The organism is Thalassospira sp. SN3W (genome assembly GCF_038070535.1).
GTDB classification, from domain to species: Bacteria; Pseudomonadota; Alphaproteobacteria; order Rhodospirillales; family Thalassospiraceae; genus Thalassospira; species Thalassospira xiamenensis.
The window spans coordinates 4,017,350-4,074,554 of record NZ_CP121124.1; the positions used below are offsets into that span (position 1 = coordinate 4,017,350).

The 57,205-nt window shown below is 54.0% G+C and carries 53 protein-coding genes and 1 tRNA gene (2 of these 54 cut by a window edge); 34 read left to right on the plus strand and 20 right to left on the minus strand.

Annotated features, from left to right (window positions below; translation table 11 throughout):
• Positions 1–647 carry the 5' portion of a type 1 glutamine amidotransferase domain-containing protein gene (locus tag P8T57_RS18440; protein WP_341363964.1) on the minus strand. Its footprint begins 34 nt before the window's first position, so 647 of the gene's 681 nt are visible here — the first part of the coding sequence; it begins with the start codon at positions 645–647; its stop codon lies beyond the left edge, outside the window.
• Positions 648–757: 110 nt separating this feature from the next.
• Between P8T57_RS18440 and P8T57_RS18445 the strand changes: the two genes are divergently transcribed.
• Positions 758–1,669: a LysR family transcriptional regulator gene (locus tag P8T57_RS18445; protein WP_341363965.1), complete on the plus strand. Its 912-nt coding sequence runs from the start codon at positions 758–760 to the stop codon at positions 1,667–1,669.
• Positions 1,670–1,747: 78 nt separating this feature from the next.
• The gene (locus P8T57_RS18450; RefSeq protein ID WP_341363966.1) at positions 1,748–2,326 is read left to right on the plus strand and encodes a thymidine kinase; all 579 of its coding nucleotides are present in this window, start codon (positions 1,748–1,750) and stop codon (positions 2,324–2,326) included.
• Between the two features lie 59 nt (positions 2,327–2,385).
• Here P8T57_RS18450 and P8T57_RS18455 read toward each other — a convergent pair whose 3' ends face one another.
• A complete protein-coding gene (locus P8T57_RS18455; RefSeq protein ID WP_341363967.1) occupies positions 2,386–3,012 on the minus strand; it encodes a LysE/ArgO family amino acid transporter in 627 nt (208 codons plus the stop codon).
• Between the two features lie 283 nt (positions 3,013–3,295).
• Here P8T57_RS18455 and P8T57_RS18460 point away from each other — a divergent pair, with 283 nt between their 5' ends.
• The 7 genes from P8T57_RS18460 (at position 3,296) to P8T57_RS18490 (ending at position 12,322) form a co-directional block, all read left to right on the plus strand.
• Positions 3,296–4,195, plus strand: coding sequence for a LysR family transcriptional regulator ArgP (locus P8T57_RS18460; protein WP_341363968.1), 900 nt, complete (start codon positions 3,296–3,298; stop codon positions 4,193–4,195).
• A 151-nt stretch (positions 4,196–4,346) separates the two neighbouring features.
• Positions 4,347–5,633, plus strand: a complete 1,287-nt coding sequence (locus P8T57_RS18465; protein ID WP_341363969.1) for a paraquat-inducible protein A — start codon at positions 4,347–4,349, stop codon at positions 5,631–5,633.
• Complete coding sequence (locus tag P8T57_RS18470) at positions 5,630–7,315, plus strand: MlaD family protein (RefSeq protein WP_341363970.1); 1,686 nt, start codon at positions 5,630–5,632, stop codon at positions 7,313–7,315. Before P8T57_RS18465 ends, P8T57_RS18470 begins: the two co-directional genes overlap by 4 nt.
• A gap of 14 nt (positions 7,316–7,329) precedes the next feature.
• Positions 7,330–7,932, plus strand: coding sequence for a PqiC family protein (locus P8T57_RS18475; protein ID WP_181849904.1), 603 nt, complete (start codon positions 7,330–7,332; stop codon positions 7,930–7,932).
• 277 nt (positions 7,933–8,209) lie between these two features.
• Positions 8,210–9,898, plus strand: coding sequence for a hypothetical protein (locus P8T57_RS18480; protein ID WP_063092965.1), 1,689 nt, complete (start codon positions 8,210–8,212; stop codon positions 9,896–9,898).
• A gap of 164 nt (positions 9,899–10,062) precedes the next feature.
• Positions 10,063–11,094 (plus strand): GlxA family transcriptional regulator, encoded by a 1,032-nt coding sequence (locus tag P8T57_RS18485; protein ID WP_341363971.1) that lies wholly within the window; start codon positions 10,063–10,065, stop codon positions 11,092–11,094.
• 52 nt (positions 11,095–11,146) lie between these two features.
• Entirely contained in the window at positions 11,147–12,322 is a 1,176-nt protein-coding gene (locus P8T57_RS18490; protein WP_341363972.1) for an MFS transporter, read from the plus strand.
• Between the two features lie 146 nt (positions 12,323–12,468).
• Here P8T57_RS18490 and P8T57_RS18495 read toward each other — a convergent pair whose 3' ends face one another.
• Positions 12,469–12,690 (minus strand): hypothetical protein, encoded by a 222-nt coding sequence (locus tag P8T57_RS18495; RefSeq protein WP_007089886.1) that lies wholly within the window; start codon positions 12,688–12,690, stop codon positions 12,469–12,471.
• Positions 12,691–12,977: 287 nt separating this feature from the next.
• Between P8T57_RS18495 and P8T57_RS18500 the strand changes: the two genes are divergently transcribed.
• Both P8T57_RS18500 and P8T57_RS18505 read left to right on the plus strand, forming a co-directional pair.
• Positions 12,978–13,070, plus strand: a tRNA-Ser gene (locus P8T57_RS18500).
• A gap of 149 nt (positions 13,071–13,219) precedes the next feature.
• Positions 13,220–13,693 (plus strand): hypothetical protein, encoded by a 474-nt coding sequence (locus tag P8T57_RS18505; protein WP_341363973.1) that lies wholly within the window; start codon positions 13,220–13,222, stop codon positions 13,691–13,693.
• A gap of 81 nt (positions 13,694–13,774) precedes the next feature.
• Here the strand turns inward: P8T57_RS18505 and P8T57_RS18510 are convergent, their stop codons facing one another.
• Entirely contained in the window at positions 13,775–14,017 is a 243-nt protein-coding gene (locus P8T57_RS18510; RefSeq protein ID WP_007089884.1) for an Lrp/AsnC ligand binding domain-containing protein, read from the minus strand.
• A gap of 97 nt (positions 14,018–14,114) precedes the next feature.
• Positions 14,115–14,990: a MurR/RpiR family transcriptional regulator gene (locus P8T57_RS18515; RefSeq protein WP_341365384.1), complete on the minus strand. Its 876-nt coding sequence runs from the start codon at positions 14,988–14,990 to the stop codon at positions 14,115–14,117.
• A gap of 508 nt (positions 14,991–15,498) precedes the next feature.
• Between P8T57_RS18515 and P8T57_RS18520 the strand changes: the two genes are divergently transcribed.
• The 7 genes from P8T57_RS18520 to P8T57_RS18550 all read left to right on the plus strand — a co-directional run bounded on the left by P8T57_RS18520 (position 15,499) and on the right by P8T57_RS18550 (position 23,756).
• Entirely contained in the window at positions 15,499–16,008 is a 510-nt protein-coding gene (locus tag P8T57_RS18520) for a TRAP transporter small permease subunit (protein WP_341363974.1), read from the plus strand.
• Complete coding sequence (locus P8T57_RS18525; protein ID WP_063093036.1) at positions 16,005–17,330, plus strand: TRAP transporter large permease subunit; 1,326 nt, start codon at positions 16,005–16,007, stop codon at positions 17,328–17,330. Before P8T57_RS18520 ends, P8T57_RS18525 begins: the two co-directional genes overlap by 4 nt.
• A gap of 170 nt (positions 17,331–17,500) precedes the next feature.
• Positions 17,501–18,553, plus strand: a complete 1,053-nt coding sequence (locus P8T57_RS18530) for a TRAP transporter substrate-binding protein (protein ID WP_007089880.1) — start codon at positions 17,501–17,503, stop codon at positions 18,551–18,553.
• Between the two features lie 256 nt (positions 18,554–18,809).
• Complete coding sequence (locus tag P8T57_RS18535; protein WP_341363975.1) at positions 18,810–20,177, plus strand: glutamine synthetase; 1,368 nt, start codon at positions 18,810–18,812, stop codon at positions 20,175–20,177.
• Between the two features lie 84 nt (positions 20,178–20,261).
• A complete protein-coding gene (locus tag P8T57_RS18540) occupies positions 20,262–21,653 on the plus strand; it encodes an aldehyde dehydrogenase family protein (protein WP_341363976.1) in 1,392 nt (463 codons plus the stop codon).
• 29 nt (positions 21,654–21,682) lie between these two features.
• Positions 21,683–22,852, plus strand: a complete 1,170-nt coding sequence (locus P8T57_RS18545; RefSeq protein ID WP_037987541.1) for an iron-containing alcohol dehydrogenase — start codon at positions 21,683–21,685, stop codon at positions 22,850–22,852.
• 46 nt (positions 22,853–22,898) lie between these two features.
• Positions 22,899–23,756: a type 1 glutamine amidotransferase gene (locus P8T57_RS18550; RefSeq protein ID WP_341363977.1), complete on the plus strand. Its 858-nt coding sequence runs from the start codon at positions 22,899–22,901 to the stop codon at positions 23,754–23,756.
• Here the strand turns inward: P8T57_RS18550 and P8T57_RS18555 are convergent.
• A complete protein-coding gene (locus P8T57_RS18555; RefSeq protein ID WP_341363978.1) occupies positions 23,753–24,703 on the minus strand; it encodes a carbohydrate kinase family protein in 951 nt (316 codons plus the stop codon). The genes P8T57_RS18550 and P8T57_RS18555 overlap by 4 nt on opposite strands.
• 145 nt (positions 24,704–24,848) lie before the next feature.
• Entirely contained in the window at positions 24,849–26,444 is a 1,596-nt protein-coding gene (locus P8T57_RS18560) for a bifunctional metallophosphatase/5'-nucleotidase (protein WP_063093996.1), read from the minus strand.
• Positions 26,445–27,045: 601 nt separating this feature from the next.
• Here P8T57_RS18560 and P8T57_RS18565 point away from each other — a divergent pair.
• The 9 genes from P8T57_RS18565 to deoA all read left to right on the plus strand — a co-directional run bounded on the left by P8T57_RS18565 (position 27,046) and on the right by deoA (position 34,997).
• A complete protein-coding gene (locus P8T57_RS18565; RefSeq protein ID WP_341363979.1) occupies positions 27,046–28,041 on the plus strand; it encodes a BMP family ABC transporter substrate-binding protein in 996 nt (331 codons plus the stop codon).
• A gap of 49 nt (positions 28,042–28,090) precedes the next feature.
• Positions 28,091–29,665 (plus strand): ABC transporter ATP-binding protein, encoded by a 1,575-nt coding sequence (locus P8T57_RS18570; RefSeq protein WP_341365385.1) that lies wholly within the window; start codon positions 28,091–28,093, stop codon positions 29,663–29,665.
• Positions 29,662–30,780: an ABC transporter permease gene (locus tag P8T57_RS18575; protein WP_341363980.1), complete on the plus strand. Its 1,119-nt coding sequence runs from the start codon at positions 29,662–29,664 to the stop codon at positions 30,778–30,780. The genes P8T57_RS18570 and P8T57_RS18575 overlap by 4 nt, the downstream gene beginning before the upstream one ends.
• A complete protein-coding gene (locus P8T57_RS18580; protein WP_341363981.1) occupies positions 30,780–31,751 on the plus strand; it encodes an ABC transporter permease in 972 nt (323 codons plus the stop codon). The genes P8T57_RS18575 and P8T57_RS18580 overlap by 1 nt, the downstream gene beginning before the upstream one ends.
• A 163-nt stretch (positions 31,752–31,914) precedes the next feature.
• A complete protein-coding gene (locus P8T57_RS18585; protein WP_071240098.1) occupies positions 31,915–32,094 on the plus strand; it encodes a hypothetical protein in 180 nt (59 codons plus the stop codon).
• A 15-nt stretch (positions 32,095–32,109) separates the two neighbouring features.
• Complete coding sequence (locus P8T57_RS18590; RefSeq protein WP_278371619.1) at positions 32,110–32,235, plus strand: hypothetical protein; 126 nt, start codon at positions 32,110–32,112, stop codon at positions 32,233–32,235.
• A gap of 38 nt (positions 32,236–32,273) precedes the next feature.
• Positions 32,274–32,795 carry a cytidine deaminase gene (cdd, locus tag P8T57_RS18595; protein ID WP_341363982.1) on the plus strand — a complete coding sequence of 174 codons (522 nt, stop codon included), beginning with the start codon at positions 32,274–32,276 and terminating at the stop codon, positions 32,793–32,795.
• Entirely contained in the window at positions 32,792–33,598 is an 807-nt protein-coding gene (locus P8T57_RS18600; RefSeq protein ID WP_071240096.1) for a purine-nucleoside phosphorylase, read from the plus strand. Before cdd ends, P8T57_RS18600 begins: the two co-directional genes overlap by 4 nt.
• A gap of 58 nt (positions 33,599–33,656) precedes the next feature.
• The gene (gene deoA / locus P8T57_RS18605) at positions 33,657–34,997 is read left to right on the plus strand and encodes a thymidine phosphorylase (RefSeq protein WP_341363983.1); all 1,341 of its coding nucleotides are present in this window, start codon (positions 33,657–33,659) and stop codon (positions 34,995–34,997) included.
• 66 nt (positions 34,998–35,063) lie between these two features.
• Here the strand turns inward: deoA and P8T57_RS18610 are convergent, their stop codons facing one another.
• Entirely contained in the window at positions 35,064–36,695 is a 1,632-nt protein-coding gene (locus P8T57_RS18610; RefSeq protein ID WP_341363984.1) for a GMC family oxidoreductase N-terminal domain-containing protein, read from the minus strand.
• A gap of 293 nt (positions 36,696–36,988) precedes the next feature.
• Between P8T57_RS18610 and P8T57_RS18615 the strand changes: the two genes are divergently transcribed.
• On the plus strand, positions 36,989–38,548 hold the full coding sequence (locus tag P8T57_RS18615; protein WP_007089862.1) for a DASS family sodium-coupled anion symporter: 1,560 nt from the start codon (positions 36,989–36,991) through the stop codon (positions 38,546–38,548).
• A 106-nt stretch (positions 38,549–38,654) separates the two neighbouring features.
• A complete protein-coding gene (locus P8T57_RS18620) occupies positions 38,655–39,419 on the plus strand; it encodes a DeoR/GlpR family DNA-binding transcription regulator (RefSeq protein WP_037987529.1) in 765 nt (254 codons plus the stop codon).
• Positions 39,420–39,439: 20 nt separating this feature from the next.
• Here P8T57_RS18620 and P8T57_RS18625 read toward each other — a convergent pair whose 3' ends face one another.
• The 6 genes from P8T57_RS18625 to P8T57_RS18650 form a co-directional block, all read right to left on the minus strand.
• Positions 39,440–40,264 (minus strand): ATP-binding cassette domain-containing protein, encoded by an 825-nt coding sequence (locus P8T57_RS18625; RefSeq protein WP_341363985.1) that lies wholly within the window; start codon positions 40,262–40,264, stop codon positions 39,440–39,442.
• Positions 40,265–40,411: 147 nt separating this feature from the next.
• On the minus strand, positions 40,412–41,200 hold the full coding sequence (locus P8T57_RS18630; protein ID WP_071240091.1) for an amino acid ABC transporter ATP-binding protein: 789 nt from the start codon (positions 41,198–41,200) through the stop codon (positions 40,412–40,414).
• Positions 41,201–41,218: 18 nt separating this feature from the next.
• Entirely contained in the window at positions 41,219–42,322 is a 1,104-nt protein-coding gene (locus P8T57_RS18635; RefSeq protein ID WP_007092144.1) for an amino acid ABC transporter permease, read from the minus strand.
• Between the two features lies 1 nt (position 42,323).
• Positions 42,324–43,520, minus strand: a complete 1,197-nt coding sequence (locus tag P8T57_RS18640; RefSeq protein ID WP_007092145.1) for an amino acid ABC transporter permease — start codon at positions 43,518–43,520, stop codon at positions 42,324–42,326.
• A 115-nt stretch (positions 43,521–43,635) separates the two neighbouring features.
• Positions 43,636–44,655: an amino acid ABC transporter substrate-binding protein gene (locus tag P8T57_RS18645; protein WP_007092146.1), complete on the minus strand. Its 1,020-nt coding sequence runs from the start codon at positions 44,653–44,655 to the stop codon at positions 43,636–43,638.
• Between the two features lie 533 nt (positions 44,656–45,188).
• The gene (locus P8T57_RS18650; RefSeq protein ID WP_341363986.1) at positions 45,189–47,141 is read right to left on the minus strand and encodes an acetoacetate--CoA ligase; all 1,953 of its coding nucleotides are present in this window, start codon (positions 47,139–47,141) and stop codon (positions 45,189–45,191) included.
• Between the two features lie 426 nt (positions 47,142–47,567).
• Here P8T57_RS18650 and moaB point away from each other — a divergent pair, with 426 nt between their 5' ends.
• From moaB to P8T57_RS18675, 5 genes are all read left to right on the plus strand, one after another.
• Positions 47,568–48,098: a molybdenum cofactor biosynthesis protein B gene (moaB, locus tag P8T57_RS18655; RefSeq protein ID WP_007092148.1), complete on the plus strand. Its 531-nt coding sequence runs from the start codon at positions 47,568–47,570 to the stop codon at positions 48,096–48,098.
• A 50-nt stretch (positions 48,099–48,148) separates the two neighbouring features.
• A complete protein-coding gene (locus tag P8T57_RS18660; RefSeq protein ID WP_007092149.1) occupies positions 48,149–48,919 on the plus strand; it encodes a sulfite exporter TauE/SafE family protein in 771 nt (256 codons plus the stop codon).
• Between the two features lie 243 nt (positions 48,920–49,162).
• Complete coding sequence (locus P8T57_RS18665; protein WP_007092150.1) at positions 49,163–50,224, plus strand: methyl-accepting chemotaxis protein; 1,062 nt, start codon at positions 49,163–49,165, stop codon at positions 50,222–50,224.
• A 212-nt stretch (positions 50,225–50,436) separates the two neighbouring features.
• Entirely contained in the window at positions 50,437–51,243 is an 807-nt protein-coding gene (locus tag P8T57_RS18670) for a hypothetical protein (RefSeq protein ID WP_007092151.1), read from the plus strand.
• 71 nt (positions 51,244–51,314) lie between these two features.
• On the plus strand, positions 51,315–52,076 hold the full coding sequence (locus tag P8T57_RS18675) for an IclR family transcriptional regulator C-terminal domain-containing protein (protein WP_007092152.1): 762 nt from the start codon (positions 51,315–51,317) through the stop codon (positions 52,074–52,076).
• Between the two features lie 57 nt (positions 52,077–52,133).
• On the opposite strand, the gene msrA is transcribed toward P8T57_RS18675, so the two are convergent.
• The 6 genes from msrA to thrS all read right to left on the minus strand — a co-directional run.
• Complete coding sequence (gene msrA / locus P8T57_RS18680) at positions 52,134–52,778, minus strand: peptide-methionine (S)-S-oxide reductase MsrA (RefSeq protein ID WP_007092153.1); 645 nt, start codon at positions 52,776–52,778, stop codon at positions 52,134–52,136.
• 1 nt (position 52,779) lies between these two features.
• Complete coding sequence (locus tag P8T57_RS18685; RefSeq protein WP_139328151.1) at positions 52,780–53,112, minus strand: hypothetical protein; 333 nt, start codon at positions 53,110–53,112, stop codon at positions 52,780–52,782.
• A gap of 215 nt (positions 53,113–53,327) precedes the next feature.
• Positions 53,328–54,656 (minus strand): SPOR domain-containing protein, encoded by a 1,329-nt coding sequence (locus P8T57_RS18690; RefSeq protein WP_341363987.1) that lies wholly within the window; start codon positions 54,654–54,656, stop codon positions 53,328–53,330.
• Between the two features lie 167 nt (positions 54,657–54,823).
• Entirely contained in the window at positions 54,824–55,210 is a 387-nt protein-coding gene (locus P8T57_RS18695) for a hypothetical protein (RefSeq protein ID WP_341363988.1), read from the minus strand.
• Positions 55,211–55,324: 114 nt separating this feature from the next.
• Complete coding sequence (locus tag P8T57_RS18700; RefSeq protein ID WP_341363989.1) at positions 55,325–55,786, minus strand: tetratricopeptide repeat protein; 462 nt, start codon at positions 55,784–55,786, stop codon at positions 55,325–55,327.
• 261 nt (positions 55,787–56,047) lie between these two features.
• Positions 56,048–57,205, minus strand: partial view of a threonine--tRNA ligase gene (gene thrS, locus P8T57_RS18705; RefSeq protein WP_063094030.1) — the 3' portion only. 780 nt of this gene lie beyond the right edge of the window; 1,158 of the gene's 1,938 nt are visible here — the last part of the coding sequence; its start codon lies off the right edge, out of view; its stop codon occupies positions 56,048–56,050.

Genomic DNA, 57,205 nt, shown 5'->3' on the forward strand with positions numbered 1-57,205 from the left:
GCCGCATCGCTGGATGCAGGGTTCTGGCCAGTTACCAGTTTGCCATCGACAACCGCATGGGACGCCCACATGTCAGCGCGTTCATAAAGACCGCCCTGTTTGGTGAATTCGTCCTCGATCAGAAGCGGCACGACCTTTTCAAGGCCGACGGCCTTTTCCTCGTCATTGGTGAAGCCGGTGACTTTTTTGCCCGCGACCAGCGGCTTGCCGTCTTTGGTTTTGGCATTCACGAATGCTGCCGGGCCGTGGCAGACAGCGGCCACCGGTTTGTCCTGTGCGACGAATGCCTCGATCAATTCGATGGATTTGGCATCAATCGCCAGATCCCAAAGCGGCCCGTGACCGCCGGGATAAAACAGTGCGTCATAATCATCGGCTTTCAGGCCATCAAGTTTCACGGTGTTGGCGAATGCTTTCTGGGCGTCGGCATCACCTTCAAACCGTTTGGTTGCCTCGGTCAGGGCATCGGGAACCTGGCTGTTGGGATCAAGCGGCGGCTGACCACCCTTGGGGGATGCCAGCGTGATATCGGCACCGGCATCGCGGAACCGGAAATAGGGGGCGGCAAGTTCTTCCAGCCAGATACCGGTTTTATGGCCGGTATCGCCCATTTTGTCGTGGGACGTCACAATCATCAGAATACGCATCGTTTTGGTCCTTGATATGTGAATAGGATTTGCACCAAGGATAGTATGCTGATCTAATTTGCGGAAGATCGAAGAATTGGACAGATTGTCAAATTAAATGAGCATATAAAATGTCGGCACTGGATGAAGTTCGGGCAATGATGATTTTCGCCCGTGTGGTCGAGGATGGCGGGTTTTCTGCCGCGGCGCGCAAGATGGGGCTGAGCCGGGCTGCGGTATCCCATCAGATCCGGCAGCTTGAAGCCAAACTTGGCGTGCCGCTGCTTCGGCGCAGCACCCGCAATTTCAGCCTGACCGATGCCGGAACGCGTTATTACGACAGTTGCCGGACGATTGCGCTGGAGGCTGAGGCCGCCCGCAAGCGGGTCGAAATCCTGCGTGACGAGCCGGTCGGCAAAATATCGATCACTTCATCGGTGCATCTGGGCACGCTTCGCATCGTGCCGATCCTTGACCGGTTTCGTCAAACTTATCCCGGGGTGGCGATTGATGTTCATCTGTCTGACGAGGTTGTCGATCTGATCGGGCGGGGGATTGATATCGGCATCCGGTCCGGGCCGCTTAAAAGCTCGGAGCTTAAAAGCTTCAAGCTCTATCAGACCCACCGGATCATTGCGGCGTCGTCGGGGTATGTTGCACGGGTGGGCTTGCCCGAAACCCCCGAACAGCTCGCCGATCATGACTGGGTGATGTATAGCCGGGTTCCTGAAACCCTGCGCCTGATCTGCGATGATCAGGAAAAATCCATTCGGGTATCGGGTAGTGTCCGGGTTGATAATGCAACCGCCCGTCTGCAATTCCTGCGTGGTGGGCACGGGCTTGCGGTTGTGCCGTTTTGCGATATTGCCGATGAAATTGAGCACGGCGATGTCGTGCATGTTCTGCCGAACTGCAAATTGCCCGATCTTGAAGTTTTTGCCGTCTTTCCGGCCGGTGTGACGCGCAGCGCCAAAATCCAGTCGCTGCTTGATTTCATGCGCCGCGAACTGCGCGATATCGATATGGGTCGCAATGGCGGATAACCGTTTTTGGCTGCCGTTGTCATATTGATCAATCCCGATTGATCGGCTATGCCCCAATAACGATTTTCGGGGGAAACCATGGCCAAGCTGTTCTTTTATTATTCGTCGATGAATGCGGGCAAATCGACGACGCTTTTGCAATCGAGCTTCAACTATCAGGAACGCGGCATGCAGACGCTTCTGCTGACCGTGGCGTTTGATGATCGTTTCGGTGTCGGCAAGATCGCATCGCGCATTGGCCTTGAAGCCCCGGCCGTCTTGTTTGACGGCAATACCGACCTGTGCGCCCTGATCGAGGAAAAGCTGGATGAAGGCCGGATTGATTGCGTGCTGGTGGACGAGGCGCAGTTTCTGACCAAGGATCAGGTCTGGCAGCTTTCCGATGTCGCCGACAAGCTTGGCGTGCCGGTGCTGTGTTATGGCATCCGTACCGATTTTCAGGGGCAGCTTTTTGAAGGTTCGAAATGGCTTCTGGCCTGGGCGGACAAGCTAAGCGAACTTAAGACAATCTGTCATTGCGGACGCAAGGCCGGGATGGTTTTGCGGGTTGATGAAAACGGCAATACGGTGCGCGAGGGGGCCCAGGTCGAAATCGGTGGTAATGATCGCTATGTCTCAGTCTGCCGGCAGCATTTCAAGGAAGCGATGGGCAAATAAACTGCCCGGTCCCTATTTTTCACGAAAAATGTTTAATCACATTGATTATTCATTTTTTCTCAGGAATACATCAGGGACGCGATTTCAGGTGCGATCAGCGTGTAAGCTACCAGCCACATCACCGCACAGGTTACCCCATCAATGATTTTCCACGTGATCGGCCGCGCCACATAGGGGGCCAGCCACGCCGCGCCCAGCGCGATGGCAAAGAACCAGACGAAGCTTGCGCTCATCGCGCCAAGCGCAAAGGTCAGCCGTTCGTCGGCGGGGAATTGCCCGCCAATCCCGCCCAGCATGACAACGGTATCAAGATATACATGCGGGTTCAGGAGGGTCACGGCAAGCGTCGTCGACAGAACCGCCTTCCAGCCCGTCTGCCTGACATCGCTTTCTGACAGGGTTTCGGTTTCAAACAAACGCCTGAGCGCTGCATACCCGTACCAGATCAGGAAGGCCGCACCGCCCCATGCCGCGATTTTGGTCAGGATCGGGTAGGTGGCAACCAGTGTTCCCAAACCGGCAACCCCGGCAGCAATCAGGATGGCATCACACAGCGCACAGACAAATGCGACCATCACCGGATGGTTGCGACGCAATCCTTGCCCAAGAACAAAGGCATTCTGCGCGCCAATGGCAATGATCAGTCCGCCGCCAAGGCCAAATCCGGTCGCAAAGGTCAGAAGCATTTTTCATCCCGCAAAATCGCTGTTAATGGGGCAGGGATAGCAGTTTTAAGAAATAAGAAAATCGAATTATCATGATATAGTATTAGTAAATTTTATGGCAGGAGTGCGCGAGGCAGCGTATGGCCTGCTCTGGTATCGTTTGGCTCGCAAGCTTGTTTAAGCAGCATGGAAGCATCGTCGTGACGACAGGTGATATACCCTGATGGAGGCGATACATCTTTGGTGGTAGGTGATACATCGATGAAGGGGATGCGTGGCTGGTGGATGAGGCGGGGATAATAAAATGATCGATTACAAGCTGTTACAAGCCAGCGCCGAGGTGATCCGTCATGGCAGTTTTGAGAAGGCGGCGCGTGATCTTGGTCTGACGCAGTCGGCGATATCGCAGCGGGTCAAGTTGCTGGAAGACCGGCTGGGGCAGCCTTTGATCATCCGGTCCAAACCGATTGCCGCGACCGATGCCGGAAAGCGGCTTTTGCAGCATTATCAGCGGGTCAGCCTGCTTGAGCAGGAATTATATGATGAACTGCCAAAGCTGCATTCGGTCAGCCGTTTCGGCCAGATCGCGATTGCGGTCAATGCCGACAGTCTGGCGACATGGTTTGTCAATGTGCCCAAGAAGCTGTTTGATGAGCTTGACCTGCTGGTGCATCTGACGGTCGAGGACGAGGCACTTAATCACGAGGCACTTCAGGCCGGCACCGTGCTGGGTGCGGTCAGTTTGCGGCCAGATCCGATACAGGGGTGCCGGGTGCGGTCATTGGGGGCGATGCGCTATATCATGGTGGTGTCGCCGGAATTCCGCGACCGGTACTTTGCCGATGGTGTCACGGCGGATGCGTTGCGATCCTGCCCAGCGGTAAATTTTTCGCGCCATGACGAATTGCAAAACCAGTTTTTAAACCGGTATTTCGGATTGGTGCCGGGCGAGTTTCCGGCCCATACTGTGCCAAGTTCACAAGGCTTCGTCACCGTGGCCGAGCAGGGCATTGCCTATGCCGTTGTCGAGGAACATCAGGCAGCAGAAGGTTTGCAGAGTGGACGGCTGTTACAGCCATGCCCGCATGTGATTGAGCGGCCGCTTTATTGGCATCACTGGAACATGCAAAGCGGGTTGCTGTCGCAGGTGAACGAGATTGTTCTGGGCGAAGCGCGCCATTATTTGCCCAAAATCGGGAACTAAACGGTTGGGATCGCGTTTGTTTTCGGGTTTGGCGATATGGCATGCCCACCCATCGGCTTTGCCAATCGGATTTGACAGGGGATGAATTCTGCCGCTTACTCATATGACTTCCAGATTGTGCGCTAATGCCTTATGGAAACAGGAAGATTGAATGTCGCATCGCCTTGTTGCCTGTGAACATTGCGATTACCTGCATGTCGAATACGACATCCCGCCGGGCTTTGTCGCGCGGTGTACGCGGTGCGGGTCGCCTTTGTATCAGGCGCAGAAGGGGACGGTCGAACGACCGCTGGCATTTGCCATCACTGCACTTGTCCTGTTTCTGATTGCCAATTCATTCCCGATCCTGACCTTTGCCATGGAGGGGAGAACGGAAAGCAACACACTGTTAAGCGGAGTTGCGACCTTCTGGCAGGAAGGGTTCCCGTTTTTGGCCTTCATGGTGGCGTTGACCTCTATCGTTGCTCCACTGATGCTAATCGGAGCCTATATTTATGTCTTGGCGCCGCTTTATTTCGGGTTCGTGGTGCCGGGTTTGCGGGCAGTCTGGCGTGTTCTGGCTGTTATACGGCCCTGGTCGATGCTGGATGTGTTTCTGATCGGGCTTCTGGTCGCGCTGACGAAGCTGACGGATTTTGCCGATGTCATTGCGGGGCCAGCCTTTTATGCAGTTTGTTTTCTGATCCCGACGACATTGCTGATGAGCACGACGCTGGATCCAAGGACGATCTGGCGGCGACTGGCGCCGGAAAATTTGCGTTATGCGACGTTAGAGGATCTGGAAGAATTGCGTGCCGGTACCGGGCAGGAAAAGGCAACAGGCTGGATGACCTGCGAGACCTGTGCGTTTGTTGTAACGGACAGTGCCGCACGGGAAACCGGGGGCAAATGCCCGCGTTGCGGGACGCATCTGCATCATCGCAAGTCGGGCAGCCTGTCGCGGGCCTGGGCACTGCTGGTGACGGCGGTCGTTTTGTATATCCCGGCCAACATTTTTCCGATCATGACGATCACCTATCTGGGGCGGGCGGAATCCGATACGATCCTTTCCGGGGTGGTGGTGCTGTTGCAATCCGGGCAATGGCCGATTGCCATTGTTGTCTTCACAGCCAGCATCGTGGTGCCGATCATGAAGATTGTCCTGCTTGGATGGGTTTATGCCGCAACGGGTCTGGGGCTTGCCGGGCCGCTTCGCGAACGGACTTTTATCTATCGTGTGACCGAACTGATCGGGCGCTGGTCGATGATCGATGTGTTTATGGTGTCGATACTGGCAGCACTTGTGAAATTGGGTAACATAGCAACCGTTGCACCGGGATTTGGTGCTGTGGCCTTCTGTGCCGTGGTCATTCTGACCATGCTGTCGGCAATGGCCTTTGATCCGCGGCTGATCTGGGATCGGGCGGGAATGCAAAAGGAACAGGGGATGTCATCATGACGGACGACACCAGCCGGAATGCAGGTCAGGGGCAGCCAGGCCGGCCCGATGTGAAAAAGGCATTTCAGAACCTGCCGGTCATCTGGATCGTGCCGATTGTCGCGTTGATCATCGGCGGTTGGCTTTTGTGGCGCGATGCGGCAGCCAAAGGACCAGAAGTTACCGTGACATTCGAAACGGCCGAGGGACTGACCGCAGGCAAAACCGCGGTGCGGTATCGTGATGTTGATGTCGGACAGGTTACCGAAATCAATCTGAGCGAGGATTTCGGGCATGTCGTTCTGACGATGCGGATGAATTCGGATTTTGAACCCTATCTGACCGATAAAACCAAATTCTGGGTGGTACGCCCGCGCGTTTCCGCACAGGGGATTTCCGGCCTTCAGACCATCGTTTCAGGGGCTTATATCGAAGCGGTTCCAGACAGGTCTGGCCAAGAGGCCCGCGAGTTTACCGGATCGGAAGAACCGGAATATGTGCCTGATGGATCGGACGGAACACGGTTTATCCTGATGGCGGAGGAACTTGGCTCAGTCGCGTCGGGAACGCCGGTTCTTCTGCGCGGGGTAGAGGTTGGCGAGGTCCTTGATACCAATCTGGATTCCGCGGCCGAAAAGGTGTCGATCCCGATCTATGTCCGCAAGCCGTTTGATGGATTGGTCAAGCGTGATACGCGTTTCTGGAATTCCAGCGGCATCAGTCTTGATCTGAATGCGGAAGGCGTATCGGTGCGTGCCCAATCTGTTCGATCAGTTTTGGCCGGTGGCATCAATTTCTATACGCCTGACGAAAGCCTGAATTCGGAAACAGCGAAACCCGATACGGTGTTCCGGTTAAATGACAGCCGTAAACAGGCCGAAATTCTGGCGCGTGGCATCACGCAGAAATACATGCTGTATTTCGATTCCTCTGTACGCGGGCTTTCGCCCGGCGCGCCGGTTGAATTCAATGGCATTCGCGTCGGCACGGTCAACAGCGTCAATCTGGAATATGTCGTTCCCAATCAATCGTTCCGGGTGCCTGTTGAAGTGACGCTGGAGCCCGAACGGGTGCAAATGGTCGGCAATCAGGACACCGCCGATGCCGATTATGCGAAGATCATGGATGTTCTGGTCGAACGTGGTTTGCGGGCACGTCTGAAAACCGGGAGCTTTATAACCGGCCAGCTGTTTGTTGATCTGGGCATGTATCCGGTGACACCACCCCGCTATCTGGGCGATGCGCAGGGGAAAATTCCAGAATTGCCGACATTGCCGCAAAAGATCGATGAGATCAGCAATTCCCTGTCCTCGTTGCTTGAAAAGGTTGAAACATTCCCGATTGAGGAAATCGGCATTCGACTGCTGGGGACTGTCGAGGGGATGGAGAACATTGTTACATCGCCTGCGATCATTGAGAGCATGGATAGCCTGAAACAGGCGGCTGCCGGGGTGAACCAGCTTGTGACGAACCTTGATACCAGCGTGTTGCCAGCCACTCAGAAGGCGCTGGAAGCCGCGCAGGTTGCACTTGGCGGTGTACGTGACGTGACATCGCCGAATTCGCCGATCCGCTATAATTTTGAGGAAACTCTGAAAGAGCTTTCGGCGGCAGCCCGGTCGTTGCGGGATCTGGCCGATTTCCTTGAACAAAATCCGAATGCTTTGATCCTGGGCAAACCGGGCCGCCGGGAGGAAGAATGATGCGGAAAATGCAAATGAAACCGAAAACAACGGCGACAATTCGCAAGCGACTGATCGCGGGGGTGTTCTTGGCATCGCTTGGCTTCCTGTCCGCGTGCAGCACACCGGTTCAGGAACGTTATTATTTGTTGTCCCCCGACGATGTTGCAGCCCCATCGGGGGCCACCCGAACGGCGGTGATGGGGGTGGGGCCGATTACCATCCCAAGCCATCTTGATCGCAGCCAGATTGTGACGCGCAGTAGTGACAACCGGCTGGTGATCAACCAGTTTGATCGCTGGGCCGAGCCGCTGGATGAAAACATTCAGCGGGTGTTAATCGAAAACCTTGACCATCGGTTGAGCCCGCAGCGGATCGAGACATTCCCGTGGAACTCGCGCGACGGGGTTGTCTGGCAGATCGTGGTCGATCTGGGACAGTTCGAACGTCAGCCGGACGGTTCGGTGCAGATCGCAGCGCGCTGGAAAATTGTCAATTTCAATTCGGGTGAAACCGCCGTATCCGAACGGTTTACCGATTCCGTGGTTCCCAAGGATACAACAACCGAGGCAACTGTCGCTGCCATGAGCGACCTTTTGGGGCGGCTTAGTGATTCTATTGCCCGGTCGTATCGCTGAGTTCTCGTCAAAGCAGAACTTGGATAGGGTCCTTAAATCAATGTATGTGCATCTATGGTTGTGTTGATGGCGTCGCATGTGTTGTGGATTGCGTTTTCTGTCGCGCAATACGGGGATTTTTGGGCTCATTTGAGAAGTTCGAATTCGCCCTATTGTTTTCAGCATCAGAATTGCCTTATAAAGAAGTATAAATATAAAAAAAACGGGACACGCGCCTGACTGAGAAATGGCATGCAAATGCCGCCCCAAACAGGAAGTTAGGGAGCCAGTGCGCGTTATGTCGGATACGACGTTTGAAGTACGAGTCCAGCGTGGGGAACGCTGGATCATTCATTCGACCTTTGATGTCGAGAAAGAGGCGGTTAACGAAGCTGAGAAGCTTTTAAAGACCAAGATCTCTGCGGTTCGGGTTGTTCGTGATTGGGAACGCGCCGACGGTCGTCATATTGAAAAGGTCCTTCTGGAAAAACAGGGTGCTGGTGAAGACGACGACAAGGATGTTCGTGTCTCAGCCATTGAAGATGCGCCGCTTTGTGATTCCGATAACGACCTGTTGCAGTCGGAAAGCCGCGCGACGATCAATCGTCTGCTACGCAAATATTTCGAACAGGAAATCCTGACACCTTGCGAGGTGATGTATAATTACCAGAACCTGCGCAAATTGATGTTCCACGATACATTGATGCCGACCGCAGTCGACAAGGTGGCCGGCATTCATGCCAAGGCGACCGACGGCGACCATATTGAGGCCATGAACAAGCTGCATGGCGCGATTGAACAGTTGGCTGCCCGTGCGCGCGAGGTTGAAAAGGTCGACCTGCCGGCGTTTGAAGATGCGACCATTTCCGAAGTCCGTGACGAAATTCGTCGTCTGAACCTTGCGGAGGATACCGACTTCCTGACGATGGTTGCGCTTACGCGCGTTCTATCATCAAGCCGCAACTGGGTGGGCAAGCTTGATCTGGCGCTGAAGGTCAAGGGGGACGAGAAAGACGAGGCAGCGCGTAAGCTGCTTGACGATGTTATTGCCGATATCCTTGGATCGCCGGTGGCGCTGAAAGAACTGCTTGGCAGTTCGCGAAGCTTTGGCGACGCGGTTATCCTGCATATTGATCTGGCGATGGGGCGTGCACACGGCAATCGCGGGGCGGCGGATGATATTCTTGAACTGCTTAACCCGCTGTTCGGGTCGGGATTGCTTTCGACATCGCAGGATGCGCTGTTTGACTATATCGTTCGCGAGTTGCGCAGTGCAAACAGCCTGACCCGTCATGAAGGGGATCATGATCCGCTGGTCGGTATTCTGGATCGTCTGATTAGTGAGAAGGGGGTCGTTTACGGCGCACCGATGGTAACGGCCATTGCCGAGCGTGGCGCACGTCTGCGAAATGTTGGCGGCCCGCGGGCATTGATTGACGGTGTTGCAGAAATCAACGGCCGCATGGGGCCGAATTGCCGCAAGATGGCCTGGCTTCTGGCGGTTGTTAATTCGGGGATTGTCGAGGATTTTGGCGAAGAAGTTTTCGACATGCTGATGGATACGGTCAAGGATATGCGGGCATTGCGCGCTTTCTGCGACAGTGAAGCCAAACCGCGCGACAAGATGGCGACGGTCACGGTGATGAATGATGCGCTTCAGGCATCGAACCTTTCTGACGAGCAGAAACAACGCATTGGTGACAAGCTGGACGAGGGACTGGCCGATTATCTGGTGCGTGAAAAGGTGATCGAGCGGATCGACAATCCGTCGCTTCATCTGCGCAAGCGCGCCTATATGCTGGTGCAATTCTGTTCGAGTGGCGTGCTGATTGAGGGAAAGTCGGCATCGATGGCGCGAAAAAGGGTCGTCGGATATTTGAAGCAGCCCAATTTCACCGACAAGCTGGTTGATGACATCAAGGACATGACGGCCAAGGAAGGCACGATTCGTGACTTCTATGCCCTGCTGCAGCGAAGCGGTTTTTAGGGTGGCTGAACCCGGGGTTGGTTGGGAGACGCAGTAAAAACTGCGAAGAGACACATCCCGCGAAGATTGTTGCAGCATATGCTGTGGCAAGATTCGTGGGGTGTTTGTCATTGTTGCCATTCGTTTCGTGAGGCATGCTGTATTCCTGATGAACGAGGATTGCCATGCCAGACAGCACAACCAGCACGAAAACCGTCGCCTGCCTTGCCTTTGACGATGTCATGAGCCTTGACGTTGTCGGGCCATTGCAGGTTTTTGCCTCAGCCAATGCCGAACTGGAACGACAGGGGCGCGAACGGGCCTATGAGTTACTGGTGATTGCCGATGCGGCGGGGCCGGTGCCAACATCGGGCGGGTTTAAACTTTATGCAGATCTGGATTGGCGTGAACTTGATCTGTCCGCGACCGATACGGTTCTGATTGCCGGTGGGGACGGGGTTAATCCGGTGCGGCAACGCACCGACATTCTCGAATGGTTAAGGCAAGCCGACGGGCAAGTCATGCGCCTTGGATCGGTTTGTTCCGGTGCGCTGATCCTCGCAGAGGCAGGATTGCTTGATGGCCGGATGGCAACAACGCATTGGTCGCGTTGCGATGAAATGCGCAAAAATTTCCCGAAAATTGATGTCACCGAGGATCGTTTGCACAGCTATGACGCAAACGGTCTTGAAGGCGATCCGCATATCTTTACGTCGGCCGGGGTGACGGCGGGTATTGATCTGGCGCTAGCACTGGTGGAGGCGGATCACGGGCGGGTAATTGCCCTTGCCGTAGCACGACGTCTGGTGATGTTCTTAAAACGGCCGGGCGGGCAGGCACAGTTTTCTGCCTATCTGACACCCGCCATCGGAACCACGGCACAGCTTGCCGGATTGCTGGAATGGATACCGGCCAATCTGGATGGTGATCTGTCGCTGGAAGTTCTGGCAAATCGTGCGGGGATGTCGGCACGGACATTTTCACGGGTATTCACCCGTGATCTGGGTATGACACCGGCACGTTATGTTGAACGGGTGCGGGTCGAAGCCGCGCGCGCCCTTTTGCAGGATGATGCAATGACGGTGACGCGTGTGGCGCGGCTTTGCGGTTTTGGCCATCCGGAAACGCTGCGCCGGGCCTTTCAACGCCATTTATCTGTCAGTCCGCAGGAATATGCTGATCGTTTCGGACGAAGGCCGATGGCCGTTCCGGTTTAGGTGAACGGCGAAGATATTTTCGTAATCATCTGTTTTTATTGGAGTTGGCAACATGCTGTTACTGACCAATGGATCAGTGCGTCTGCTATTTATTGCCCAGGCGCTTTACTGGTCCTGTTCGCTGATCGGGATAACCCTGACATCACTGATCGGGATTGATCTGGCACCGATGGCGGAACTGGCGACCCTGCCATTGGCCTTGCTGGTTGTGGGCAATCTGGTTTGTGTGCATCCGCTGTCGATGATCATGCAGCATTATGGCAGGCGCACGGGATTGTTTCTGGGAGCGGCGAGCGGCGTGGTTGGCGGTGCTGTCGTGGCGGGTGGTGTGTATCAGGCGGAATTTTTGCTGGTGTGTCTGGGCACGTTTTTGATTGGCGGATATCAGGCATCGGCAATGTATTACCGTTATACCGCCCTTGAGGCGGTCCGAGATGATCAGAAAGGTCGTGCGGCGGCACTTGTGGTTGGTGGCGGTGTTCTGGCGGCGCTGATCGCGCCGGAAATTGCCAGCTATACGCGTAACATGGTCGCGATTCCATTTGCCGGATCGTATCTGGCATTGGCCGGGTTGGCGACCATCGCAGCCCTGATCATGTTGATGTTGCGTGATGGCGGGGTTCCTGCAAAAACGCGCACCGGTGGTGCGGTCATGCTGGAACTGTTGCGCCGTCCAAGGTTGCGCGGGGCGATTGCCATCAGTGCGGCGGGGCATGGCATCATGATCCTTGTGATGACGGCAACACCGCTTGCCATGAAGTTTTGCGGGTTTGATGTTGATACGGCGGCGAATATTATTCGCTGGCACATTATCGGCATGTTTTTACCGGCCTTTGTCGTCGGCCCGATGATTGACCGGTTTGGCGCGCGTTTGATGGCGGTGGTCGGCGCGCTGGCGCTGGTGTTCAGTGTGGTCTTTGCCGTGTCGGGGACCAGTTTTTCGGCGTTTCTCATCAGTTCGTTCTTGCTTGGGATCGGTTGGAACCTGATGCTTCTGGCGGGGACGACGCTTTTGGGCGAGGGGCATGACGCATCGGAACGCGGTCATGCGCAAAGCCTGATGGAGCTTGGCAACAGCATTACCGGAACCGTGGCATCGCTGGTGGCAGGTGCGCTGATTGCAGGGGCAGGGTGGAACATCATCAATTTCGGTGTTTTGCCGGTGCTTCTGGTTGCCATTTTCCTGATGTGGGCGGGGGGGCGCAAACCGGTGACGCAAGGCGCATGACGTAATTAAAGAAACCGCCGGTCAAACGACCGGCGGTTCGAGTTGCAGGGCGAACGGGGAGTGTCGCCCCGGCGCGATCTCGTATCGCGTGGTGTCACGGGCGGGAATGACCGCGCCGCTGTATCCGGGCAATAAAAAACCGGCCCTCAGGCCGGTTGTGCATTCATTGTCGGGCTGTGGGCCGCGACGAATTCCTTGATCTTTTGCAGGACAAATTCACGAGATGAGTTTTCACGGGTGCGAAACAGCACTTCGCGATCGTGAATGACAAGACCGAGATAGACCGGGCTTGTGTGGCCTTCCTTGCTGAGTTTCAGGGCGCGAAGGGTATGACCGTTGTCATCCGTGCTCTGATAGATGGTGCGCATGATGCTTTAACCTGCTTTCTGTCTCTGACGGGTTCAAACCGGAAAAAGAAGCTTACAGTGCCCTTATGACAGCCAAGTTTTTCGCTGCGATGACAGCAATATGATGGTTTGAAGACTCTTTTGATCCTCAACCGCAAAAGGCAATGGCAAAGCCCTTCAAAAAGCTGGTGGTTTCATTCGCCCGATTTGATAAAAGAAAACGACCAGATCGCCTGTTTCCGGCATTGACATGGGATGATGCGATGTTTAAGAAAGGCGTCGTTCCGCACGGAACAGCAAAGAGATAAGGGCAAGTGGCCGAGTGGCTGAAGGCGCTCCCCTGCTAAGGGAGTATGGGGTCAAAAGCCCCATCGAGGGTTCGAATCCCTCCTTGTCCGCCATTGATCAAAGCACCCCAAAAGGGTGCTTTTTTCTTTTGGACCGGGAATAAAACAATCATTTCAAACGTTATCGTATCAGGCTGGCTCGCTAATGGTGTTCTCGAACATCATCTATGATGGATCAGCTTTAATAATCCGACGAGGTTGCGATGATGTATTTCGATCAGTTCAAGTCCATCGCCAAACCATTGTTACTTGCGGGTTCGACCTTGCTGGCAGTGATGGTTCTGACGGCAACGGCGGCTGCGAGCAAACCGGCTGCTGCGCTGGCTTACGAAATTGCGCAATCGGGCGGTTTTAGCCAAGAAGAACGGCGCGTCATTTATGACGTGCTTGATGCGGTTGACCGCAATATTGGCGATGACGAAAATCGAGGCAAAGGTGGCAAGAGCAAGGACAACGGCAACGGCAAAGACGGATTGCCACCAGGCATTGCCATGAAGCTTGAGCGCGGCGGCACCTTACCCCCGGGGATTGCCAAGCGCGATCTTCCTGCGGATTTGCAATCGCGTCTGCCATATCGTTCGGATGCCATTCGCCAGATTGTCGGCAATGATGTGGTCCTGATTGAAAAGGGGACCGATATCATCCTTGATGTGATCCGCGATGTGGTGCGCAACTAGCATCAGATGCGGTACCGACAAAAAACGCGGCGAAAATCTCACCGCGTTTTTTGTTAGTATATCTTTTATCTTTGCAGAAAATCAGGTGAAAGCGTTGAAGGTAATGATTGTCTGGGTGTCCTTGATATGGGGCAGCAGATGGATTTTTTCGTTCACATAGCGCCCGATATCCTGCCCGTCCTCGATATAGACCTTGACCAGCAGTTCGAACGGGCCGGAGATCGAATAGACTTCCGAGACCCCTTCGATTTCCTCGACCAGTGCTGTGGCAACGTCATAGGCTTTGCCCAGATCGCATTTCACGAAAATGAAAAAGGGATGCATCGGTGCGGCTCCGGTATTTGGGGATAAAAATTATGCCCCAAGCTATCGCGGTGCGGCGGTGGTTTCAATCATTACTGCGGCGAATATACGCTGCGTATTACGATTGCGGCGGGCGGCGCAGCATTTCAAGATGTTTGATGCGCGCACGCACCTGTTCCGGGTTATGCTGCCCGACCCCTTCAAGCAGGGTTTCAAGCATCACCATGCTGGCCGCCGAGCTATCCCATGTCGTGCCGGTTTCGATGCGCACCGGAAAGACATGCCGGGCGAATTGCGCAATCGGACTGAGCCACTGATCGGTAAACAGGATGATTTTGGCGTCCTGTTTGGCAGCGGCCTCGGCAAAGGCGATGACATCGGCCTGATAACGCCGGACGTCGAAGACCAGAAGCACATCGCGTTTGCCGATATCCAGAAGGTCTTCGGCCCATTTGGCACTTTGGCCCGAAACGCGCCTAACTTGGCTTCGCATGGTGCGCAGATGTTCATAGGCATATACCGCAAGGGCGGAGGTGAACCGCCCGCCAAGGATATAGACCGATCCCTTGCAGTCGCCGATCAGTTCGATGGCACTTTGCAGTTCGGCCGGATTGATATTGGCAAGGCTTGTGCGGATGTTGCTGATGGTGGCCTCAGTCATTTCATGAAGCAATTCCCCCATCGGATGACCGGAATGATTGCGCGAGCGGGGCAGGCTGCTTCGCGTTAAAGGCGATTGCAGGCGGGCTTCGAGTTCGCCGCGCAGACGCGCCTGCATGTCGGGATAGCTGTCAAAGCCGATCTTGCTGGCAAAACGCAGCACCGTTGGGGCAGAAACACCACACCGTTCGGCGAAGGTCGCCACCGTTTCAAGGCCGGCCATCGGATAGTTACCAAGCAGAGCCTGGGCGAGCTTGCGTTCCGATGCGGTCAGTGTATCGGCTTTTTGCGTGATCTGTTCGGCGACCGTTGGCTTTGTAGCCTGCTGCTTCACATTCAAAGGCGAGATTTCCCCGGTTATGCCATCCGCATGGAATGGCCAAACACCCGCAAAGTGCGCTTATGCATTGTTCGGGCGCGGTTTACCTTGTCTGACATACAAATACAATGATTGTAATGAATTTTACAATATTTGATATTCTTGTCATCAAAATTGAAATCATGTAACGTTCGTTACAGAAGGGATAAAACCCGTGCCGCAAAAAGCGGTGCAACAATTCAACGGCTTGGCAAAAGTCGGTCGCCCGGGAGGCGGTTCATCACACGGTACGGCCTTGCAAAAGGTAGTGCAGGCAAGGGGATGCAATATGGGTTGTCAGGGCTGCGGATACTTCCATCCAGATTTGGTGTCGATGTTCGACCTGTCGGGTTTTTCCGCGAGGTAAGGCATTTCGGATCACCGTTCGTGTCCACCGGATGCGAACGGAGAGGATCGTATTTGCAGATGACAGTCCAGCCGCTGTTGCGACCGATAGAACAGGGAGATGTTGGGGTGGCGTTAGATGCCTGAATTTATCAAGACCTACGTCAGATGGGTCGATTGCGTGAACCGGATCATCGGCCGGTTTGCGATGTATCTGATCTTTGCGATGCTTGCGGTGCTTTTATATTCCGCGGCCACCAAGCTTATGGAATTTCCGGCACTTTGGACGCTGGAAACCGCGCAGTTCCTGATGGTGTCGTATTTCCTACTGGGTGGGGGATATTCCATGCAGCTGGACTCGCACGTTCGGATGGATCTGCTGTATGGCGCCTTGTCGCCGCGCAAACAGGCCGGGCTTGATGCGATCACCATCCTGTTTCTGATCTTTTATCTGGCGTTTCTGCTGTATGGCGGCGTTTCATCGACCGCCTATGCGTTCGAGTATGGTGAAACCAGTTATTCCGCGTGGTCGCCGCCGATGTCGCCGATCAAGGCGATCATGACCTTTGGCGTGTTCATGATGTTGCTGCAGGCGATTGCGACCTTCTTCAAAGATTTGGCAGCCGCCCGCGGGGAGAGCCTTTCATGAGTTATGAGATGATCGCTCTTCTGATGTTTTCCACGATGATGCTGATGCTTCTGACTGGGAAACGGGTTTTTGGTGCCATTGGTTTTGTTGCCGTTGTCTTCGCGCTTGGCATGTGGGGGGATGGCGGTTCTGAAATGGCGTTCAGTGCCGCGATGAAGCTGATGAAGTGGTATCCGCTTCTTACACTGCCGCTGTTTGTCTATATGGGTTACATGCTTTCCGAATCCGGTCTGGCAGACGATCTTTACCGGATGTTCCATGTCTGGATGGGGCCGGTACGCGGTGGCCTTGCCATCGGGACGATTGTTTTGATGGTGGCGGTCTCGGCCATGAACGGGCTGAGCGTTGCGGGCATGGCGATCGGGGCGAGTATCGCGCTGCCGGAACTTTTGCGACGCGGCTATGACAAGATCATGGTGACCGGCGTGATCCAGGCGGGCAGTTCGCTTGGCATTCTTGTGCCGCCAAGTGTGGTTCTGGTGCTATATGGCATGATTGCGCGTCAGCCTGTCGGACAGCTTTGGCTGGCGGGGGTGTTCCCCGGGCTGCTGATGGCCGGGATGTTCATCGTTTATATCGCCATTCGCTGCTGGCTGCAGCCCGATATGGGCCCGGCGCTGAGCAAGGAAGAACGCGCGGAAATCACCTGGGGTGACAAGATCGGATTGCTGAAGGCGGGGATTGTTCCGCTGTTCATCTTTTTCTCGATGACCGGTCTGTTCCTGATGGGGATTACGTCGCTTGTGGAAAGTTCGGCGGTGGGGGCGCTTGCCGCGACCATTGCCGCCTTTGCCAAGCGTCGCCTGACCCGTGGGGTCATGGAAGAAACCCTTCGCAAGACGCTTTCGATCAGCTGCATGTTTATGTGGATTATTCTGGCAGCACTGGCATTTGGTGCGGTGTTTGACGGGCTGGGTGCGGTCAAGGCGATTGAAAGTTTCTTTGTCGATCAGCTTGGACTTGGCCCGTGGCAGATCCTGATCATGATGCAGATTTCCTTCATCCTGATGGGCATGTTCCTTGATGACACGGCGATGCTGGTGATTGTCGCACCGCTTTATGTGCCGCTGGTCGGCGCCCTTGGTTTCGATCTGGTCTGGTATGGCGTGCTTTATACCATCACCTGCCAGATCGCCTATATGACGCCGCCGTTCGGCTACAACCTGTTCCTGATGCGTGCCATGGCACCGCCAGAGGTGACGTTAAAGGACATCTATAAATCGATCACACCGTTTGTGATCATCATGGCGATGGCGCTTGGCATCGTGATGGTGTTCCCGCAAATCGCGCTGTGGCTGCCGGAATGGCATTACGCGCGGTAAGCAAAACGAACCCGATACCGGCGGGGTCGCAACAGGCCCCGCCGTTCAAAACAAAATCAATTCAGGGGAGGTTTGAATTTCCAACAACAGGAGGCGCTGCCAGACCCGTTAGGCGGGCAGGGCAGTTAATGAATGCGTTAACGAACTTCATCGATCAGGGAGATGATACAATGACGACGAGACGCGACTTTATGAAAAAAGCCGGTGTTGCAACCGCAGCAGCGGGTACGACCGCCTTTGCCGCACCTTATGTCAAGGCGCAGAATGCCAAGATCACCTGGCGTTTGCAGACCTATGCCGGTCCGGCACTGGGCGAGCATGTTATCAAGCCAGCGATTGATGCCTTTAACAAGGTCGCCAACGGTGAAATGGAAATCGAACTTTATTACGCCGATCAACTGGTTCCGACCGGCGAGCTGTTCCGTGCCATGCAGCGCGGTACCATTGATGCGGTTCAGTCCGATGATGACTCGATTGCGGCTCCGGTCGATATTTCGGTCTTTGGCGGCTATTTCCCGTTTGCGACCCGTTACAGCCTTGACGTTCCGGTCCTGTTTGAAGAATACGGCCTGAATGAAATCTGGGACGAGGCATATGGCGAAGTCGAAGGTGTTAAATGGCTTTCGGCCGGTTCATGGGATCCGTGTCATTTTGCAACCGTTGATCCGATCAACAGTCTGGAAGACCTTAAAGGCAAACGCGTCTTTACCTTCCCGACGGCGGGTAAATTCCTGTCGCGCTTTGGCGTTGTACCGGTTACCCTGCCGTGGGAAGACATCGAGGTTGCCGTCCAGACCGGCGAGCTTGACGGGATTGCATGGTCGGGCATCACCGAGGATTACACGGTCGGTTGGGCCGATGTGACCAACTACTTCCTGACCAACAACATTTCCGGTGCATGGTGTGGTTCTTTCTTTGCCAACGAAGAACGTTGGAACGAACTTCCGGAACATCTGAAAGTTCTGTTCAAGCTGTGCATGGATAGCTCGCACTATTATCGCCAGCATTGGTACTGGGGTGGTGAAGCCAAGCTTCGGACCCAGGGTACGAAGCTGAAGCTGACCTCGATCCCCGATGCGGAATGGGCGACGGTTGAAGCCGAAGCACATAAATTCTGGGACGAGATTGCACAGACCAGCCCGCGTTGCGCCAGAGTTGTGGACATCTTCAAACAGTATGCTGCTGTGATGGAAAAAGCGGGCAAGCCGTATCGTTACAGCTAGGCCAATCGGGAATGGTCACATTTGACCGGGCAGGGGGCGCAGGCGCATCATTTGTGTCTGTGTTCCTTGCATTCCCTAGGGTTTAGTTGATGTTCCAATTTGTAACAAATAATACAAATAAGCAAAATTTATGTTTATTTGTTGCATAGTGTAATTTATATTACGCAACAAGACGTCACAAGACGCGATGACCAAAAACGGGCAGGAACCGGTCAGTCCGATACAAAAACAAAGCCCAAATCACAGGAGGCCGCCGATGCAGGCGAAGGATGTCAAAACCGCCGATGACGCACGAAAACTGATTAAGGAACGCGACATCAAATTCGTCAAAATCGGTATTTTCGACGTCGACGGAATAATGCGCGGCAAATACATGCATCGCGACAAATTCCTGTCGGCACTCGATTCCGGTTTTGCCTTTTGTGATGTGGTTCTGGGTTGGGATTCAAATGACCAGCTCTATGACAAATCCGAGTTTACTGGCTGGCACACGGCATATCCGGATGCACCGGTGCGCGTGATCCCCGAAAGCTGCCGCGAATTGCCGATGGAAGACGATACCGTTCTGTTCCTTGGCGAGTTCGAGGGACGGGCGGAAACCGTGTGCCCGCGTGGCACATTGCGCCGTGTCCTCGATAAAGCCGATAAGATGGGATATGACGTTTCAGCCGCCTGCGAATTCGAGTTTTTCCTGTTCGAGGAAGACCCGCATTCAGTGCGTGAAAAGAACTATCGCAATCTGAAGAACATCACACCGGGCTTTTACGGTTATTCGATGCTGCGCAATTCCGTGCATTCGGAATTCTATCATGACCTGCTTGAACTCGGCGAAAGCATGGATTTCCCGATCGAGGGACTTCATACCGAAACCGGCCCTGGGGTTTTGGAAGCTGCCCTTACCCATGATGAGGCGATGAAAGCCGCCGACAAAGCCGCACTTTTTAAAACATTCACCAAGGTTCTGGCCCAGCGTGCCGGATGGATGGCAACATTTATGGCGAAATGGTCAAACGATTGGCCGGGGCAGTCGGGGCATATGCATGTTTCGATCAAGGGCAAGGATGGTCGGGCAGCGTTCTTTGACGCAGACAAACCCCATAACATGTCCGATGAAATGCGCTGGTTCCTTGGCGGTCAGCAGAAATTGATGCCGGAACTGCTGTCGATGGTGGCCTGCACGGTAAACAGTTATTCGCGACTGATCCCGGGTTTCTGGGCACCGACGACGGCAACGTGGGGTGTTGAAAACCGTACCACAGCGCTTCGCGTTATTCCGGGTACGGCCAAGTCGCAACGCATTGAATATCGCATTGCGGCGGCGGATATTAACCCCTATATCGCGCTTTCGGCTGCAATCGGCTCGGGGCTTTGGGGCATTGAAAACAAGGTGGAGCCGGGCGAAATGGTCGTCGGCAACGCCTATGCGCAGGAATTCCCCGAAGATACGAGCTTACCTGCAACGCTTTACGAGGCAGCCGGACGTTTGCGCAAATCCGAGGCGGCAAAATCGCTGTTTGGTGAAGAATTCGTGACCCATTACGCCCAGTCGCGGGAATGGGAAGAACGCGAATTCCGCAAGGCGATTACCGACTGGGAAATGCAGCGTTACTTCGAAATCATTTGATCTGTTGCACGCGGCGACGCATCGTCGCTTCGCGCCTGGTCACATATCTTCGCGCCCTAACTCATTCTCCAATTGTGAGGCATCATGTCTGAGAGTTTACGCACCATCTCGCCCGTTGATGGATCCGTTTATGTCGAGCGTCCGCTTGCCGGTGCAGCCGAGATCAACAAGGTACTTGATGTTGCACGTGCCGCACAGGCCGAATGGCGCAATGTGCCGGTCGCGACACGTCAGGAAATCCTGCGCAAGGCGGTTGCCGCCTTTGTTGCGAAAAAGGATGAAATTGCCGCTGAGATCAGCTGGCAGATGGGCCGTCCGATTTCGCAAGCCGGTGGCGAGGTTAACGGTTTCAAGGAACGCGCCGATTATATGATCGACATCGCACCTGAGGCGCTTGGCGATTACAATCCGGGCGAGAAGCCCGGTTTTAACCGTTTCATCCGTCGTGATCCATTGGGCGTTGTTGCGATTATCGCACCGTGGAACTTCCCGTATCTGACGGCTGTGAACGGCGTTGTTCCGGCCCTTATGGCCGGGAATGCGGTGGTGCTGAAACATTCGCACCAGACCCCGCTTTGTGCAGAACGCTTTGCCGAGGCGTTTGAAGCCGCCGGTCTGCCCAAGGGATTGTTCCAGTATCTGCATCTGAGCCATGCGGATGCGGAAAAACTGATGGGCGATATCCGTGTTGATTTCGTCAATTTCACCGGTTCGGTGCCGGGCGGCCATGCGGTTCAGAAAGCGGTTGGTGGCAAGTTCATCGCGACCGGTATGGAGCTTGGCGGCAAGGACCCGGCTTATCTGCGTTCGGACGTCAATATCGATCATGCGGTGGAAAACGTCATTGATGGCGCGTTCTTTAATAGCGGACAGTCGTGCTGCGGGATTGAACGGATTTACGCCCATGAAAGCGTTTTTGATGCCTTTGTAGAGAAGGCTGCCGATCTTGTATCGCAATACCGCCTTGGCAGCCCGATTGATACGGAAACCAATCTTGGCCCGATGGTGCGTGCGTCATCAGCGGCCTTCGTACGGGGCCAGATTGCCGATGCCATCCGCGACGGCGCAAAGGCATTGATCGACCCGTCGAAATTTGCCGCCAACAAGGAAGGCACCCCGTATCTGGCACCGCAGGTCTTGATCAATGTCGATCATTCGATGCGCGTCATGAGCGAGGAAAGCTTTGGCCCGGTTGTCGGCATCATGAAAGTGACGTCCGACGAGGAAGCCATTGCCCTGATGAATGACAGTGAATTCGGGCTGACGGCATCGATCTGGACGGCGGATGAAGATGCCGCCCTTTCGATTGGTGACCGGCTTCAGACCGGAACGGTTTTCATGAACCGTGCAGATTACCTTGATCCGGCACTGGCCTGGACGGGTGTGAAAAATTCGGGACGTGGATGCACGCTTTCGAAACTGGGTTACGAATCCCTGACCCGGCCGAAAAGCTTCCACCTGCGGACCAAGATTTAACGTCGCGTTTGCGCGCAAAGGATACAGAAATGACCAAGAAGATTGTTGGAAACTGGAACTTCCCTACCTCCGTGCGTTTTGGTCCGGGCCGTATTTCAGAACTGGCAGATGCCTGCAAGGCAACCGGCATGAAAAAGCCGTTGCTGATCACCGACGAGGGTCTTAAGGATCTGCCGATGGTACGTGATGCGATTGCCGCAAACGAAGCCGCAGGACTTCCGACCGGGCTGTTTGCCGGGGTCAAAGGCAACCCGACAGGCAAAAACGTTGAAGACGGTCTGGCGGTCTATCGTGCCGGCGGTCATGACGGTGTGATTGCCTTTGGTGGCGGTTCGGGCCTTGACGCGGCCAAGGCCGTTGCTCTGATGGCAGGGCAGACCCGCCCGATGTGGGATTTCGAGGATATCGGTGATTGGTGGACCCGCGCCGATCCGGCTGGTATCGCCCCGATTGTTGCCGTTCCGACCACGTCGGGCACCGGTTCCGAAGTGGGCCGTGCCAGCGTGATTACCAAAGAAGACACGCATGAAAAGAAAATCATCTTCCATCCGAAGATGTTGCCAGCAATCGTGATTTCCGATCCGGAACTGACCATTGGCCTGCCGCCGCATGTGACGGCGGCCACTGGTGTCGATGCGTTTGTTCATTGTTTCGAAGCCCATTGTGCGCCGGGTTATCATCCGATGGCGGATGGTGTGGCCATTGAAGGTATGCGCCTGATTGCCGACGCGCTGCCGCGCGCCTATGACAATGGCAAGGATATCGAGGCACGCGCCGATATGCTTTCGGCAGCGTCGATGGGGGCAACAGCCTTCCAGAAGGGGCTTGGCGGTGTTCACGCACTGGCCCATCCGATCGGGGCGATTTTTGATACCCACCATGGTCTGACCAATGCCATCCTTTTGCCGTATGTCATGCGGGCCAACCGCCGTGCGATTGAAGGCAATTGCGAAACGATTTGCCGTTTGCTGGGCCTTGCCGCACCGGGCTTTGACACCCTGTTTGAATGGGTTCTGGCGTTCCGTACCCGTCTTGGCATCGTCAATACGCTGGCGGAAATCGGTGTCGACGTAAACCGAGCCGACGAAGTCGCGACCAAAGCCAAGGGTGATCCGTCCGATGGTGGCAACCCGATTGAACTTTCGGTGGCTGATTATGCCGAAATCTTCCGTCGGGCCTGTGTCGGCGAGCTTGGCTAAGTTCAAGAAACGATAACCAGAACAATAACGGGATCAGGGTGTTATCATGGAAAACGTCAGAAAAATCCTGATTGTCGATGGCAATCGCCACGAAGTGAATGAATTGAACCGTTCACTGGGGGGATCGCCATCGGGCGAGGGATATGAAGCGGCCCTGAGACGCCTTGATCCTGAACTTGATATCACGATTGTCCGGCCTGCGGATGATGGGCCGGACTGTCTTCCCGACGGTGTGAAGCTTACCGATTTTGACGGCATTGCGTGGACCGGTTCGGCGCTGAATGCCTATATCGATGAAGACGCGGTTTTAAACCAGTTGCCATTGGCAAGGGCAACGGTTGAATCCGGTGTGCCGGTATTTGGCAGTTGCTGGGGCATGCAGATTGTTGCCCGTGCGTTTGGCGGTGAAGTGCGCGCATCGCCCAATGGGCGCGAGATCGGCGTGGGCCGCATGATCCGCCTGAACCGGGCAGGGGTTGCGCATCCGTTGTATCGCGGGAAATCGGTCTGTTTTTCTGCACTGACCGTGCATATGGACGAAGTATCGGTTCCGCCCAAGGGGGCGGTGATCCTTGCCGGGAACGAACACAGCCATATTCAGGCGTTTGTGATGGAAAATGACGGCCTGAAATTCTGGGGTGTGCAATATCATCCCGAATATACGCTGGCGGAACTTGCCGCCATTTTCCGGCGGTACGGGCAGCGCCTGATTGATGCCGGATTGTTCGCCGATCAGGGGGCGCTTGAAACCATGGCGACCAACTGGATGACGCTGCATCAGGACCCGGATCGGCGCGATCTTGCGTGGCAATACGGGATTGATAATGATGCGCTGCGCTATGAACGCAGATTGCTGGAACTTGGCAACTGGTTGAAGTATTCACTCGGTAAAATTCGCAGTTAGATCGTTTCTTTGTAGGCGTTTAACGCGCGTTCCTGAACCGTTTTGCTATCAAGGTTCCAGACAGTTGTGCCGTGGGTTTCCGCCGTCAGACTTGCCATGGCAAGGCCGGTACCAATCGCGGCGTCAAAGCCGGTTTCCAGTTTGCTGAACGCCGACAGGAAGCCCGAATAAAACGCATCCCCGGCTCCATTGACGTCAACGACCTTGGTGGGCAAAGGACGCCAGAAGGCAGTTTCACGGCCATCGGCAGATACGACACCCTTGGCACCCAGCGTTATGACAATATGGGGAATGCCATGATCGCGTAGAACCGTGATTGCGTTTTTGGCATCATCAATGTCGTTGATTTCAATACCGGATAAAACTTTTGCTTCGGCCCGGTTGGCGATCAGGACATCAAGTTTGTCCAGAAGTGGCTTGAAGCGTGCCGATTTTGACGGGGATACGGTCGCGGCACAAAAGCGTGATGTGCCTTTCTGGTCGGCTAGCCAGATCAGCGTTTCGGTCGGCAGATTGGCATCGACCATCCACCAGGGCCAGTTTTGAATATTTGCCAGTTGATCAGCCAGAAGATCGTATGTCAGGCGGTCATAGATTTCGGCATCCATCAGGCCGAGGGCCAGTTCGCCGGTTTCGTCAAGGATGGCGGTGTAACCCGCGGTATGGCCGCCGGGGATTTTGCGGATTTGCCGGGTATCGATACCGATTTCCGATAAGGAGCGGATGATCTGATCGCCGTCGCCATCGTCGCCGACTGCACCCAGCATACCGACATTACATCCCAGCAACCGCAGGTGAACCGCGATATTGCGACTGACGCCACCGGGTTTTCGGTGCAGGGTCCGGACAGGGTTTGACGCCGCAGGCACGAATGTTTCCGTGCATTGCAGGGTTCGGTCAAAATGGGCTGCGCCAAGGCAAAGGATGTTGCTGGCAGGGTTGATCAAGATGATGCTCTGTTTATTGTTAAACGGTCTTTGATGGCTGGCGCAAAGTCATAAGCTGCGGGGTCAATTCAACGCAAGCAAAACAAGAAGGGCGGCGTACGGGATCATCGTGCACCGCCCTTTGGCTAACCTGGTTAGTTCGGGTTTATTTCATCATGATACGATCATGGGTTGCCGGGATCATCGGCGAATTCATGCCGATATATTCCGCCACTGCCTGTTCAAGGTTCGGACCGAAATCATAGACATCGGTTGCGTTATCGCGGAACAGGGCATAACCATCCCCGCCATTGCGCATGAAGTCGTTCGAAACAACGCCATACGTTTTGGCCGGATCAATCGGAACGAAAGTACCGCCTTCATCGACCATAACGTTGGATATGCGCGATCCGACCGGTGCGTTAAGGTCCAGATCGAATTTCAGACCGGAAACCTGCGGGAACTGGCCTTTGCCCTCGGACACCATTGATACGCCATGTTCAAGGGACGCCACGACATCGGCACCGGTCAGTTTGAAGGTTGCCAGAGCATTCTGGAACGGCAGAACCGTCAGGACTTCGCCCATTGTCACGGTACCTTCGTCAATGCTGGCACGGATACCGCCACCATTCTGGATGGCGATCTGATACCCTTCGCCAGCTTTCCACAGCATGGCATCGGCAATCAGGGAACCCATGGCGCATTCCATCGCGCGGCAGCTTTCACGCGATCCATCGGCGGCCGTGGTGAAGCTTCCGACCTCAACCGTGCGAATGGCATCGACCGCACCGCTGACTTCGGCTATTTTCGCCAGAACGTCTTCGGCCGGTTTGATACTGGCATCAAGGGTGATCGGTTCGCCCGACCATGCCTTTGCAACGCCGTCATCGTCAAAGGTGACCTCAAGCGCGCCGAGATAGCGGCTATAGGCGTAGGCCTGAACGACCAGAACTGGTTTGCCATCCGGTGCGGTTTCAACGACCGGGTAGGGATAGTCGGCCTTTTCATTGGTGTTCGAGAAGAGCTGGTTGTCATGTCCGCCAACGATGACATCGATGCCGCTGACGGTTTTTGCCAGTTCAAAATCCTTGTAGGACCCGGAATGGCTCATAACGATAATTTTGTTGATGCCCTTCAGGCGCAGGCGGGCAACGGAATAGCGCAACGCCATTTCGGAATCGGTGATGCTGACATGATCACCCGGGCTTGAAATATCCGGGGTTTCTTCGGTCGTGATACCGATCAGGCCGATTTTCTCGCCCCCGACTTCGACGATGGTGTCGGGCTTGATGAAGCCTTCAAGGCCGGAACCGCCAAGCGGCTTGACGTTGGCCGACAGAACCGGAATTTTGCTGGTTTTGATGAAGGCGGCAAGAACATCGGGACCATCGTCGAATTCGTGGTTGCCAATCGTCATGGCATCATAACCCGCCATTGCCATCAGTTCGGCGGTCAGTTTGCCCTTGTAGGTCGAATAATAAAGCGACCCCTGGAACTGATCACCGCCGTCCAGAACAAGGACATTGCCGCCCATGGCGCGATTGTCGCGAATGGCGGTTGCAAGGCGCGCGTAACCGCCAAAGCATTTACCTTCGGTTTCGTCTTCTGCGCTGCAGCTGTTGTTGTATTTGGTAACTGATTCAACGCGATCATGAACGTCGTTGGTATGCAGGATACGAAGATCATAATCCGCAAGTGCCGAACCGGCACCAAAAGTCAGCATCGTGCAGGCCGAAAGAAGCCCGGCAATTTTCCGTTTCATTTTTTATCTCCGAACAAGCCGTTGCACCGGCATCCCTCGACCCGGTGTGGCATGAAAAGTCAAATCCCTGAACGCACGCGATCCTAGCATTAAAATTCCGGCGGGGGTACGCCCGGTTGATGACGTGACGGTTAAATTGTCGATCTGAATTTGTCTGGGCGGGGCGTTGTATTTTCATTTCAATGCAGAATCGGACGGCGCCGTTTTCGGGGCAGTAGGCCGAATTGTAGAAATGGCGCGCGGTGCAATTATGAAATTCTTTAAGAAATAGTATCGGCAGCGGCTAAAATGTCAGCGTTTGCTAATGCGGTAAAAACTAAGGGAAACCCCGCAGATAGACGCCAAAATGACAAGCTGGGGTAGAATGAATTCTGACCGAATGGACAGGTTTTGTGTCAATGGTCCGTGCTCTGCTATTTACAGAGTACCGTATTTTGTAGTTACCATAGGCGTTCTGTAGCAGATACGCACAAGAGGCACCGGTATCCGGGGCAAAAAAAAGCGGTGCTGCTGCATGAAACACTTTTTCGATGAGGGAGTCCTGCCGGTTAAGGGCGCTGGCGGGATATAAAAGAGAATCAAGCAATAGAAGGGCATCGGAATGAAAAAGCTTCTGACCTCCATGGTCGCGGCTGTTGCATGCTATGCAGGTGTAGCGAGCGCAGCAGAAATCAACCCGGCAGTCGTTTATGACATGGGTGGCCGTTTTGACCGTTCGTTTAACCAGGGCGCATATAACGGTGCCGAAAAATACAAGGCCGACAAGGGCGTCGAGTATCGCGATTTCGAGATCCAGAACGATTCGCAGCGCGAACAGGCAATGCGCAACTTCGCACGCCGTGGCATGAACCCGATTGTTGCAATCGGCTTCTCGCAGGCGTCCGCCCTTGAGAAAGTTGCAACCGAATTCCCCGACACCAAGTTCACGATCGTTGATATGGTTGTTGACCTGCCGAACGTTCAGTCGGTGGTTTTCAAGGAACATGAAGGTTCGTTCCTGGTTGGTGTTCTGGCAGCCATGGCATCGGAAACCGGCAAGGTCGGCTTCATCGGTGGCATGGACATTCCGCTGATCCGCAAATTTGCCTGCGGTTATGCACAGGGCGTTAAATACGCCAATGGCGATGCCGAAGTTTTCCAGAACATGACCGGCACCACCGGTGCGGCATGGAATGACCCGGTTAAAGGTGGCGAGCTTGCGAAATCGCAGTTCGACCGAGGGGCTGACGTTGTCTATCACGCAGCAGGCGGCACCGGTGTCGGTGTTCTGCAGGCTGCAGCGGATGCCGGCAAACTTGGCATTGGTGTTGACTCCAACCAGAATGCCCTGCATCCGGGTTCGGTTCTGACCTCAATGCTCAAACGTGTTGACGTTGCTGTTTACGAAGCGTTCGACGCGGCAGCCAACGACACATGGAAGCCGGGCGTCACCGTTCTTGGTCTTGCAGAAGGCGGCGTTGACTGGGCGCTTGACGAGAACAACGAAAAGCTTATCACCGACGACATGAAAGCGGCTGTTGCCAAAGCCAAGGAAGAAATCATTTCCGGCAACCTTGAAGTCCACGATTACATGAGCGACAGCGCCTGCCCGATGTAAGGCAGGACGAACAAACCGGGGATTTGTAGTGTCGGATACGATGCATCAAATGCACGGCGCCGGGGAGACCGGTGCCGTGCAACCCGCTATTGAACTGCGCGGTATAGACAAGCGGTTCGGTGCGGTACACGCGAATAAATCAATCGATCTGAAAGTCGAAAAGGGTACGATTCACGGCATCGTCGGGGAAAACGGTGCAGGGAAATCGACCTTGATGAGTATTCTGTACGGTTTTTATCAGGCTGATGCGGGCACCATCCATGTCGATGGCAGGCTTTGCGATATAAAGGGATCCGAAGACGCCATTGCGGTCGGGATCGGCATGGTTCATCAGCACTTCATGCTGGTTGAGCCCTTTACGGTTCTTGAAAACGTTATTCTGGGTGTCGAGGGTGGGGCGATCCTGCGCGAGGGCGTTGATAAAGCCCGCGGGGAGCTTAAACGTCTGGAGCGTGAATATGCGCTTGACGTTAATCCCGATGCCATTGTGGGTGATCTGTCTGTTGGCTTGCAGCAGCGCGTTGAAATTCTGAAAGCCCTTTATCGGGGGGCCGAAATTCTAATTCTGGACGAGCCGACCGGGGTTCTGACCCCGCAGGAAGCCGATCATCTGTTCCGCATTCTTGAAACCCTGAAACATCAGGGTAAAACGGTTGTTCTGATCACGCATAAACTGCGCGAAATCATGGCGGCAACGGACAATGTTTCCGTGATGCGCCAGGGTGAAATGGTGGCCCATCGCAAAACGGCCGAAACCAGCCCCGAAGAACTTTCCGAACTGATGGTCGGCCGCAAGGTGCTTTTGCGCCTTGAAAAGGGTGAAGCCGCACCGGCGGAAACTGTTCTTGAGGTTGATAATCTGTGTGTTGAAACATCGCAGGGTGTGCGCAAGGTCAAGAATGCCAGCTTTAAGGTGCGCGCCGGCGAGATCGTCGGCATTGCCGGGGTTTCCGGCAACGGGCAAAGTGAACTTCTTGAAGCGCTTGGCGGTATACGTGCGGTAACCGAAGGACAGGTCCTTTTAAACGGGCAAGATGTCACACCCGGTCGTGGTGTGGATGCCGCCGAACTGCGCAAACGCGGTGTCGCTCATGTGCCCGAAGATCGTCATCGCATGGCAATGGTGACGTCATTTTCGGCCAAGGAAGCCGCTATTCTCGGTTACGAGGATGACGCGGCCTATCAGAAGGGTCTTTTCCTGAACTGGCATGCGATTTCCGATGCGACCGAACATATGATGTCGGAATTCGACGTGCGGCCAAATGATCCTGATCTGAAAGCAGCCAATTTTTCCGGCGGCAACCAGCAGAAGCTGGTTTTGGCGCGTGAAATCATGCGCGATCCAGAGCTTCTTCTGGTCGGACAGCCGACGCGCGGTGTCGATATCGGTGCCATCGAATTCATTCACAAACGTATTGTTGCGATGCGCGATGCTGGCAAGGCCGTCTTGCTGGTATCCGTCGAACTGGACGAAATCATGTCTCTTGCCGACCGCATACTGGTGATGTGTGATGGTTCCATCATCGGTGAAGTTTCTGCTGCCGAAGCAAATGAACGGGTTCTTGGCCTGATGATGGCCGGGGTTGACCCCCATGAAGCCAAAGCCGCGGAGGGCCACGCATGAGTGATACCGTTCAACTGCCGCGCTGGATTGATGTTGGTGCGTTGCCGCTGCTCAATCTTCTGCTGGCACTCGTTGTTTCGGGGCTTGTTGTTCTGGCGATTGGTGAAAGCCCGACACAAGTTGTTGAAATTCTGCTTTATGGTGCGTTCGGCTATGAAGAGGCGTGGGGTTATACGCTTTATTACACCACGAACTTCATCTTTACCGGTCTGGCATTTGCCGTGGCATTCCATTGCGGGCTGTTCAATATCGGTGCCGAGGGGCAGGCTTATGTCGGGGGGCTTGGTGTCATTCTTGCGGCCCTTTACCTTGATTTTCTGCCATTTCCGATCATGCTGATCGTTGCCATTCTGGCCGCGGCAATTTTCGGTGCGGCCTGGGCCTATATCCCGGCATATCTGCAGGCGCGTCGCGGGTCGCATGTCGTGATCACCACGATCATGTTCAACTTTATTGCGTCTTCGCTAATGGTTTATCTGCTGGTCAATGTTCTGCGCCCACAGGGATCAATGACCCCGGAAAGCGAACAGATCGCCGAACATCTGCGTTTGCCGTTCATTCATGACATCGCCGCAGGCCTTGGTCTGGAAATGGCAAGCAGTCCGCTGAACCTCTCATTCGTTTACGCGCTTGTCTGCAGTGTTCTGGTGTGGCTGTTCATCTGGCATACAAGATGGGGTTATGCGATCCGCACCGTGGGTGCCAATGCGGTTGCCGCGACCTATGCCGGGATCGAGCCGGGGCGTTACATCATCATGGCGATGATGATTTCAGGCGCGCTTTCGGCCTTCATGGCGCTTAACGAAGTGATGGGTGTTCAGCACCGGTTGCTGATCGATTTTACGGCCGGTTACGGCTTTGTCGGGATTGCGGTTGCCCTGATGGGGCGCAATCATCCGTTTGGTATTTTCCTGGCGGCATTGCTGTTTGGGATGCTGTATCAGGGCGGGGCGGAGCTCAGCTTTGAAATCCCGACGATTTCGAACGATATGGTCGTGGTTATTCAGGGGCTTGTTATCCTGTTTACCGGTGCGATGGAACATATGTTCCGTCCGCGCGTGACCCGGATTTATACAGCGTGGCATTTGCGCCGCCGTGCGCAGGAGGCCGCATAATGGATAATTTTGAACTGGTTATCCTGCTTCTGGATGCGACGCTTCGGACATCGACCCCGCTTATTCTTGCCGCACTGGCCGGGATGTTTTCAGAACGGTCGGGTACGATCAACCTGGCACTTGAAGGCATGATGCTGGGCGGGGCGTTTTCGGCTGCTGCGGTGGCTTATTATATCGGAAATCCCTGGGCCGGGTTGCTGGCTGCAATCGCGACGACGATCTGCCTTTCGCTTCTGCATGGTTTTGCCTGCATCACGCATAAGGGCAATCAGGTCGTGTCGGGCATGGCGATCAATATCCTGATGTCGGGTCTAACGGCATTGGTCGGGATTGCCCTGTTTGCGCAGGGCGGTAAGACTCCGTCGCTTGATCATGGATCGCGGTTCCAGCCGATTACCTTGCCCGGCGCGGATGCCGTTGCCGATGTCCCGGTTCTGGGATCGATTTATTCAGAATTGCTGAGCGGTCATAACATCCTTGTCTATGTCGCGTTTCTGGCAGTACCAGCCGCGTGGTGGGTGATGTATCGCACCCGTTTCGGTTTGCGTCTGCGTGCGGTTGGTGAAAACCCGGGGGCCGTTGATACCGCTGGTATCGACGTGGTTGGCATGCGTTATCGGGCGGTGATTTGCAGTGGTTTTCTTGTCGGCATGTCGGGGGCGTATCTTTCAACCGCGCAGGGTGCGTCGTTCCTGCAGGATATGACGGCGGGCAAGGGTTATATTGCGCTGGCGGCGATGGTATTTGGTAAATGGCGGCCTTTCCCGGCACTGTTTGCGTGCCTGCTGTTTGGTTTCCTTGATGCCGCGGCAACCCGCATGCAGGGTGTTATCCTGCCGGGGATCGGCGAGGTGCCGGTGCAACTGGTGCAGGCATTGCCCTATATTTTGACGGTGATCCTGCTGGCGGGCTTTATTGGCCGCGCCATTCCGCCCAAATCGCTTGGTCGTCCGTATGTGAAGGAACGCTGATCGCGCTGCGATCAGCTTCCCGATCCGGCATAACTGGCAAACGAGGCTGTGATGAATTGCAAACAGGTCTTTTCCATCATTGCCGTTCTGACGGTTTCGATACCCGCGATGGTTTTTGCCTTGCAGGCCGCAGAAATTGCATCGGCAGTTGTTTATTCGACCAGTGCAGCGTGGAAGGACCGCGAGCCGTGGTGCCGAACTGGCAGCCACACAGATCGGTCTTGGTGCGGATGTTGTTTTGCAACTGGCCGGTGGCACGGGAATTGGCATTCTGCAGGTAAAAGTGGATGCCGGAAAGCTTGAGATTGTATCAGATGCAAACCAGAACGGACTGCATTCGTAATCGATTCTGACATCGATGGTTAAGCATGTCGATGTTGCCGTTTTCGAGGCATTCGCGGCGGTGCGAGATGGGGACTGGAAACCGGGTATTCTAAGTCTTGGCCTTGCCGAAGACGGGGTTGACTGGACGTTAGACGATTAACAGGGACCTGATCATGCCTGCGATGAAGGATGCGGCCGATGCGGCGCGCAACGACATCATCAACGCCAGGTTACGGTTCACGACTATATGCAGAATGGAACCTGCCCGCGATAAGCGGCAGGAAAAACAGGATAAGACATATGACATCGCAAACTGTAACCAACGCCCCCCGCGATTTGATTGATGCGGCACTTGCCGCGCGTGACAGGGCATATGCGCCCTATTCGAAATTCCACGTCGGCGCAGCCCTTCGGACGGAGCGCGGGCAGATCATTGCCGGATGCAATGTTGAAAACGCGGCCTATCCCGAAGGTGTTTGTGCCGAGGCCGGGGCGATTTCGGCGATGGTTCTGTCGGGTGAAACCAAGTTTGACGAAATCGTCGTTGTGGGGCTGGGGGATGTTGCCTGTACGCCATGTGGCGGGTGTCGCCAGAAAATCCGGGAATTCACTGGATCGGATGCGACGATCTATATCATCAATGATGCAGGCAAAACGCTTTTGACCCTGACACGTGAAGAACTTATTCCCCATTCCTTCGGGCCGGAGAATTTGAAATGAGCAACGTCAAAGCCGCATTGGAAATCATTGCCGCCAAGGCACCGGGCTTTAAGGCCGAGGTCGCACTTGTTCTTGGCAGTGGGCTGGGGGGCGTTGTTGACGCCGTCAGTGATGCAATCAAAATTTCCTATACCGACCTGCCGGGATTTCCTAAGCCGACGGTGGAGGGCCACGGCGGGCAGTTGGTGCTTGGCAGGATTGGTGGTGTATTGGTTGCCGTCATGCAGGGGCGGGCGCATTATTATGAACATCGCCGTTCGGATTTGATGAGCGAGCCGCTCGAGACATTGCGTGAATTGGGTGCCGACCGGCTTATCCTTACCAATGCGGCAGGGTCGCTTATTCCCGAGGCATCACCGGGGAACCTGATGCTGATTACGGATCATATCAGCCTGTTTGGGCCCAATCCGTTGATCGGATATCATGGCAATGATCGTTTTGTCGGAATGGATGTGCCGTATGATCCGGAAATCGGATCGGGTTTGAAAAATACAGCGGCGGAGCTTGGCATTAATCTGTTTGAAGGCACTTATTGCTGGTGCACCGGGCCGAGTTTCGAAACGCCGGCCGAAATTCGCGCGCTTAAGGTTCTGGGGGCGGATGCGGTGGGCATGTCGACGGTGCCGGAAAACATTCTTGCCCGGCGTCTGGGATTCCGGGTGGCGGCTGTTTCAAACATCACCAATCTGGCCGCGGGCATGAGCCCGACTGCCCTTAGTCATGAACAGACGCTTGAGATGGCGAAAGAAGGATCTGCCAATTTGATCAAGATCCTGCTGCGGTATTTTTCAAGTGATGCATGAAGATTTCTTGGTCGGGTTTGGAAACGTAATTCAATAATAAGCGCGCAGGAGACAGCATATGCTGCCGCAGGAAATCATTCGCCGCAAACGTGAAGGCGAAGTACTGACCGATGCCGAAATTGCCTTTTTCGTCAAAGGCATTGCCGATGAAAGCATCAGCGAGGGGCAGGTTGCCGCCCTTGCCATGGCGGTTTTTTTTAACGGCATGACCATGGATGAACGTGCGGCCCTTACGCGCAATATGCGCGATTCCGGCACCGTTCTTGATTGGAAGGCGCTTGGCCTTGACGGACCGGTTGTTGATAAACATTCAACCGGTGGCGTTGGCGACAAGGTCAGTTTGATGCTGGGGCCGATTGTTGGCGCGTGCGGTGCATTTGTTCCGATGATTTCGGGACGCGGATTGGGCCATACGGGCGGCACATTGGACAAGTTTGATTCCATTCCCGGCTATCGAACCGCGCCGACCTTGGATGAATTTGCCAAGGTCACCCGTGAAGTCGGTTGTGCGATCATCGGGCAGACCGCCGATCTTGCCCCGGCGGACAAGCGTTTTTATGGCATTCGCGATGTCACCGCGACGGTCGAAAGCATTCCGTTGATCACCGCATCAATCCTGTCGAAAAAGCTGGCAGCGGGTCTGGATGCGCTGGTTATGGATGTCAAATTCGGATCGGGCGCCTTCATGAATGAATATGATCGTGCGCGCGAACTGGCCGAAAGCATCACCGAAGTCGCAACCCGCAATGGTGTACCGACAACGGCCCTTTTGACCGATATGGAACAGGTTCTAGGCGATACGGTCGGCAACGCGCTTGAAATGCACGAAGCGGTTGATTTCCTGACCGGCAAGCATCAGGAACAGAGGGTTTATGATGTTACGATGGCGCTGGCAGCGGAAATGCTGTCATTGACCGGTGTTGCAACCGATGTTGCCGATGGTTTGCAGAAAGCAAGCGACGCCCTGACATCGGGCAGGGCTGCCGAGGTGTTTGGTAAAATGGTGTCGGCCCTTGGCGGCCCGGCTGATTTTATCGAAAACACGTCGGCCCATCTTGAAGCAGCACCAATGATCAAGCCCGTGAGCGCGGCAAAGACTGGGCGCGTTGTATCGATGGATGCGCGCAAGGTCGGTCTGGCGCTGGTTGCGTTGAAAGGTGGCCGGACGCGTGCCGATCAGAAGATCGACTTTGCTGTCGGTTTTACCGAATTCATCAAGGTCGGGCAGGCCGTTTCGGCCGATACGCCGCTTTGTATCGCTCATATCCGTGATCAGGCACAGCTTGACGAGGCGACGGCGCTGTTGCGCGAGGCAATCGTAATTGGTGATGGCGAGGTCGCCAGAACCGGTTCTGCCGCGGCAGTGCGCGAACGGATCGTTGCCCGCACCAAAGGGTGATCACACAACTGAGAATGCAAAAGGCCGGGTAGGTGACTGCCCGGCCTTTTTGTCTGGTTTTTGTGGCTAGTTGCGTACGCTTGCCATAATCATGGCCGCGGCTTTTTCCGCAATCATGATGGTCGGTGAATTGGTGTTACCCGACGTGATGGTGGGCATGATCGATGCATCCGCAATCCGAAGCCCGTCAAGCCCGCGCAGGCGCAATTGCGGGTCAACCACCGATGCCGGGTCCGTACCCATGCGACATGTGCCAACGGGGTGGAAAATTGTCGTGCCGATATTACCTGCGGCTTTGACCAGATCATCCTCTGTCTCGTATGACGGACCGGGTTTGAATTCTTCGGGCCGGTACGGGGCAAGGGCGGGCTGATTGGCAATTTTGCGGGTCAGTCGGATTGAGTCTGCCGCAACCTTTTTATCGGCATCCGCGCTCAGGTAATTCGGGGCGATGGCAGGTTGATTGCGGAAATCGGGTGATTTCAGATGGATGCTACCGCGACTTTGCGGCCGCAGGTTACAGACGCTTGCCGTAAAGGCCGGGAAGGGATGGACAGGGTCACCGAACTTTTCAAGTGACAGCGGCTGCACATGATACTGCAGGTTCGCCGTTTCGAATGATGCATCCGATTTGGTGAAGATACCAAGCTGGCTGGGGGCCATCGACATCGGCCCTGATTGATTAAACAGGTATTCCAGAGCGATCCCGGCCTTTCCGACAAGGCTGCTGGCCTGTTCGTTCAAGGTCCGAATGCCAGAGACCTTGAAGGCGCAGCGCAATTGAAGGTGATCCTGAAGGTTTTCACCGACCTGTGCGCTTTCATGGATAGTCTGGATGCCATGTTTTTGCAAAACATCGCCGCGACCAATACCCGACAATTCCAGAATATGGGGCGATCCGACGGCACCGGCCGACAGAACGATTTCACGACGTGCCGTGACGGTTTCAATCTGGCCACTGCGGTCATATTCAACGCCCGTGACGCGACCGTTTTCAATGATCAGGCGACGAACTTGCGCGTGCGTGCGCAGTTCGAGGTTTTTGCGCGACAGGGCAGGCTTCAGAAATGCCTTCGAGGTATTCCAGCGAATGCCGCGTTTCTGGTTGACGGCGAAATAGCCCGACCCCTCGTTATTGCCGCGGTTGAAGTCGGCGACCTTGGGGATGCCTGCCTGTTCGGCGGCATCCTGAAAGGCATCAAGGATTTCCCAGCGCACGCGCGCCTGTTCAACCCGCCATTCGCCGCCTGACCCGTGCATATCATCTGAGCCGAGATAGTAATCTTCGGATTTTCTGAAATGCGGCAAGACGTCATCCCAGCCCCAACCGTTACATCCCGATTGCCGCCAGTGATCATAATCGGCAGCCTGACCACGCATATAGATCATGCCGTTGATCGACGAACATCCGCCCAGAACCTTGCCGCGCGGATATCCCAGTGATCGGCCATTCAGGCCGTTCTCGGCCTCGGTTTTGAAGCACCAGTCGACATTCGAATTGCCAATGCAATAAAGGTAACCCACGGGAATATGAATCCATGGATTGGTATCCTTGCCGCCGGCCTCTAGCAGAAGAATGCTGGCATCGCCCATTTCCGAGAGGCGATTGGCCAATGTGCATCCGGCAGAACCGGCGCCAATGATAATGTAATCGAAGCTATCCAATGATCGAACTCCGTTGCGTGACGCGGGGATCATTCCGGACAGGGTAAGGTCGTGTGATCATGTTTTCTATCCTCCCAGTGGTATCGTTGTTTCGGCAGCACAATTGGCTACATTTGATTTTGGCTGTAACGCTATCATTGATCGCCGGGATCGGAAATATAATCGATGGCGGGATGCGTTCCGCGATACGGAAAACTCCGAAAGTAATTGAAAATTGGAATAATTATATAAAAATCAAACTGTTGCGAAGAGATTGTGATGTCGTAAGTTGATGGCATATCACAGCGTTTCACAGCACATATGCTGCCTTATGGCCGGAGCATCCGATGATCCGATTTCCTCTGATTGACAGGCTTCCGATCTCGTCGACGGGTGCCAACCCGGCATCGCCCCGCCGACCCGGAGCATTACGGCGGCAGGCCGGGCTTTGGGGCGGGATGATCCTGTTTGTTGCCATGGTGCTGATGGAGCCACCAAGTGGCATGAGTTCGATTGCCTGGTACTCGGCATCCCTTGCCGCCTTGATGGCCGTTTGGTGGTTGTCGGAAGCGATCCCGATAGCGGCAACAGCACTGGTGCCGGTCGCCCTGGCGCCGGTATTTGGTTTGGCATCGGTTGCACAGGTAACGCCGCACTATGCCAATCCCCTGATATTCATGTTTTTGGGGGGATTCATCATTGCGATCGCCATGGAGCGCTGGAACCTGCATCGACGCATTGCGCTGATGATCCTGAAAACGGTAGGGTTTAGGCCGCGTGCTCTTGTCGGGGGCTTCATAACCGCCACGGCATTCCTTTCGATGTGGGTCAGTAATACCGCAACCGCGACGATGATGTTGCCGATTGCGCTTTCGATTGTGAATTTGCTTCGAGACAATGAAACGGAACCGTCCAGAGGCATTGAGGACGACGATGAAAGTGTGACGGAAAAGCTTGCTCCGCTGACGCGCAATTTTGCGCTGGCGCTTCTATTCGGGATTGCCTTTGGTGCAAGCATCGGCGGGATCGGGACCCTGATCGGGACGCCGCCGAATGCGTTGCTTGCCGGTTATCTTGCCAGTAACTTTGATGTCAGCATAGGGTTCGGGCAATGGATGATGCTGGGGGTTCCGTTTGCTGCGGTCCTTTTGCTATTCTGCTGGTGGATACTGACATCTGTTGTCTATCCGCAGGCGGATGATCTTCCGGAAAATGCACGACATGCTTTGGCGCGTGATATTGCCGCACTGGGACCGATGTCACGCGGGGAGAAGTCGGTTGCCATCGTCTTTGTGGCGACGGCCTGCCTGTGGCTTTTCCGACCGCTGATCGAGGTGGCTTTGCCCGATGTCCCGATCAGCGATGCATCGATTGCGATGTTTGCTGCGATTGCCTTGTTTGCGATCCCGGTCAAGGCACGTGAAAATCTTTATGTGCTGGATTGGAAGGCGACATTGCGGTTGCCTTGGGGCGTTTTGCTTTTGGTGGGCGGCGGACTGGCGTTAGGGGCGTTGATCAATGACAGCGGCCTTGCGGCCTGGATTGCCGGAAATGCCGGTGCTTTACCAGACCTGCCGGTGTTCGTGCAGATCGGTCTGATTGCCTTGATGGTGATCCTGATCAGCCATCTGACATCCAATACGGCGACGGCTGCAACCTTTTTGCCTCTGGTGGCAACTTATGCGTTGGGCGAGGGCATCGACCCGCTATTGCTTGCCGTGCCGGTGGCGATTGCCGCAAGCTGTGCCTTCATGTTGCCGGTGGCAACGCCCCCGAATGCTATTGTTTTTGCCAGCGGCTATCTGAAAATTGGCGATATGGTTCGCGCCGGTGCGGTTGTGAACCTTGCCGGGCTTGCTCTGCTGGTGGTGTTTTCCATGATTCTGGTGCCCATTCTGTTTAAATAACAACTTCTTTGTGCGCAGGGCTTGCATTGCCGTTCATTAGAAAGCATTTTGATCGGTAACGAAAATTAACAATCAAAGACGAAAATTCAGGGCGGAAGGAAACAATATGGGCAAGCTTGATCGGCGGCGTCGCGAAATTCTTGAACTGGTCGCGGCGAACAGTTTCATGACGATTGACACATTGGCCGATCATTTTGCCGTTACCCCCCAGACCATTCGACGTGATATCAACGAGATGGCCGAAGAAGGGCTTGTTGCGCGTTATCATGGCGGGGCGGCCAGCCTTTCGACCACGGAAAACACGGCATATACTGATCGGCAGGTTCTTAACCTTGGCAGCAAGCGCGAGATTGCCAAGCTGGTAGCGCAGCATATCCCCGAAGGGGCGTCGATATTCATCAATATCGGCACCACGAATGAAGAGGTTGCGCGCGCGTTATCGTCACACAAGAGCCTGAAAATCATCACCAATAACCTGCATGTCGCCCAGATTTGTGCCGCCAATCCGGGCTTTGAGGTGATTATTGCCGGTGGCGTTGTTCGTCAGCGTGACTTTGGCGTAATTGGTGAGGCGACCATCGATTTTATCAACCAGTTCAAGGTCGATTACGCGATTGTCGGGATTTCCGGCGTTGACGAAGATGGTAGTCTGATGGATTTCGACTATCGCGAAGTCCGGGTGGCGCGTGCGATCATTTCCAATGCCCGCCAGACGTTCCTGTGTACCGATGCATCGAAATTCGGGCGGCGCGCGATGGTGCGGTTGGGGCATCTCTCGGAAATTGACGCCCTGTTTACCGACCGTCATCCCGGCCCGGTTTGGGCCGATGTCATCCGTGAAGCGGATTTGTCAGTTTATACCGCGAATTGACCGGCAACAACGATTTGCGATCAGGCAACCATATGGTCGCCGCGCTTGCCCATCCGCATGGTGATCGGACCTTGTGACGAACCATTGAGCATCTGGGTCAGATGTTCGTTATGGGCGTGATCAATATCGTTTGTCGGACCCGACCAGTAAACTTTGCCCGCGTGCATCATCACAAGGTTAGCGTAACGCGTGCGTGCGATCTGCATGTCATTGGTGATGGTAATGACGGTGGTACCGCGCTGGGTCGCGATCTTGCTGATCATCAGTTCGATATGGTTCGACAGAACCGGATCAAGACCCGCGGTCGGATTATCAAGCAGCAGAATTTCCGGATCGGTTGAAATGGCACGCGCAATGCCAACGCGCTTTTGCATGCCGCCGGAAAGATCACCCGGGGAAAGAAAGGCACTGTCTTCGGACAGGCCAACATGACCAAGCAGGTCGACCGCATGATCCTTGGCTTCTTTGCGGGTCATGGTTCCGCGCTCTATCTGGCGAAAACAGATATTTTCCCAAACCTTCATGCTGTCAAACAGGGCGTTTTGCTGAAACAGCATGCCAATCCGTTCGGCCCAATGTTTTCGCGCAGGCGAACTGACCTGGCTGACATCGTCACCGCCCAGCATGATCTTACCGCTGTCGGCTCCGTGAAGACCGACGATACATTTCAAAAGCACGCTTTTACCAGCCGCCGATGGGCCGATGATTGCCATGGTTTCACCCTTGCCGAGCGACAGGCTGACATCATCAAGCGCGGTATTCGGACCGAACTTTTTGGTCAGTGACTGAACCGTGATGAAGCCCGATGTTGACGCAGCGGTAGCAGGTGTGGAAGGCGTGGTCATGAAGATGTTTATCCATTGCTGTTTGCCCGCCGATCTTCGGCATTTGACGGGCAGGGGGCAAGCCCGAAATTTGCAAAAAAGAAAACGGCCCCGTTTCGGGGGGCCGTTTCCGGTACGCAATCTGTGGAAGTCCACCGGGCGTTTTGCCTAGTGCGACAGGATCTGGCTGAGAAACAGCTTGGTCCGTTCGCTTTTGGGGTTCGCAAAGAATTCCTGCGGACCTGCCATTTCAACGATTTCACCGGCATCCATGAATACGACACGGTCGGCGACTTCTTTGGCGAAGCCCATTTCGTGGGTCACGCAAAGCATGGTCATGCCTTCCTTGGCGAGTTCGACCATAACGTCGAGCACTTCCTTGACCATTTCCGGGTCAAGGGCCGAAGTCGGTTCATCGAACAGCATGATTTTCGGCTGCATGCAGAGCGAGCGGGCGATTGCCACACGCTGTTGCTGACCGCCGGAAAGCTGGCCGGGGAATTTGTGCGCCTGCTCTGCAATCCTGACACGTTCCAGATAGTGCATCGCTAGATCAATGGCTTCTTTCTTGGGCATCTTGCGAACCCAGATCGGGGCAAGCGTCAGGTTTTCCAACACGGTCATGTGCGGGAAAAGGTTGAAGTGCTGGAACACCATGCAGACTTCGCGGCGCACGGCTTCGATGTTTTTGACATCGTCGCCAAGCAGAATGCCATCAACGGTGATTTCGCCGCTCTGATAGGTCTCAAGACGGTTGAGTGTGCGGATCAGGGTCGATTTACCCGAACCGGACGGCCCGCAGATAACGATGCGCTCGCCCTTGCGGACATGCAGGTCGATATCCTTGAGAACATGGAAATTGCCATACCATTTGTTGGCCTTGCTGACGGTGATCACTTCCTCGTTCGACGGAGGAGGGACAACGCCATTGGTGGTTTGTACTTCTGTAGCTGTCATTGTTTTTTTCCTCTCTCCTTACCGTTGCTCGCCCTTGCGGAGCTCTTTTTCAAGATAGGCCGAATATTTGGCCATGGAGAAACAGATCAGGAAGAAAATTGCCGAGGCGAAGGCATAACCCTCGACGTAGTATTTCGTCCATGCTGGGTCGCTGCGCAGTGCCAGCTTGACGGTGCCAAGGAAGTCGAACAGACCGATGATGACCACCAGTGTCGTATCCTTGAGCATCGAAATGAAGCTGTTCACGGTCGGCGGGATTACCAGACGCAAAGCCTGCGGCAGGATGATCAGGCGCATGGACTGCCAATAGGACAGGCCAAGGCTGTCGCCGGCTTCGAACTGGCCCCGCGGCACAGCCTGGAGACCGCCACGGAACACCTCGGCAAGATAGGCCGCGGTGAACAGAATGATACCGATCTGCGCGCGCAGCAGTTTGTCGATGGTCACACCGTCCGGAAGAAACAGCGGGAACATGACAGATGCCATGAACAGAACCGTAATCAGCGGCACACCACGGATCACTTCAATATAGACAACCGAGATCGTCTTGATCGCAGGCATATTCGACTGACGTCCCAGTGCCAGAAGCAAGCCCAGCGGGAAGGCAAAAATGATGCCGATCGCCGACAGGATCAGAGTCAGCGGAAGTCCGCCCCAATAGCTGTTCTGCACATAGGTCAGGCCAAGTGCACCGCCCCACATCAGGATGGCAATGATCGGAACTCCGATCACCCACATCGGGATGATTGCCTTGCGGAAGGAAGGATATTTAACCCCGCCAAGGCTGAAGCAAATGATGCCCATCAGGACAATCATTGCCAAAAGCGGACGCCATTGTTCGTCGTACGGATAGGTTCCAAACAGAATGAGACGCAAGTTGGCGTTTACAAAGCCCCAGCATGCGCCGGTGACTTCGGCACAACCTTCGATGGAGGGCGTCAGCGTTGCATTGATGATCCCCCAGTTCACGAGTGGCGGAATAAGCCACACAAGGAATGCGATGGAGCCTAGTGTCAGGAGGGTGTTGAACCAACCGTCAAACAGGTTCTTTTTTGACCATGTAACTGCACGGGCAGAAAAAGTGCCTGTAGGAAGCGGAGGTAATTTTGCCTTATCTGCCATCTTACCTCTCCACCAGTGCCATTTTCTTGTTGAACCAGTTCATAAAGAGCGAGGTCAACAAGGACAGACCAAGATAGATCGACATGAAGATCGAGATTGCCTCGATCGCCTGACCGGTCTGGTTCATGGTCGTGTTTGATACCGACACCAGATCGGGATAACCGACCGCGACAGCAAGCGAGCTGTTTTTGGTCAGGTTCAGATACTGGTTGGTCAGTGGCGGAATGGCGACGCGCATTGATTGCGGCAGGATCACCTTGCGAAGGGCAACCGAACGCTTGATGCCAAGACTATCGGCAGCTTCCCACTGGCCGTGAGGGACGGCCTGAATACCGGACCGGACAACTTCGGCAACATAGGTTGACGTGTAAACCGTCAGGCCAATTAGCACGGCAAGGAATTCGGGTGAAACATTTGTGCCACCACGGATGTTGAAGCCTTTGAGTTCCGGTATGTCCATATCGGTCGGCGCACCGCCGATCAGATAGGCAATAAAGACCAGGCCGACAAAAATGCCCGTTCCGACAAGAAATACCGGGAATGGCTGACCGGTTTCATCCTGGCGTTTTTTGGCCCATTTTTTGATAAGAAAGATGGCAACGAAGGCGATAATCGCAGCAATCCCCATCAGGGTATAGGCATTATCGGCAACCGGAACCGGCATATACATGCCACGTGACGTCAGCAGGACGCCGGGCAGGGGTTCGAATGCGTCGCGCGGATGCGGGAACGCGTTCGGAATGACGGCATACCAGAAGAAAAGCTGCAACAGGACCGGGATATTCCGGAAAATTTCCACGTAAACAGTCGCCAGTTTCCGAACGATCCAGTTCGACGACAAGCGCGCAATCCCGAAAATGGTACCGATAATGGTACACAGGATAATCCCGAGTAAAGACACCTTTACGGTGTTCAGAAGGCCAACCAACAGTGCGGTTGCATAGCTGCTTTGTGCACTGTACTGGACCATGCTTTCACTGATTTCGAACGAAGCTTCGAGATCAAGGAAGCCATAACCGGTTGAGATGTTTTGTCGTTCCAGGTTTACCAGCGTATTGGAAACCAGATACCAGCCCGCCAATATGACAAGTCCGATCGCAATGATTTGATACAGTATTGCGCGAACATTCTCGTCATTCAGGTAATCGACGACGGTCTTGGAACGAACACCCCCCGGGGCATTTTGAGTCTTACTCATCTGACCCTCAGGTGTAGATTGTATCCAATGTAAGTGGCCTTAACGAAAAGCTCCGCCCATGCGTTCAGGCAGTGGGGCGGAGCTTCGTTAGGCGATTTTCAGCCGACGCTAGATATTAGCGAACCGGCCAAGCATATTGCAGACCACCGTCGGTCCAGAGAGCGTTCAGGCCGCGCTCGACACCCAGTTTCGCGGTAACGTTTTTCTCATAGCTTTCGCCATAGTTACCAACCTGCTTGATGATGCGGTATGCCCACTCTTCGTCAAGACCAAGAGCTTCGCCCATGCCCGGGGAAACGCCCAAAAGACGCTGGATGCCGGGGTTGGTGCTGCTCTTCATTTCGTCAACATTTGCCATCGTGACGCCGTATTCTTCGGCCTCGATCATGGCGGCAAGAGCCCAGCGACCGATATCAGCCCACTGTTCGTCACCCTGTGCGACAGCCGGTCCAAGCGGTTCTTTGGAAATGATTTCCGGAAGAATCATATAGTCGTCCGGGTTCGGCGCCATTGTGGTACGGATCGAGGCAAGGCCCGATGCGTCAGTGGTGTAAACGTCGCAACGGCCAGAGAAGAAGGCAGCGGTTGCTTCGTTGATGTTTTCGATAACGACCGGCTCGAAGCTCATGCCTTTGGCACGGAAGTAATCAGCCAGGTTGAGTTCGGTGGTGGTGCCCGGCTCGACGCAAACGGTTGCGCCGTCAAGTTCCGTTGCGCTGGATACGCCCAAGGCTTTCGGAATCAGGAAGCCCTGGCCATCATAGTAGTTGATACCAAGGAAGGTCAGGCCAAGCTTGACGTCGCGCGTCAGGGTCGCTGTGGTGTTACGCGAAAGGATGTCGATTTCGCCAGACTGCAGAGCGGTGAAACGCTGCGCAGCGGTCAACGGGGTGTACTGAACTTTATTAGCGTCGCCCAGAAGTGCAGCAGCAATGCCACGGCAAACGTCAACGTCAATACCTTCCCATTTGCCTTCGGCGTTGGCAGCGGAGAAACCCGGAAGACCGGTGTTCACGCCACACTGAACGAAACCTTTAGCCTTGATGCCGTCAAGCACAGCGCCCGCGTGGGCATTGTTTGCGGCGATGGCTGCAACAGACATTGCGCCAGCGGCCAGGATCGTTTTGATTTTCATTAGATGAGCTCCCTCATTAGCAAAGCATTCTTTATGGCTTTGGTAACTTTTATGCCACCCTGGATATGCCAGAGCAGCATATCCTACTGTCCTGTTTTTATCGGACCACCAAATTAAGAAATTTTCGGCTGGTATGTGTCAAGCCTGAAAAATTTTACGCTGGGGGCTTGTTCTTCAAATTTACGCCATTTCCTCGCTTTGGTGATGTACTGAAAAACGTTGTTTTGACGACTACAGAGCCTTTTTGCTGTTAAAAAACGCCATATTTCAAAAGGTTAAAAACCTGTTCGAATGGTCAGGTTCTGAAAAGCAACAAATCTCAAAATTTTTTTGTTGTCAGCAATGAAATGAGTATTTTTTGACCAAATGCAACTGTTGCTCAAAAAATAAACTCTGTTGCGGCGCGGAATCGACTTGCGATGTGCGCTGAAATCAAATCGGCACGCTTTATGGTTCTGATTAATCTTTTGCAAAAACGAAAGCCCCGTCGAGCACGCGACGGGGCTTTGATGTTCTGAGCCGGACGTCTCGGCTTAGCTGCGCAGTTCCGGTAAATTGGAAAAAAGTTCAAGTGCTGTGGGGTTTGCGAGTGCTTCCTGATTCTTCACCGGGCGCCCATGCACAACATCCCGGACGGCCAGTTCGGTGATTTTTCCTGACTTTGTGCGGGGAATATCGGCCACGGCAATGATCTTTGCCGGGACGTGACGGGGCGTACAATTGTTCCTGATCTGTTTGCGTATACGGTCGATCAGAAGTTCGTCCAGCTGATATTTTTCGCGCAGCACAACGAAAAGGATGACCCGAACATCGTTATCCCATTCCTGACCGATAACGATGGATTCTTGAATTTCGGGGAGCTTTTCGACCTGACGATAAATCTCGGCGGTGCCGATCCGGACACCGCCCGGGTTAAGCGTCGCGTCTGATCGGCCGTAGATGACCATACCGCCGTCATCGTCAAGCTCTACATAGTCGCCGTGGCACCAGATGTTATCGAAACGGTTGAAATAGGCTTCTTTATAGCGTGCGCCATCGGGGTCATTCCAGAAACCGATCGGCATGGAGGGGAAAGGCGCGGTGCAGACCAGTTCGCCCTTTTGATTACGGATTGATTTGCCGTCATCGTCAAAAACATCAACGGCAAGACCCAGTGCGCGGGTCTGAATGATGCCGCGCTTCACCGGTAAGACCGGACAAGCAAGAACAAAGCAGCCCAGAATGTCGGTCCCGCCAGAGATGGAGGCCAAATGGATATCGGATTTTATATCGCGATAGACATAATCGAAACTTTCGGGGGCCAGGGGCGATCCGGTGGATGTCATAGCACGCACCGTCGATAGATCATGGGTTTCCCGTGGTTTAAGTTCGGCCTTTGCCAATGCATCGATATATTTGGCCGATGTACCGAACAGGGTCATGCCCTCGGCATCGGCATAGTCAAACAATATATTGCCGCTGGGGTAGAACGGCGATCCATCGTAAAGCAGCAGTGTCGCCCCAGCGGCAAGGCCGCCCATCAACCAGTTCCACATCATCCAGCCACACGTGGTGAAGTAGAATACCCGATCGCCGGGCACCACATCGCAATGCAGGACATGTTCGGAAACCTGTTTAAGAAGCGTTCCGCCAGCGCCATGCACAATGCATTTCGGTTTGCCTGTCGTACCGGACGAAAACATCACATAAAGCGGGTGATTGAATTCGACCTGTTCAAATACGATCTTTTCCGGACTGAAGGGGGCTAGGAAATTATCGTAGGAAACGCCATTGCGAATGCCAGTCGTGTTGGCGCCATCAAAGGCATATTTGACGATGACAACTTTCTGGATCGTCGTGATCCTGTCGACAACATCGCGGACTTTTTCGCGAATGTCGTGGCTTTTGCCATTATAGTGATAGCCGTCAACCGTAATCATCAATTTGGGTTCGATCTGGCCGAACCTGTCAACGACGCCCTGAACCCCGAAGTCGGGGGAGGCCGATGACCAAGTGGCACCGATTGCGGCTGTACCCAGCATTGCGATCACGGTTTCGACCATGTTGGGCATGTATCCGCATACGCGATCACCCTTTTTGATGCCTTCGGCGCGAAGTGCCTGCGAGAATTTCGATACCGCGATATTCAGGTCGCACCATGAGATACGGGTTTTGACCTTGTCTTCCCCCCAGAAAACGAGCGCGTCGGTGTCGTCATCACGGACCAGCAGGTTTTCTGAAAAATTCAGTCGGGCATTCGGGAAGAACTTTGCGCCTGGCATTTTGTTGCCGTCAACAAGTACTGAGTCACCCCAGCTTTCTGCCTTCAGGCCGACATAGTCGATAATTGCAGGCCAGAAATCTTCCTTGCTGGCAACCGACCAGTCATAGAGCGCGTGGAAGCTGTCCAGTTTCAGGCTTTGCTTTTCGTTCACCCAGTTGCGGAACCGGGTGACATTGGCGTTTTCAACGCGCGCTGGACTGGGCTGCCAAAGCAAATCGCTCATGATGGATCCTTTGTTTCCTGCCTGTTTTCTTGCAATTACCGACCATTTTAAAGGCTCAAATCGGTATCTCTCTACCACTTTTTTACGGTGAATTATGTTGCACGGCAAGAAAAGTCATGGGGCAGATTGGGCGAAGTGTGAACTATCTTGCTGAAAGTCAAGTTTAAGAGTTTCAGGTTTTCTTCTTAGTGTTATGAAAATTAACATTAATTTTATTGGGTTTGTTGCCTTTTTTTTGAATGGAGGGTGATCGGGCTCGGGAAATTCAAGCGTTTTTCGGTAATTAAATAACCAAAATTTGCGATGTTTTGTTCGATTGTGATGTGTCGAGGGTGTGTTGTGCGGTGCGGTATTTCGAAACGGCTTGCGCTTGTCTGCATGCTGACTACTCTGTCGGAAATGAAGCCACCATCCGGAGTTGATAGCATGTCCAGAATCGATGAAAATCGCCCGTTTGTATCTGTAAATATTGCTGTTCTGACGGTGAGCGATACCAGAACGCTGGGGAATGATACCTCTGGCCAGATCCTTGCCGATCGGATCGAAGCCAAAGGTCACAAGGTCGCGGCGCGGACTATCGTAAAGGATGATTTCGACACGATTGTCTCGCAGCTCCGGCAGTGGTGCGATGATCCGAAGGTTGACGTGATCATCAGTACGGGCGGGACTGGTGTGACCGGGCGCGATGTTACGACAGAGGCCCATCAGAAGGTTTATGACAAGGAGATCCCCGGGTTTGGCGAGCTGTTTCGCTGGCTGTCATATGCCAAGATTGGCACATCGACTGTTCAATCGCGTGCAACCGCTGGCGTATCGTGCGGCACTTACATGTTTGCACTGCCTGGGTCGAATGGTGCGTGCAAGGATGCCTGGGATGATATCCTGTTCTATCAACTCGACATTCGTCACCGTCCATGCAACTTCGTCGAACTGATGCCGCGTTTGACCGAAAAGTAATCTGCCGCTCAGGTTTTAGACGAAACGATCACCTTCCGTAGGACGATTTTATGGAAATTATCACCGATCCCTTCTTTTACCTTGTCGCAATTCCGGCAGTTTTGATTGCTGGTGTGTCAAAAAGCGGGTTTGGGGGTGGGCTTGGTGTTATGGCAGTGCCACTGATGGCATTGGCGTTGTCTCCGCAGGCCGCGGCGGCAATTATGTTGCCTATATTGTGTCTGATGGATATTGCCAATGTCTGGGCATACCGGAAGAAGTGGGATCGTCGCAATATGATGATCCTGATACCTGCCGCACTTCTTGGTATCCTGATCGGTACATTATCGTTCAGCTATCTGAATGAATATGCCGTGAAGCTGATTATTGCCCTCATTGCCATCGGCTTTACACTTGATCACTGGTTTCGTGGAAAGAGGCGTGGTGATAAAGTCAAGCCTGCCAATTGGGGCATGGGATCGTTTTGGGGGACCATTGCCGGTTTTACGAGCTTTGTCGCGCATGCTGGTGGTCCGCCGGTTTCTGTGTTCCTGTTGCCGCAGCGAATGGACAAAACGGTTTTCGTCGGTACGACCGTCATGTTCTTCATCGTTGTCAATTATGTGAAGCTGATTCCGTACTGGTATCTGGGGCAATTCGGTGGTGCCAATTTCGGAACCGCGCTTGTTCTGGTTCCGGTGGCGCTTTTCGGGACGTGGCTGGGGCTTTGGGCGCATGACAAGGTCAATGAAAAGCTGTTTTATCGGGTGTGCTACACCTTGCTGTTTATTACCGGTTTAAAACTGCTGTCTGATACCGTTATCCACTTTGCCAAGATTTGAATGACGTTCTGGTGTGATTGATGCGGTAATTTTGTGTTCATCAGGTTGAATTTTAGGGCGGGAAATTTCCTTTTTCTTTTGGCGTGATTTAATCGGGAAAATTATCTCAAACGCACTATGTAAGCATTTTTTCATTAACCAATCGGGTATGAATTGCATATAAATTGCACGCTTAAGAATGATGCATAAAAAAAAAGCATCAACACGGGGTGAAACCAAATTTTGCAAGGGGAGCTTGCGGGAATGCCCGAACGAATTTTGCAGGTGGCAACAGAGATGTCGCAACTTGCCAATGAGAAGATCACAGAAATAAAAGGTGTAACCCGGGCTACGCGGACATTGGCGCTGAATGCGTTGATCGAAGCAGCACGTGCGGGGGAAGTAGGCCGCGGGTTTGGCGTCGTTGCCAACGAGGTTAAGGAAATCTCGCAGCGCGTAACCGTCATTACCGAAGAACTCGAACATATGTTTGAAAGTCTGGCGCTTGATCTTGAGCGAACGGCGCAAACGGCGCGTGGAGACCGCTTTGCCGACCTGTCACGATATGTTGTCGAGCTTATGGACCGAAACCTGTTTGAGCGGTCTTGTGATGTTCGATGGTGGGCCACAGACGCCGCGGTTGTTGATGTTTGCGAGAACCCGGACAACGGTGAAATCGCCAGCCAGACATCGCAGCGCCTTGGCGTGATCCTTGATTCCTATACCGTCTATCTTGACCTTTGGATTGCGGATTGTAGCGGCCGGATCATTGCCACCGGGCGTCCGGATAAATACCGTCTTGTCGGTACAGATATCGGTCACATGCCGTGGTTCCGCGAAGCTATGCGATGCCGGGATGGCGGGGCGTATGCGGTTGCGGATATCGCGCACAATGAGCTGCTAAATAACGCGGCTACGGCGACCTATGCGACGGCTGTTCGACGGGGCGGTAAGGCAAAAGGCGACGTTATCGGTGTTATGGGGGTTTTCTTTGATTGGGAAAACCAGGCACCGATGGTGGTAAAGGCATTGAACTTCAGCGACGAAGAGCGTGCACGCACGCGTGTAATGCTGATTGACTCGCAAAATCGCATCATCGCGGCGTCCGATAATCAGGGCGTCTTGAGCGAGCAGATCCGGTTGGAGGTCAAGGACCCCAATCGTGGTTCCTATCTGTTGGCGGATGGGTCACTGGTCGCTTATGCGCTAACGCCCGGTTATGAGACATATAAGGGGCTTGGTTGGCGCGGGGTGATTGTTCAACAGCCCCGAAATGCCATCAAAGCAGCTGATAAGCCGGGGGCAAAGCTTTCAATGGCGTCATAGGGGCGGTCGGCAGCAAAGCCAGACCAAGTAAAGCATAGCAACCAGAAAAGCGGGCACCGTCGGGGCTCGCTTTTTTGCTTATGCGCCTAGTGTTCGTGAAACATCTTAAAATTGGTTCCTGCTTGCGCAGGCTGGAAAAAGGAGATAGCGGTAAAATATAATATTGCGACAATTCATCGATGAATTGTTAAAATAAGCCGCGGGAGGTTACCTTGACGTTGCTGTTTGCCAAGCTTGCAGTATCAATTTCTGTTGTGCTGGGGTTATCCATCCTTGCGGAGCGTACAGGCCCGCGTGCCGCCGGGGTACTTTCCGGATACCCGCTTGGAACGGCGATCCTGCTTTATTTTATCGGGCTGGAGCAGGGCGTTGTGTTTGCGACAGAAAGCGCCGTCTATGCCCTGCCGGGGCTGATCGCAACACTTGCCTTTCTATATGCCTATTACCTGACGTCACGGTTGTTGTCAGACCGCCGGATGATATTGCAGATACCGGCAAGTTCCGTCGCGGCCTTTGGCGCATTCATGTTCGTTTCATGGATTTGCCAGCAGATCCAGTTTACCCGGATTTCAGGTGCCGTTACCCTGTTGGCTGCCATGATCGTCGCTCTGATACTGTTTCGGGGGATCGAGAATGTTCGCATATTGAACCGGGTGCGATTGACCCGACGCATCGTGCTGTTTAGAGCTGTTCTTGCCGCACTGATTGTTCTTGGCATCAGCGGTATTGCGGCATGGATCGGACCGAAATGGGCCGGGCTTTTTTCTGGGTTCCCGGTGACGCTTTATCCGATGATGCTGATCCTGCATGCATCTTATGGCATTGGTCCATTGCACACGGTAATCCGTAACTTCCCAAGAGGTATGGGATCGCTTTGGATTTATATTCTTGCGGTGACGTTCACGTATCCGGTTTGGGGTATTAATGTTGGTACATTGCTTAGCTTCGCGGCAGCGACAGTTTATTTGATCGCTTATTCCACTTTGGTCTGGATGCGCGAAAAGTCCGTGCGTGTCTGAAGCCGATCCCATAATATTACAATATATCAGTTCCCAAGGCTCCAAAGCCTGCGACCGGAAGGATGATCTGCATGCAGCAGGTTCAGTCATTGGTAAGGGCAATCAGCATTCTGAACACGCTTGCGGATAGCGAGTACGGGATGACCTTGACCGAAATCGCCCATCAGGTGCATTTGCCGCCCTCTACCGTGCACCGGTTATTGACGACGATGCAGCATGAACGCTATGTCACATTCGATGGTGAACGAACGCTGTGGTCGATTGGCGTGCAGGCGTTCAGTGTGGGTAATGCCTTTACGAAAAACCGTAATCTTAGCCAGATCGCGCGCCCCTATATGCGCGCCTTGATGGAAGACAGTGGCGAAACGGTCAATCTGGCTGTGGCTGATGGCGGCGAAGTTATTTTCCTGTCGCAGGTGGAATGCCGCAAGATGATGCGGGCATTGGTAACGCCAGGCCGCCGGGCGCTGATGCATTGCTCGGGTGTGGGGAAGGCGCTGCTTGCATTTCTGCCTGATGAAGAGGTGAATGCGGTAATCACGCAGCATGGTCTGCCAAAAATCACCGAACGTACACTGATCAGTGCCGATACGCTGAAAAGTGATCTGAACCGGTCAAGGCAGCGTGGATACGCACTTGACGATGAAGAACATGCCATTGGCTTGCGCTGTGTAGCAGGCGTTGTACGTGATGAGACAGGACTGCCGATTGCGGCACTATCCCTGTCGGGCCCCGCTGCCCGCATACCGAACGAACGGATTGAACAGTTCGGATTGAAAGTCCGGCGGGTTTGTGCAGATCTTAGCCGTGAATATGGCGGCAAACCGGTGTAAGATGATCAGCCCGCATTGATGTTCATGCAGGCTGATCTTTAAACCTTGTATTGCGTTTTACATTCCCGGGCACGAAATGCCGGTTCCGCCAAGGCCGCAGTAACCATCCGGGTTCTTGTGCAGATACTGCTGATGGAAGTCTTCTGCATAGAAGAATGGCGGGGCGTCTTTGATTTCGGTTGTGATGGCATTCCGCCCGGCGGATTTGAGCGCATCAAGATATTGTTTTCTCGACGTCTCGGCGGCTTCTTTCTGTGTGTTGTTCAGGGTATAGATTACCGACCGGTACTGTGTGCCGATGTCATTGCCTTGGCGCATGCCCTGGGTCGGATCATGGTTTTCCCAGAACAGACGCAGCAGCGTCTGATATGAAATCACAGCCGGGTCATAGACCACCTGAACAACTTCCGCATGGCCGGTCATACCGCTGCAGACCTCCCGATAGGTCGGGTTTTCGGTGTAACCACCTGCGTAACCTGCGGCTGTGGTATAGACGCCGTCCTGTTTCCAGAAAAGACGCTCCGCCCCCCAGAAACAACCCATGCCAAATACAACCGTTTCAAGGTTGTCTGGGAACGGACCTGTCATCGGGTTGCCTGTAACCACATGGCGATCTGCGACTTGCAATTTCTCGGCGCGACCGGGCAGGGCGGTTTCGGCAGACGGGATAGAGACTTTTTCTGGGGCGATCGAAGAGAACATGTCAGAACCTGCCTTGAGTTAATGGACTGAGTTGCAATTTAACCCAGATTGATGCTTTGGCAATTGCCTTCACGGTAAATTGTCTTCGAACATTCTTTTGGTAAGGGCCGTGCGGGACGCGATAATAAGAATCCTGCATGTCATTATCGCTGGAAGCCGCTGATTTGCGACGCGCAAGACATTTGAAATCATCCTTGCTGATTGGTGGCGGTGTAATCAACCTGTTCATCGGGTTCGTATTCCTGCCTCTGCCGCCCCCATTTTTCGGGATGGTTTTTATTGCGATTGGCATCCCGATGCTGGCGGCCGGGTCAAAACGCACAAGGCGTTTCATCCAGTATTTGCGTTGGCGATATTACCGGCACAACACCAGAATCGAGGCGGTTCTGAAGCGCCTGCCGGGGTTTCTTCGCAGGCATGGCCATAAGACAAGGCCGGAAGCGCTTCATCGACACCGGTCATTCGGTCACTGGGCAGGTAAAGCATCCGGGGCGAGTATGCCACCCGACGATAAATCAAAACCCTGAAGCTTTTTCCGAAGATGTGATTTCAGGGTTTTATGTGACGGATCAGACAGTCAATTCCGGCGCGTTTCAGGCCGCCACACGCTGATTGTGCTTCGGACTGGCTGGAGTACTTTCCGGTCATCAGACGGAAAAACAGACCTTGACCTTCAATCGCAATGCTTTGGACCTCGTGGCTTGCGCCACGAAGGATGCCGTTACCCATGGTTTCAAATTTCAACCAACGGGATTCAGCCATTTTACGCGAACGATAGGCCGCCAATTGCACCGCGTAATAAGAAGAACTGCTTGTTTGAACCGGTTGAGACGCTTCTGGCTTGGGTTCCGGTTCACGGATCGAAGGTGCAGGGGCCTCAGCAATCTTTGCTGGCTCGGTTGGAATTTCCGCAGTGCTCTCTTCAGCTTGGGCTTTGTTTGACACATCCACCATTGGAACTTCGATCAAGGTGCTTTGTGATGCAGATGTTTCATCTTCCAGTTCCAGCGTGCCGCTTTCAATGGGACGCGTTGTTGAAATCAGAGCTTTGTTTGACGCGCTTGGCGTAACCGCATCGCCTTTGATCGTAGGTGGTGTCGTTGCCGCGGTTAGTGGCACTGTTTGGGGGGCAACAGACGGTGCGGCAATTTTCCTTGCTGGTCGGTCAACAGAGGTCAGGCGTGCTGTATTGCTGCTGACATCCATTTTCATTGCGGGACGCGCAGCCGTTGAATCCTCGGGCGGAATGTCGAGCGCGACAGTGTTTTTGTAAAAGTCGCGATTTCTTTGCACCGTCGGCGGATCGGGAAGTTCCGGGCCGGGCGCAACGATTGCCGAAGCAACCACCGCATCAATTTCGCGCGAGCGGGCAAGATCAGGATTGCTGATATCCATCGCCTTGATGCGCTTTTGTGCAAGGCTTGTGATCGTACCGCTTAGCATAATGCCGTTACCGCAATTGATCGAGATCGAGGCATTCGGATCGGCCGCGGTCAACCAGAGATAAAGGCGCCGCGCCTTTGCATGTTCGTTGGCAAGATCAAGTGCCATGGCATGACGCAGGTCATCGGCCGGATTGCCCTGCAGCGATATCGGTTCTGCTGCATTGTCATTCAGGGCTTGGTTCGAAACTGTCCCGGCAGATGCATTATCAAAGAAAAGACCGCAGGCAGCACTATCGATGCCAGATGCTATTGCCGTTTGCGATTGGCTGTCCGTATCGCTGATCTTGATTTGTTTGGACCCAGTTTCGTTGCCAAACAGCGGCATCATATCGTCAGAAGAGCATCCGGAGAGCAGGGGGACGAACAGTGCAATCGTCAGGCGGCCGTATTTCCAGCGCGACGATATGACGGATTTGGCGCTTTTATTGATCAATTGGCACCTGATTTCCCTTTGAGCCCCCGAAGGTCCATTGCATGGACTTCACCAATTTTGCAACCGGGCGGCACACTGTCAAGCAGTCAGAGAAAACAGATGATCGATTTATCTCAGCGTCTCGTGGGATATCGTCGTTTCGATACGATTAGCGGTGTTATGCACTATCAGCGGTTCATCAATGGGATGATAATTCCGGCAAGAAGCACCAGAACGGTAATCGCCAGAACGATGTTGACGATCCCCTTGCTAAACTGGTTGGCCACTTCGTGGCTGACGCCGGAACCCTTTGCACGTGATTTTGCCGTGCCGCCATTTCCTGTGCCACTTTCCTGACGGGTCAGGATTTTCACAACCTGTTTTTTGTCGCGTTTTGTGGCGTCGTCATATTTGTTTTCGACAACGCGAACTTCGGAATTGTTATTGTTGGTCAATGCGTTTTTCGCAGAATTGATCGCGCTTTGATAATCCGAAAGCGTTTCCAGGTCCATTTGCTGTCCGGTGCTGCGCACGACAACAACAGTATAACTTTTCCGCAGCACAGCGTCAGGCATGACCAAGTCCAATTCCATGTATTACCCACAAGAGGGGTAATACATGGCGACAAATGTGTGTGTTGCAAAGCTATCCTAACGAATAGTTTTGGAAGGTTTTTTTGCGGTGCAAATCTATTGCGGAATTTTTGCTGACAGCTCTTTGTATTCGTCGCAATCCATACCGCAGACTTTCTCCAGTCGCGCAAGGTTTTCACGCGCCATGTCGGGCTTTCCGGTCTGAAGGAACAGTTCGCCCTGATATTCCAAAGCACCCTTGTGTTCCGGATCAATCATCAATGCGCGTTCGTAGTTTTGGGACGCACTTTCAAGATCGCCTGATTTCCGCTGACTATAAGCAAGATAGTTAAGGATATCGGCATTTTTCGGATCATCTTCGAGCATGCCTTCAAGGCTTGCGATAGCCGTGTCGTATTTGCCAGCATCAATCATTTCGACGACTTCGGACAGATCGGGTGTATCGCTGCCCCAACTGTTGCCGCTGCCCATTGCCAAAGCTGCGGAGGATACAGTACCCAATGCAAGCGTCATCGCCAGCGATGCAATAAAATAACGGGTTTTACCTTTGGAATTCATTGTCGCTACCTTTTCCTTAAAAAACATATGCACCAGATACGCTGGGGGCTTGGGATCAGTTTCGGATTTAGCACAACTTTGCGTTAAGTGCAGTCACGAGTTGGTGAAAGAACTATATTCCAAAGCCCTGAATTAGGTGGCGATTGCCAAACGAGTGTTGAAACCTTTGGTTCCGCTGTGCCGTTCTGAAATACGCAAAATGCGAAGGCCCGCAATAAAACATGCGGGCCTTTGTGGTTTTGCCTTGAAGTGGGCAGGCGATCAGAAATTGGCTTCGATTACGCGATCACGGATTTCGGTCGCCATGTTTTCGGCCAGCTCATCAATCCCCATGGTTTTCTGATGCTGAAAACCGAGACGACGGACCGAGGCTGTTTTTTCCTCTGCTTCGCGTTTGCCAAGAGCAAGGATCAGCGGGATTTTCGCGTGGCTGTGTTCGCGAACCTTGTAGCTGATCTTCTCATTTCGAAGGTCAAGCTCAACATTCAAACCTTTGGCCTGAAGTGCTTTTTTGACGTCTTCTGCGTAGCTATCGGCTTCGTTGGTGATCGAGCAGATCACGGCATGAACAGGTGACAGCCAAAGCGGCAGGCGGCCGGCATAATTTTCGATCAGAATGCCAATGAAGCGTTCGAGCGAGCCAAGGATCGCGCGGTGCAGCATGACCGGACGATGCTTTTCACCATCTTCGCCCATATAGGACGCGTCAAGGCGTTCAGGTAGTACGAAGTCGGCCTGAAGCGTGCCACACTGCCAGTCACGACCAATCGCATCACGCAGAACAAACTCAAGCTTCGGCCCATAGAACGCGCCTTCGCCCGGGTTAATTTCAAGCGTCAGACCAGCTTCTTCGGCGGCTTCGCGAAGGGCGGCTTCTGCCTTGTCCCAGATTTCATCAGAACCGGCACGGACTTCCGGACGGTCCGAGAATTTGACGAGGATGTCGGTAAAGCCGAAATCCTTGTAAACCGATTTCAGAAGGTCACAGAAAATCTTGGTTTCCGAGACAATCTGGTCTTCGGTGCAGAAGATATGCGCGTCATCCTGAATGAACTGACGCACACGCATGATGCCATGCAAACCGCCGGACGGTTCATTACGGTGGCAGCAGCCGAATTCAGCCATACGCAGCGGCAGGTCACGATAGGACTTGCTGCCCATACGGAAAATCTGCACGTGGCACGGGCAGTTCATCGGCTTGAGAGCCAGAACCTTTTCCGGGTCGTCTTCATCCGGGGTCGTGGTGAACATGTTCTCGCGGAACTTTTCCCAGTGGCCGGATTTTTCCCAAAGGATACGGTCAACAAGCTGCGGTGTGCGCACTTCCTGATAACCTTCGGCATCAAGACGTTCACGGATATATGTTTCTACCTTGCGATACAGCTTCAGGCCCTTGTCGTGCCAGAAAACCGAACCCTG

What these genes read in the sequence shown, in the direction of transcription:
- P8T57_RS18445 (WP_341363965.1), top strand. Translation starts at nt 758, where the DNA reads ATGTCGGCACTGGATGAAGTTCGGGCAATGATGATTTTCGCCCGTGTG.
- P8T57_RS18450 (WP_341363966.1), top strand. Translation starts at nt 1,748, where the DNA reads ATGGCCAAGCTGTTCTTTTATTATTCGTCGATGAATGCGGGCAAATCG.
- P8T57_RS18455 (WP_341363967.1), bottom strand. Translation starts at nt 3,012, where the DNA reads ATGCTTCTGACCTTTGCGACCGGATTTGGCCTTGGCGGCGGACTGATC.
- P8T57_RS18460 (WP_341363968.1), top strand. Translation starts at nt 3,296, where the DNA reads ATGATCGATTACAAGCTGTTACAAGCCAGCGCCGAGGTGATCCGTCAT.
- P8T57_RS18465 (WP_341363969.1), top strand. Translation starts at nt 4,347, where the DNA reads ATGTCGCATCGCCTTGTTGCCTGTGAACATTGCGATTACCTGCATGTC.
- P8T57_RS18470 (WP_341363970.1), top strand. Translation starts at nt 5,630, where the DNA reads ATGACGGACGACACCAGCCGGAATGCAGGTCAGGGGCAGCCAGGCCGG.
- P8T57_RS18475 (WP_181849904.1), top strand. Translation starts at nt 7,330, where the DNA reads ATGAAACCGAAAACAACGGCGACAATTCGCAAGCGACTGATCGCGGGG.
- P8T57_RS18480 (WP_063092965.1), top strand. Translation starts at nt 8,210, where the DNA reads ATGTCGGATACGACGTTTGAAGTACGAGTCCAGCGTGGGGAACGCTGG.
- P8T57_RS18485 (WP_341363971.1), top strand. Translation starts at nt 10,063, where the DNA reads ATGCCAGACAGCACAACCAGCACGAAAACCGTCGCCTGCCTTGCCTTT.
- P8T57_RS18490 (WP_341363972.1), top strand. Translation starts at nt 11,147, where the DNA reads ATGCTGTTACTGACCAATGGATCAGTGCGTCTGCTATTTATTGCCCAG.
- P8T57_RS18495 (WP_007089886.1), bottom strand. Translation starts at nt 12,690, where the DNA reads ATGCGCACCATCTATCAGAGCACGGATGACAACGGTCATACCCTTCGC.
- P8T57_RS18505 (WP_341363973.1), top strand. Translation starts at nt 13,220, where the DNA reads ATGATGTATTTCGATCAGTTCAAGTCCATCGCCAAACCATTGTTACTT.
- P8T57_RS18510 (WP_007089884.1), bottom strand. Translation starts at nt 14,017, where the DNA reads ATGCATCCCTTTTTCATTTTCGTGAAATGCGATCTGGGCAAAGCCTAT.
- P8T57_RS18520 (WP_341363974.1), top strand. Translation starts at nt 15,499, where the DNA reads ATGCCTGAATTTATCAAGACCTACGTCAGATGGGTCGATTGCGTGAAC.
- P8T57_RS18525 (WP_063093036.1), top strand. Translation starts at nt 16,005, where the DNA reads ATGAGTTATGAGATGATCGCTCTTCTGATGTTTTCCACGATGATGCTG.
- P8T57_RS18530 (WP_007089880.1), top strand. Translation starts at nt 17,501, where the DNA reads ATGACGACGAGACGCGACTTTATGAAAAAAGCCGGTGTTGCAACCGCA.
- P8T57_RS18535 (WP_341363975.1), top strand. Translation starts at nt 18,810, where the DNA reads ATGCAGGCGAAGGATGTCAAAACCGCCGATGACGCACGAAAACTGATT.
- P8T57_RS18540 (WP_341363976.1), top strand. Translation starts at nt 20,262, where the DNA reads ATGTCTGAGAGTTTACGCACCATCTCGCCCGTTGATGGATCCGTTTAT.
- P8T57_RS18545 (WP_037987541.1), top strand. Translation starts at nt 21,683, where the DNA reads ATGACCAAGAAGATTGTTGGAAACTGGAACTTCCCTACCTCCGTGCGT.
- P8T57_RS18550 (WP_341363977.1), top strand. Translation starts at nt 22,899, where the DNA reads ATGGAAAACGTCAGAAAAATCCTGATTGTCGATGGCAATCGCCACGAA.
- P8T57_RS18560 (WP_063093996.1), bottom strand. Translation starts at nt 26,444, where the DNA reads ATGAAACGGAAAATTGCCGGGCTTCTTTCGGCCTGCACGATGCTGACT.
- P8T57_RS18565 (WP_341363979.1), top strand. Translation starts at nt 27,046, where the DNA reads ATGAAAAAGCTTCTGACCTCCATGGTCGCGGCTGTTGCATGCTATGCA.
- P8T57_RS18570 (WP_341365385.1), top strand. Translation starts at nt 28,091, where the DNA reads ATGCACGGCGCCGGGGAGACCGGTGCCGTGCAACCCGCTATTGAACTG.
- P8T57_RS18575 (WP_341363980.1), top strand. Translation starts at nt 29,662, where the DNA reads ATGAGTGATACCGTTCAACTGCCGCGCTGGATTGATGTTGGTGCGTTG.
- P8T57_RS18580 (WP_341363981.1), top strand. Translation starts at nt 30,780, where the DNA reads ATGGATAATTTTGAACTGGTTATCCTGCTTCTGGATGCGACGCTTCGG.
- P8T57_RS18590 (WP_278371619.1), top strand. Translation starts at nt 32,110, where the DNA reads ATGGTTAAGCATGTCGATGTTGCCGTTTTCGAGGCATTCGCGGCGGTG.
- cdd (WP_341363982.1), top strand. Translation starts at nt 32,274, where the DNA reads ATGCGGCGCGCAACGACATCATCAACGCCAGGTTACGGTTCACGACTA.
- P8T57_RS18600 (WP_071240096.1), top strand. Translation starts at nt 32,792, where the DNA reads ATGAGCAACGTCAAAGCCGCATTGGAAATCATTGCCGCCAAGGCACCG.
- deoA (WP_341363983.1), top strand. Translation starts at nt 33,657, where the DNA reads ATGCTGCCGCAGGAAATCATTCGCCGCAAACGTGAAGGCGAAGTACTG.
- P8T57_RS18610 (WP_341363984.1), bottom strand. Translation starts at nt 36,695, where the DNA reads ATGATCCCCGCGTCACGCAACGGAGTTCGATCATTGGATAGCTTCGAT.
- P8T57_RS18615 (WP_007089862.1), top strand. Translation starts at nt 36,989, where the DNA reads ATGATCCGATTTCCTCTGATTGACAGGCTTCCGATCTCGTCGACGGGT.
- P8T57_RS18620 (WP_037987529.1), top strand. Translation starts at nt 38,655, where the DNA reads ATGGGCAAGCTTGATCGGCGGCGTCGCGAAATTCTTGAACTGGTCGCG.
- P8T57_RS18625 (WP_341363985.1), bottom strand. Translation starts at nt 40,264, where the DNA reads ATGACCACGCCTTCCACACCTGCTACCGCTGCGTCAACATCGGGCTTC.
- P8T57_RS18630 (WP_071240091.1), bottom strand. Translation starts at nt 41,200, where the DNA reads ATGACAGCTACAGAAGTACAAACCACCAATGGCGTTGTCCCTCCTCCG.
- P8T57_RS18635 (WP_007092144.1), bottom strand. Translation starts at nt 42,322, where the DNA reads ATGGCAGATAAGGCAAAATTACCTCCGCTTCCTACAGGCACTTTTTCT.
- P8T57_RS18640 (WP_007092145.1), bottom strand. Translation starts at nt 43,520, where the DNA reads ATGAGTAAGACTCAAAATGCCCCGGGGGGTGTTCGTTCCAAGACCGTC.
- P8T57_RS18645 (WP_007092146.1), bottom strand. Translation starts at nt 44,655, where the DNA reads ATGAAAATCAAAACGATCCTGGCCGCTGGCGCAATGTCTGTTGCAGCC.
- P8T57_RS18650 (WP_341363986.1), bottom strand. Translation starts at nt 47,141, where the DNA reads ATGAGCGATTTGCTTTGGCAGCCCAGTCCAGCGCGCGTTGAAAACGCC.
- moaB (WP_007092148.1), top strand. Translation starts at nt 47,568, where the DNA reads ATGTCCAGAATCGATGAAAATCGCCCGTTTGTATCTGTAAATATTGCT.
- P8T57_RS18660 (WP_007092149.1), top strand. Translation starts at nt 48,149, where the DNA reads ATGGAAATTATCACCGATCCCTTCTTTTACCTTGTCGCAATTCCGGCA.
- P8T57_RS18665 (WP_007092150.1), top strand. Translation starts at nt 49,163, where the DNA reads ATGCCCGAACGAATTTTGCAGGTGGCAACAGAGATGTCGCAACTTGCC.
- P8T57_RS18675 (WP_007092152.1), top strand. Translation starts at nt 51,315, where the DNA reads ATGCAGCAGGTTCAGTCATTGGTAAGGGCAATCAGCATTCTGAACACG.
- msrA (WP_007092153.1), bottom strand. Translation starts at nt 52,778, where the DNA reads ATGTTCTCTTCGATCGCCCCAGAAAAAGTCTCTATCCCGTCTGCCGAA.
- P8T57_RS18685 (WP_139328151.1), bottom strand. Translation starts at nt 53,112, where the DNA reads ATGAAACGCCTTGTGCGTTTTGACCCGGCCGCCAGCATCGGGATGCCA.
- P8T57_RS18695 (WP_341363988.1), bottom strand. Translation starts at nt 55,210, where the DNA reads ATGCCTGACGCTGTGCTGCGGAAAAGTTATACTGTTGTTGTCGTGCGC.
- P8T57_RS18700 (WP_341363989.1), bottom strand. Translation starts at nt 55,786, where the DNA reads ATGAATTCCAAAGGTAAAACCCGTTATTTTATTGCATCGCTGGCGATG.